The organism is Pedobacter ghigonis, assembly GCF_903166585.1.
GTDB classification, from domain to species: domain Bacteria; phylum Bacteroidota; class Bacteroidia; order Sphingobacteriales; family Sphingobacteriaceae; genus Pedobacter; species Pedobacter ghigonis.
The window spans coordinates 57,672-115,342 of record NZ_CAESCM010000012.1 but is presented as its reverse complement, the minus strand read 5'-3'; the positions used below and the strand labels follow the sequence as shown (position 1 = coordinate 115,342).

Annotated in this window: 55 protein-coding genes (2 of these 55 cut by a window edge); 24 read left to right on the top strand and 31 right to left on the bottom strand. The window is 38.9% G+C overall.

Annotated elements, in window-relative coordinates:
- Nucleotides 1–1,512 carry the 5' portion of a DUF5686 and carboxypeptidase regulatory-like domain-containing protein gene (locus tag HWV58_RS17455; RefSeq protein ID WP_175635319.1) on the bottom strand. The gene continues 936 nt to the left of window position 1, outside the view, so 1,512 of the gene's 2,448 nt are visible here — the first part of the coding sequence; its start codon is at nt 1,510–1,512; the stop codon falls past the left edge of the window.
- Between the two features lie 249 nt (nt 1,513–1,761).
- Between HWV58_RS17455 and kbl the strand changes: the two genes are divergently transcribed.
- The 4 genes from kbl to HWV58_RS17435 all read left to right on the top strand — a co-directional run bounded on the left by kbl (nt 1,762) and on the right by HWV58_RS17435 (nt 5,124).
- Nucleotides 1,762–2,949 carry a glycine C-acetyltransferase gene (kbl, locus tag HWV58_RS17450; RefSeq protein ID WP_175635318.1) on the top strand — a complete coding sequence of 396 codons (1,188 nt, stop codon included), beginning with the start codon at nt 1,762–1,764 and terminating at the stop codon, nt 2,947–2,949.
- A gap of 146 nt (nt 2,950–3,095) precedes the next feature.
- A complete protein-coding gene (gene pheS / locus HWV58_RS17445) occupies nt 3,096–4,136 on the top strand; it encodes a phenylalanine--tRNA ligase subunit alpha (RefSeq protein ID WP_175635317.1) in 1,041 nt (346 codons plus the stop codon).
- Between the two features lie 3 nt (nt 4,137–4,139).
- Entirely contained in the window at nt 4,140–4,547 is a 408-nt protein-coding gene (locus HWV58_RS17440) for a Rieske (2Fe-2S) protein (RefSeq protein WP_175635316.1), read from the top strand.
- A gap of 1 nt (nt 4,548) precedes the next feature.
- Entirely contained in the window at nt 4,549–5,124 is a 576-nt protein-coding gene (locus HWV58_RS17435) for a TetR/AcrR family transcriptional regulator (protein ID WP_090501759.1), read from the top strand.
- 27 nt (nt 5,125–5,151) lie between these two features.
- Here HWV58_RS17435 and HWV58_RS17430 read toward each other — a convergent pair whose 3' ends face one another.
- The 5 genes from HWV58_RS17430 to carA form a co-directional block, all read right to left on the bottom strand.
- Nucleotides 5,152–5,832 carry an XAC2610-related protein gene (locus tag HWV58_RS17430; RefSeq protein ID WP_175635315.1) on the bottom strand — a complete coding sequence of 227 codons (681 nt, stop codon included), beginning with the start codon at nt 5,830–5,832 and terminating at the stop codon, nt 5,152–5,154.
- A 55-nt stretch (nt 5,833–5,887) separates the two neighbouring features.
- Nucleotides 5,888–6,511 carry a Fic family protein gene (locus HWV58_RS24300; protein ID WP_262890333.1) on the bottom strand — a complete coding sequence of 208 codons (624 nt, stop codon included), beginning with the start codon at nt 6,509–6,511 and terminating at the stop codon, nt 5,888–5,890.
- Between the two features lie 447 nt (nt 6,512–6,958).
- Nucleotides 6,959–8,080 carry an ABC transporter permease gene (locus HWV58_RS17420; protein ID WP_175635314.1) on the bottom strand — a complete coding sequence of 374 codons (1,122 nt, stop codon included), beginning with the start codon at nt 8,078–8,080 and terminating at the stop codon, nt 6,959–6,961.
- A 47-nt stretch (nt 8,081–8,127) separates the two neighbouring features.
- On the bottom strand, nt 8,128–8,892 hold the full coding sequence (locus HWV58_RS17415; RefSeq protein WP_175635313.1) for an ABC transporter ATP-binding protein: 765 nt from the start codon (nt 8,890–8,892) through the stop codon (nt 8,128–8,130).
- A 190-nt stretch (nt 8,893–9,082) separates the two neighbouring features.
- Nucleotides 9,083–10,195, bottom strand: coding sequence for a glutamine-hydrolyzing carbamoyl-phosphate synthase small subunit (gene carA, locus HWV58_RS17410; RefSeq protein ID WP_175635312.1), 1,113 nt, complete (start codon nt 10,193–10,195; stop codon nt 9,083–9,085).
- A gap of 320 nt (nt 10,196–10,515) precedes the next feature.
- On the opposite strand from carA, the gene panB reads away from it, so the two are divergent.
- The 3 genes from panB to HWV58_RS17395 all read left to right on the top strand — a co-directional run bounded on the left by panB (nt 10,516) and on the right by HWV58_RS17395 (nt 12,670).
- Nucleotides 10,516–11,331, top strand: a complete 816-nt coding sequence (gene panB, locus HWV58_RS17405) for a 3-methyl-2-oxobutanoate hydroxymethyltransferase (RefSeq protein ID WP_175635311.1) — start codon at nt 10,516–10,518, stop codon at nt 11,329–11,331.
- Nucleotides 11,332–11,469: 138 nt separating this feature from the next.
- Complete coding sequence (locus HWV58_RS17400) at nt 11,470–12,156, top strand: RluA family pseudouridine synthase (RefSeq protein ID WP_175635310.1); 687 nt, start codon at nt 11,470–11,472, stop codon at nt 12,154–12,156.
- A gap of 88 nt (nt 12,157–12,244) precedes the next feature.
- The gene (locus tag HWV58_RS17395) at nt 12,245–12,670 is read left to right on the top strand and encodes a hypothetical protein (RefSeq protein ID WP_175635309.1); all 426 of its coding nucleotides are present in this window, start codon (nt 12,245–12,247) and stop codon (nt 12,668–12,670) included.
- Between the two features lie 123 nt (nt 12,671–12,793).
- On the opposite strand, the gene HWV58_RS17390 is transcribed toward HWV58_RS17395, so the two are convergent.
- From HWV58_RS17390 to HWV58_RS17330, 13 genes are all read right to left on the bottom strand, one after another.
- On the bottom strand, nt 12,794–13,261 hold the full coding sequence (locus HWV58_RS17390) for a hypothetical protein (protein WP_175635308.1): 468 nt from the start codon (nt 13,259–13,261) through the stop codon (nt 12,794–12,796).
- A gap of 110 nt (nt 13,262–13,371) precedes the next feature.
- Complete coding sequence (locus tag HWV58_RS17385) at nt 13,372–14,691, bottom strand: sensor histidine kinase (protein ID WP_175635307.1); 1,320 nt, start codon at nt 14,689–14,691, stop codon at nt 13,372–13,374.
- Between the two features lie 48 nt (nt 14,692–14,739).
- Nucleotides 14,740–15,417, bottom strand: a complete 678-nt coding sequence (locus HWV58_RS17380) for a response regulator transcription factor (protein WP_175635306.1) — start codon at nt 15,415–15,417, stop codon at nt 14,740–14,742.
- A 105-nt stretch (nt 15,418–15,522) separates the two neighbouring features.
- Entirely contained in the window at nt 15,523–16,713 is a 1,191-nt protein-coding gene (locus tag HWV58_RS17375; RefSeq protein ID WP_175635305.1) for an aspartate aminotransferase family protein, read from the bottom strand.
- 466 nt (nt 16,714–17,179) lie between these two features.
- Nucleotides 17,180–17,620, bottom strand: a complete 441-nt coding sequence (locus HWV58_RS17370) for a hypothetical protein (protein ID WP_175635304.1) — start codon at nt 17,618–17,620, stop codon at nt 17,180–17,182.
- A gap of 7 nt (nt 17,621–17,627) precedes the next feature.
- On the bottom strand, nt 17,628–18,275 hold the full coding sequence (locus HWV58_RS17365) for a hypothetical protein (protein ID WP_175635303.1): 648 nt from the start codon (nt 18,273–18,275) through the stop codon (nt 17,628–17,630).
- Nucleotides 18,276–18,308: 33 nt separating this feature from the next.
- On the bottom strand, nt 18,309–18,869 hold the full coding sequence (locus HWV58_RS17360; protein ID WP_175635302.1) for an RNA polymerase sigma factor: 561 nt from the start codon (nt 18,867–18,869) through the stop codon (nt 18,309–18,311).
- Between the two features lie 92 nt (nt 18,870–18,961).
- The gene (locus HWV58_RS17355) at nt 18,962–19,918 is read right to left on the bottom strand and encodes a transketolase family protein (RefSeq protein WP_029274068.1); all 957 of its coding nucleotides are present in this window, start codon (nt 19,916–19,918) and stop codon (nt 18,962–18,964) included.
- An 89-nt stretch (nt 19,919–20,007) separates the two neighbouring features.
- Nucleotides 20,008–20,853: a transketolase gene (locus HWV58_RS17350; protein WP_175635301.1), complete on the bottom strand. Its 846-nt coding sequence runs from the start codon at nt 20,851–20,853 to the stop codon at nt 20,008–20,010.
- Nucleotides 20,854–20,910: 57 nt separating this feature from the next.
- Nucleotides 20,911–21,375 (bottom strand): thioredoxin-dependent thiol peroxidase, encoded by a 465-nt coding sequence (bcp, locus tag HWV58_RS17345; RefSeq protein WP_175635300.1) that lies wholly within the window; start codon nt 21,373–21,375, stop codon nt 20,911–20,913.
- A 246-nt stretch (nt 21,376–21,621) separates the two neighbouring features.
- Nucleotides 21,622–23,349, bottom strand: a complete 1,728-nt coding sequence (locus tag HWV58_RS17340; RefSeq protein ID WP_175635299.1) for a M23 family metallopeptidase — start codon at nt 23,347–23,349, stop codon at nt 21,622–21,624.
- A 3-nt stretch (nt 23,350–23,352) separates the two neighbouring features.
- Nucleotides 23,353–23,964 carry a fumarylacetoacetate hydrolase family protein gene (locus HWV58_RS17335; RefSeq protein ID WP_175635298.1) on the bottom strand — a complete coding sequence of 204 codons (612 nt, stop codon included), beginning with the start codon at nt 23,962–23,964 and terminating at the stop codon, nt 23,353–23,355.
- Nucleotides 23,965–24,040: 76 nt separating this feature from the next.
- The gene (locus HWV58_RS17330) at nt 24,041–24,571 is read right to left on the bottom strand and encodes a T9SS type A sorting domain-containing protein (RefSeq protein WP_235972755.1); all 531 of its coding nucleotides are present in this window, start codon (nt 24,569–24,571) and stop codon (nt 24,041–24,043) included.
- Nucleotides 24,572–24,751: 180 nt separating this feature from the next.
- Here HWV58_RS17330 and HWV58_RS17325 point away from each other — a divergent pair, with 180 nt between their 5' ends.
- Entirely contained in the window at nt 24,752–26,710 is a 1,959-nt protein-coding gene (locus HWV58_RS17325; RefSeq protein WP_175635297.1) for a KUP/HAK/KT family potassium transporter, read from the top strand.
- 194 nt (nt 26,711–26,904) lie between these two features.
- Here the strand turns inward: HWV58_RS17325 and HWV58_RS24625 are convergent, their stop codons facing one another.
- From HWV58_RS24625 to HWV58_RS17315, 3 genes are read right to left on the bottom strand one after another with little or no spacing between them, the layout of a single operon-like run.
- Nucleotides 26,905–27,030 (bottom strand): transposase, encoded by a 126-nt coding sequence (locus tag HWV58_RS24625; RefSeq protein ID WP_262890332.1) that lies wholly within the window; start codon nt 27,028–27,030, stop codon nt 26,905–26,907.
- Between the two features lie 24 nt (nt 27,031–27,054).
- Nucleotides 27,055–27,432, bottom strand: a complete 378-nt coding sequence (locus HWV58_RS17320) for a transposase (protein ID WP_217707019.1) — start codon at nt 27,430–27,432, stop codon at nt 27,055–27,057.
- A 5-nt stretch (nt 27,433–27,437) separates the two neighbouring features.
- Entirely contained in the window at nt 27,438–29,387 is a 1,950-nt protein-coding gene (locus HWV58_RS17315) for an amino acid permease (RefSeq protein ID WP_175635296.1), read from the bottom strand.
- 290 nt (nt 29,388–29,677) lie between these two features.
- Between HWV58_RS17315 and HWV58_RS17310 the strand changes: the two genes are divergently transcribed.
- Nucleotides 29,678–30,898 carry an MFS transporter gene (locus HWV58_RS17310; protein ID WP_175635295.1) on the top strand — a complete coding sequence of 407 codons (1,221 nt, stop codon included), beginning with the start codon at nt 29,678–29,680 and terminating at the stop codon, nt 30,896–30,898.
- 122 nt (nt 30,899–31,020) lie between these two features.
- Here the strand turns inward: HWV58_RS17310 and HWV58_RS17305 are convergent, their stop codons facing one another.
- From HWV58_RS17305 to yihA, 3 genes are all read right to left on the bottom strand, one after another.
- Nucleotides 31,021–32,727 (bottom strand): M3 family oligoendopeptidase, encoded by a 1,707-nt coding sequence (locus HWV58_RS17305; RefSeq protein WP_175635294.1) that lies wholly within the window; start codon nt 32,725–32,727, stop codon nt 31,021–31,023.
- Nucleotides 32,728–32,928: 201 nt separating this feature from the next.
- Nucleotides 32,929–33,786, bottom strand: a complete 858-nt coding sequence (locus HWV58_RS17300; protein ID WP_175635293.1) for a UbiA-like polyprenyltransferase — start codon at nt 33,784–33,786, stop codon at nt 32,929–32,931.
- Nucleotides 33,787–33,884: 98 nt separating this feature from the next.
- Complete coding sequence (yihA, locus tag HWV58_RS17295; protein WP_175635292.1) at nt 33,885–34,508, bottom strand: ribosome biogenesis GTP-binding protein YihA/YsxC; 624 nt, start codon at nt 34,506–34,508, stop codon at nt 33,885–33,887.
- A gap of 153 nt (nt 34,509–34,661) precedes the next feature.
- On the opposite strand from yihA, the gene ubiE reads away from it, so the two are divergent.
- The 12 genes from ubiE to HWV58_RS17235 all read left to right on the top strand — a co-directional run bounded on the left by ubiE (nt 34,662) and on the right by HWV58_RS17235 (nt 45,664).
- Complete coding sequence (gene ubiE, locus HWV58_RS17290; RefSeq protein WP_175635291.1) at nt 34,662–35,393, top strand: bifunctional demethylmenaquinone methyltransferase/2-methoxy-6-polyprenyl-1,4-benzoquinol methylase UbiE; 732 nt, start codon at nt 34,662–34,664, stop codon at nt 35,391–35,393.
- On the top strand, nt 35,390–36,187 hold the full coding sequence (gene porT, locus HWV58_RS17285) for a type IX secretion/gliding motility protein PorT/SprT (protein WP_175635290.1): 798 nt from the start codon (nt 35,390–35,392) through the stop codon (nt 36,185–36,187). The genes ubiE and porT overlap by 4 nt, the downstream gene beginning before the upstream one ends.
- A 92-nt stretch (nt 36,188–36,279) precedes the next feature.
- On the top strand, nt 36,280–37,038 hold the full coding sequence (locus HWV58_RS17280; RefSeq protein WP_175635289.1) for an SDR family oxidoreductase: 759 nt from the start codon (nt 36,280–36,282) through the stop codon (nt 37,036–37,038).
- Nucleotides 37,039–37,166: 128 nt separating this feature from the next.
- Nucleotides 37,167–37,613, top strand: a complete 447-nt coding sequence (locus HWV58_RS17275) for a GatB/YqeY domain-containing protein (RefSeq protein ID WP_175635288.1) — start codon at nt 37,167–37,169, stop codon at nt 37,611–37,613.
- Between the two features lie 200 nt (nt 37,614–37,813).
- Nucleotides 37,814–38,578: an alpha/beta fold hydrolase gene (locus HWV58_RS17270; protein ID WP_175635287.1), complete on the top strand. Its 765-nt coding sequence runs from the start codon at nt 37,814–37,816 to the stop codon at nt 38,576–38,578.
- Entirely contained in the window at nt 38,578–39,240 is a 663-nt protein-coding gene (locus HWV58_RS17265) for a CBS domain-containing protein (RefSeq protein WP_175635286.1), read from the top strand. The genes HWV58_RS17270 and HWV58_RS17265 overlap by 1 nt, the downstream gene beginning before the upstream one ends.
- 9 nt (nt 39,241–39,249) lie before the next feature.
- Complete coding sequence (locus tag HWV58_RS17260) at nt 39,250–40,131, top strand: NAD kinase (RefSeq protein ID WP_175635285.1); 882 nt, start codon at nt 39,250–39,252, stop codon at nt 40,129–40,131.
- Between the two features lie 2 nt (nt 40,132–40,133).
- A complete protein-coding gene (porG, locus tag HWV58_RS17255) occupies nt 40,134–40,937 on the top strand; it encodes a type IX secretion system protein PorG (protein ID WP_175635284.1) in 804 nt (267 codons plus the stop codon).
- Nucleotides 40,938–40,956: 19 nt separating this feature from the next.
- Nucleotides 40,957–41,697, top strand: a complete 741-nt coding sequence (locus HWV58_RS17250; protein WP_124559542.1) for an isoprenyl transferase — start codon at nt 40,957–40,959, stop codon at nt 41,695–41,697.
- A 150-nt stretch (nt 41,698–41,847) separates the two neighbouring features.
- A complete protein-coding gene (gene bamA, locus HWV58_RS17245; protein WP_175635283.1) occupies nt 41,848–44,388 on the top strand; it encodes an outer membrane protein assembly factor BamA in 2,541 nt (846 codons plus the stop codon).
- A 101-nt stretch (nt 44,389–44,489) separates the two neighbouring features.
- On the top strand, nt 44,490–45,020 hold the full coding sequence (locus HWV58_RS17240) for an OmpH family outer membrane protein (protein WP_175635282.1): 531 nt from the start codon (nt 44,490–44,492) through the stop codon (nt 45,018–45,020).
- A gap of 65 nt (nt 45,021–45,085) precedes the next feature.
- Nucleotides 45,086–45,664 (top strand): OmpH family outer membrane protein, encoded by a 579-nt coding sequence (locus HWV58_RS17235; protein ID WP_175635281.1) that lies wholly within the window; start codon nt 45,086–45,088, stop codon nt 45,662–45,664.
- Nucleotides 45,665–45,981: 317 nt separating this feature from the next.
- Here HWV58_RS17235 and HWV58_RS17230 read toward each other — a convergent pair whose 3' ends face one another.
- Nucleotides 45,982–46,164 carry a hypothetical protein gene (locus HWV58_RS17230; protein WP_175635280.1) on the bottom strand — a complete coding sequence of 61 codons (183 nt, stop codon included), beginning with the start codon at nt 46,162–46,164 and terminating at the stop codon, nt 45,982–45,984.
- Between the two features lie 101 nt (nt 46,165–46,265).
- Between HWV58_RS17230 and murI the strand changes: the two genes are divergently transcribed.
- Nucleotides 46,266–47,084 (top strand): glutamate racemase, encoded by an 819-nt coding sequence (gene murI / locus HWV58_RS17225; protein ID WP_175635279.1) that lies wholly within the window; start codon nt 46,266–46,268, stop codon nt 47,082–47,084.
- A gap of 402 nt (nt 47,085–47,486) precedes the next feature.
- Here the strand turns inward: murI and HWV58_RS17220 are convergent, their stop codons facing one another.
- The 4 genes from HWV58_RS17220 to HWV58_RS17205 are packed head-to-tail and all read right to left on the bottom strand — an operon-like array spanning nt 47,487 to nt 54,328.
- Nucleotides 47,487–48,626: a cytochrome-c peroxidase gene (locus HWV58_RS17220; RefSeq protein WP_175635278.1), complete on the bottom strand. Its 1,140-nt coding sequence runs from the start codon at nt 48,624–48,626 to the stop codon at nt 47,487–47,489.
- 4 nt (nt 48,627–48,630) lie between these two features.
- The gene (locus HWV58_RS17215; RefSeq protein ID WP_175635277.1) at nt 48,631–50,187 is read right to left on the bottom strand and encodes a DUF6850 family outer membrane beta-barrel protein; all 1,557 of its coding nucleotides are present in this window, start codon (nt 50,185–50,187) and stop codon (nt 48,631–48,633) included.
- 34 nt (nt 50,188–50,221) lie between these two features.
- Entirely contained in the window at nt 50,222–51,547 is a 1,326-nt protein-coding gene (locus HWV58_RS17210; RefSeq protein ID WP_175635276.1) for a DUF4876 domain-containing protein, read from the bottom strand.
- A gap of 3 nt (nt 51,548–51,550) precedes the next feature.
- The gene (locus tag HWV58_RS17205; protein ID WP_175635275.1) at nt 51,551–54,328 is read right to left on the bottom strand and encodes a TonB-dependent receptor; all 2,778 of its coding nucleotides are present in this window, start codon (nt 54,326–54,328) and stop codon (nt 51,551–51,553) included.
- Nucleotides 54,329–54,549: 221 nt separating this feature from the next.
- On the opposite strand from HWV58_RS17205, the gene HWV58_RS17200 reads away from it, so the two are divergent.
- Nucleotides 54,550–56,451, top strand: a complete 1,902-nt coding sequence (locus HWV58_RS17200; protein WP_175635274.1) for an amidophosphoribosyltransferase — start codon at nt 54,550–54,552, stop codon at nt 56,449–56,451.
- 445 nt (nt 56,452–56,896) lie between these two features.
- On the opposite strand, the gene HWV58_RS17195 is transcribed toward HWV58_RS17200, so the two are convergent.
- The gene (locus HWV58_RS17195) at nt 56,897–57,523 is read right to left on the bottom strand and encodes a LysE family translocator (protein ID WP_175635273.1); all 627 of its coding nucleotides are present in this window, start codon (nt 57,521–57,523) and stop codon (nt 56,897–56,899) included.
- 143 nt (nt 57,524–57,666) lie between these two features.
- Between HWV58_RS17195 and HWV58_RS17190 the strand changes: the two genes are divergently transcribed.
- A protein-coding gene (locus HWV58_RS17190) for an MFS transporter (protein WP_175635272.1) crosses the window boundary here: on the top strand, nt 57,667–57,671 show its 5' end (the start). 1,432 nt of this gene lie beyond the right edge of the window; the window shows 5 of its 1,437 coding nt (coding positions 1–5); it begins with the start codon at nt 57,667–57,669; its stop codon lies beyond the right edge, outside the window.

The window sequence follows — 57,671 nt, the reverse complement described above, 5'->3', positions numbered from 1 at the left end:
ATTGTAATAGTAGTTTCCGGTTAAACTTCCGGTTAGTTTCTTGTTGGCAAAACCGTATCGCAGCTCCGGGCGAATGGAGTAAGACCTTCGGTTTTCGAAAGTTTTACGGTAAGTAACACCATATTTAATCGCAAAGCCTTCTACTGTATTGTAAAAAATTGCCCTAAGCACCGGATCAAAATACCAGTATTCTTTATCGTAACGATCGTTAATGCTATGTCCCCGGAGTAAGAGTTTGCCAATGCCAAATTTGTTATTGTCTTTTTCCAACGAATCGAGGTATTTTTTCGATTCCTTTAGCTTGGCTATACTGTCTTTCTTAATGTAATTTATCTTCTCATCTTCAGTTAAGGGGATAGGCCTGTTGTTGACCCAGTAGGCTGAATCTTTTTTGTTAACCATTTCGGTTACTTTTAATATTTCGCCGCTGAAGAAATTTTTAGAAAATTTAGGATCTGTATTGTAATTGCTGTACACGCCAACGTAATAACCGGCAATTTTAAAGCCCAGTACATTACCGGCGAACTGAAAATTGATCGAAGTTGGCATATATACCTCTTTCACTTTGGTAAACTGCTGATTGATGTTTAGCGTATCGATAAAATTGATACCTGCATTTTTGGTTAGGAAGAGGTCGGTGTTGTAAATCCTCCAGCTATTATCGATAATGTAAATAATACCCCTGAAAACCGGGTCGTTTTCGCGGCGCGGAATTACCTGTATCTTGTGGATCAGCTCTCCATTTTCAGTGCTCTCGCCAAGCAACTTGTATTTATAATAGAATAAAGCATTATCGGCAATTGGGGATATAAAGCCTCTGGCGCTTAATTTGTTTTCTAGCAGGTAATTATCGTAAAAATTAATAATCAGATCAGAGGCTTTATTGAAACTGAACGCATTATTGCGTCCGGCCACTTTCGAAGAAATCATTTCTTCGTGGATATTGTTTGGCCGGCTGAAATTGAATTTGCTCTGCGATTCTGAAAGATAAATAATGCCTTTGCGGTTAGTATCGAGCTCTAAAACCTTTTGTATATCCTGTCCGAAAAACTTTTTAGGGGCACCTTTTAAGCGTTGAACACCTTTAATATAAACATCACAGCTAAAGCTACTAACTTCATTTAAATGTGTTTTCCGTTCTTTAATTGCTTTACGCATAATGGCATAGGCAGGATCTTCGGCATTGGCCCTGATATTTACGTTTTCTAAAGTATAGCTTTCTGCACTTAGTGTTACGTTTAGTGCAATATCATCGGTAAGGTTAATGATGTGATCCTGTTGTTTGTAACCTACAGCCCTAAAACTCAGCGTTTGTTGACCGCTTTTTAATTTTACCGAATACTTGCCATCTACATTGGCTGATGTGCCGGTAGTAGTGTTTTTTAAATATACCGAAGCAAAAGGAACAGGCTGCCCGTTGCTATCTTTAACTATGCCGGTTACTGTAAATTGTTGAGCAAAAGCAATATGGGTAAGGCTACAAAGTATCAGGAGCGCGCAAATTCTTGTCATAAGTTAGATTAGTAAACTATAAATATCGAATAACTTTTAAGACTATACATACAGGTGTATGTTAAAGTTTGTTAAGTTGGCAAAAAAATAATAACAACGCTAATTTTTATAAAACAATATATCGCCTGGTGTTAGTTTCAATCTACATCAAACGTTTGTCTCTTTAATAAAGCCATTAAAATTGCCTTTTTGGTTCTGTAAGGCTTTTTTTTATAACTTTGGAGCCAACAATCAACCATATTAAAGGCCATGTATAAAACATTACAACCGGTTCTTCAAAAAGAACTAGAAGAAATTGAGAACGCTGGATTATTTAAACGCGAACGTATCATAATTACCCCTCAGGGTGCCGACATTCAGGTAAGTGGCGGAGCCGAGGTAGTAAACTTTTGTGCAAATAACTATTTAGGGCTCTCATCGCATCCAAAGGTGATAGAAGCTGCTAAAAAAGCGATCGATGATCATGGTTATGGAATGTCATCTGTTCGTTTCATCTGCGGAACACAGGATGTACATAAAGAATTGGAAGCCAAAATTTCTAAATTCTTAGGTACCGAAGATACCATTTTATACGCTGCAGCCTTTGATGCCAATGGTGGGGTTTTCGAACCTTTGTTCAATGCAGAAGATGCCATTATTTCGGATGAGCTAAACCATGCTTCAATTATTGATGGGGTTCGCTTGTGCAAAGCACAACGCTTCCGTTATAAAAATGCAGATATGGAAGATCTGGAGAAACAATTGATTGCAGCTAAAGATTGCAGACACCGCATTATTGTTACCGATGGCGCTTTCTCTATGGATGGTTCTGTAGCTCCTTTGGATAAAATTGCCGATCTGGCCGATAAATACGAAGCATTAATCATGATCGATGAATCGCATTGCACGGGCTTTATTGGTAAAAATGGTCGCGGAACACACGAGCACTTTGATGTAATTGACCGTATTGATATCGTTACAGGTACATTAGGTAAAGCTTTAGGAGGCGCTTCAGGAGGTTTTACTTCAGGTAAGAAAGAAATTATCGATATGCTGCGCCAGCGTTCACGTCCATACTTATTCTCTAACACTTTAGCTCCGGCTATTGCAGGTGCATCTATTGCTGTGTTGGATATGCTGAGCGAAACTACTGCCTTAAGAGACAAACTGGAAGCAAACACAAAATATTTCCGCGAAAAAATGACGGCTGCAGGTTTCGATATCAAGCCTGGTTTCCACCCAATTGTTCCGGTAATGCTTTATGATGCAAAAATTGCTCAGGAGTTTGCGGCGAAGATGCTTAACGAAGGTATTTATGTAATCGGATTCTTCTATCCTGTTGTACCTCAGGGTAAAGCAAGAATCAGGGTGCAGTTATCGGCAGGGCATGAGCAACATCATCTTGATAAAGCCATTGCTGCCTTTACCAAAGTAGGAAAAGAATTAGGTGTAATTTAATAGCCCTAAAATTTATATCGTTCAAAAGCCGCTTCTTGCGGCTTTTTTTGTTTCGGGTTCATTTTCTTTTATAATGCTATTGTAAACTGATTATTTGAACCCGGCAACCTTAAAAATATTAGATAATTTGCTGTATATTTGAAGCCATGTTACAGGATAAAATAACACAATATACCGAAAAAATCAATGCTTTTGTAACCGAAAAAGCAGATGAGTTAGAGCAGTTCCGTATTAAATATTTAGGAAGCAAGGGTATCATTAAAGAGATTTTCGAAGAATTTAAAACAGTTTCTGTCGAAGAAAAAAGATCTTTAGGTAAGGTGCTGAACGAGTTTAAGCAACTGGCCGAATCGAAATACCAGGTGTTAAAAGAATCGACAGAAAGTTCTGATCAGCAAACAGATCACACACAACCCGATATGACATTGCCGGGCGAAGGTTTCGAGATTGGCTCCCGTCACCCGCTGGCGCTTGTGCGTAGAGAGATTGTGGAGATTTTTGCCAAACTTGGCTTTACTGTAGCCGAAGGACCGGAGATTGAAGACGACTGGCATAACTTCTCCGCACTAAACTTCCCTGAAGAGCATCCGGCAAGAGATATGCAGGATACCTTCTTCATTAAAAAAGGTGGCGAAAAAGGCGATATTGCCTTACGTACGCACACCTCTTCTGTACAGGTACGGATGATGGAGCAGGGACAGCCGCCATTCAGGGCCATTATGCCAGGACGCGTATATCGTAACGAAGCGATCTCGGCAAGGGCACACTGCTTTTTCCACCAAATAGAAGGTTTGTATGTGGATGAAAATGTTTCATTTGCAGATTTAAAGCAAACCTTGTTTTACTTTGTACAGGAGCTGTATGGGGAAGGTACTAAAGTTCGTTTCCGCCCATCGTATTTCCCTTTTACTGAACCTTCTGCTGAGATGGATATTTCCTGTACCATTTGTAAAGGTGCGGGTTGCCAGCTTTGTAAACACAGTGGTTGGGTAGAAATTTTGGGTTGCGGTATGGTAGATCCGAATGTATTGGAAAACTGTGGTATCGATTCGAAAAAATACAGCGGATTTGCATTTGGAATGGGTATAGAACGTATAGCCAACCTGAAATACGTAATTAAAGATTTACGCCTGTTCTCAGAAAACGATGCACGCTTTTTAAAGCAGTTTAAATCGGCTTTAATCTAAAACATGAGGTATCTCTACAGCATATTGTTGGTCTTGATCTTTACTGCAGGTTGCGGCAAAGACCAGGGCTACATTCCTGATGTTCCGGTAAACTATAATGTTACGTTAACTGAGTTTAGCCTAAAAGCAGTTAACAATGTTTTGGTTGTATCCGGTTATGGCGTTGGCGGATTGCTTGTGGTTAAAACACCATTTAATACCTATGTTGCTTTTGATCGCTGCAGTACGGTAAACCCGGAGAAAATATGCAAGGTAGCACCTGATGATAGTGGGGTAACTGCAACAGACCCTTGTTCGGGAGCAAAATTTTCATTGTATGATGGCAGCCCACAAAAAGCCCCTGCCGAAAGAAGCTTAAAAAGCTACAATGTTTCAGTACAGGGCAATACATTAATACACGTAAGCAATTAGAATGGAAGCTGAAAAAATAAAAGAAACAGTAAAAAAGGCGGCCAAAGAACTCTTCAGAAAATACGGTTATCATAAAACCAGTGTAAACGAAATTGCTAAAAAAGCACGCATCGCTAAAGCAACTATTTATAAATACTTTGAAAGTAAAGAGCAGGTTTTAGACAGTATACTGATGGATTACCTGGATCAGAACCTTTACGAAATATTAAATAACAAAGTAAGTTACGCGAGCGAAGAAGAGCATTTAAAAGCACTGGTAATGAAAACCAGCCGTTTATCTTTTACAGCCTGCAACGAATTTATCGGCTGGGATTTTGTACGCGAAAACGCAAACTCTCAGGAGTTTTTAAAACATTTGTCAGATCAGCTGGAAGCATTATTGCTGGCGGCTTACCTGCAGTTAGATAATTTTAAAAATAATCCAGCCCGCCGCGAAGGCCTGGCTTTTCTGCTTAAGGCAAGTAAAAGTATTGTATTCTCATTCGCTTTTACTTCGGTTAGCGATTCTGATGTGCGCAAGAATTTCGTAAGTTTTCAAAAAGAAATATTGCCATTTTTGGTAAAAGCTGCACTTTAGTGCACAAACCGTGCATAAATTCGATGTTTATTGGTTGTAATAATCTTTAAACTTAAATTTTTGCACGGTTTTTTTAATCTTGCCGTCAACCAGTTTTTGGGTAATTACGGTAACATTATCTGCAATGCTCGAATCTTCGATAACTGAAGAATCTTCATAAAGTTCTTTCTTAACATCAAACTTGTAGTTGATGGTCTTATCAAAGCAGCAACCATTTTTCAGATGGATAGCAAGCTGTTTATTTTTCTTGTCAACATCAAACAATCCGAGGTTTTCGCTTGCTAGTTTAGTTAAAGCCGCATTCGGCACAAATTTATTATTAATTGAGAGGTAGATGTCGTAAGATGGACTGGCGTAAGCACCATTGTTGCCATTTCTGATTGCGAGATCTTCGGTACCGTCAAAATTGAAATCGCCAAATATAAGTGGGGTTTGGTATTTACCCAGATCGAGCCAGCCGAGCTGGGCGTTTTGCATTTCAGTTAAGCCAAAATCCAGGTCTTTAGAAGTAAAGGTCTGCATTTCCTGGTCCGTAATCTTATCATACAAAATAATGGTAGCTTTTCCATTGCAATGTCCTGTGGTACAATTTTCTACAAATATTTTAGCTTTAAAGTTGTTGGAGCTATTATTTGCCGTAAATTTAAATTGTGCTTTTGCATAATGGCCAATCAATAAAAAGGCGCAAGCGCATATTAAGTTCTTCATTCAAAAAATTTCGATAAAATTACTGCAATATCCGCTCGCTAAAAGTTAAAAAAAGTTAACGTTTCCTTTTTCGGGTTGTTATGTACGATTTTACCGCTGCTTTAGTAGTTAGCCAGTCTTTTCCTTCCTTGTAGGCATCAATTTTGCCCTGAAGGGCCAGTAGGCTTACATATTCCTGGTCATAGGGTATATCGGGTTCCGAAACGATAAATGATATCGGTTCGTAATCGCCGTAGCTGTTTCCGGGCAGTGCATTAATGTACATATTTAAAGACCGTTCTAATGCTTGCAGCATGAGCAGGCAAAGTTTGCTGTAATTCCCTTTATTGGCCTGGTTTAATGCTTCATGGTACTTTTTACGATCTGCCTTTAAAATAATAGCAGGAGGGAAACCTTTTCGCATCAATAGCAGGTTCATCGCTATCCTTACCGTACGCCTGTTACCATCAAAAAACGGGTGTGTCCAAACCAGTTTATGGTGAAAAATGGTGCTAAGCTGGATGTCATTTAAACCCAATGGGTTATCGTTTACGAAAGTGATCAGCTCATCTAGTAAATCGGAAACTTTGCTAGCATTGGGTGATGTAAAATTGGCCCCAACAATACGAACGCCTCCATTTCTTAACCTACCAGCACAATTATCTTCTATGCTGCGCAATACCAGGCCATGAAGCGACAGAATGTCTATACTCCTGAGGATATAATTTTCTTTTACCAGCGTGTAGAGGTAATCGATGGCTTTTTCGTGGTTAAAAGCTTCAAAATGTTCGCGTAACGATTTGCCTTTAATTGTAATGCCTTCCTGTAATACCAGTTGGGTTCTTTCAGAGTAAGCGTGTTCCCTTCTATACCGTTGGAGTTATACGTTCAATTCTGGCTTAAATCGGTTTTGATGCGGTGCAACGCGCTAGAGGGTAGCGGTCTTGATGATCAAGCCTTGCTTTTTTCTCGTACAACCGATCTATGGTAGGTCGGAGTTCTGCTAAATTTTCTAAATCTAAATTCCATACACCCAAATTTGCTAATATCGTTTTGGATTAAAAAATTAATAATCCGATATTAAAAATTTTTCCAAAAAAATACCGGATAATTTGCTGTTATCCGGTCGCTGATTAATTTTTTCTGATTATTCCCATTTGAATACTTTAACAGCAACGGCGTAAATACCTATTCCCCAGACTAACAGAATCATAATTTGAAATTTTACATCCCAAAGTCCAAGCCCTTCAAAGGCTACCTTGCGCATCGCATCATTTAAATAGGTTAGCGGTAAAGCTCTGCTAATAGGCTGTAACCAGTTCGGGAAGGCCTCGATTGAAAAGAAAGTTCCCGATAGTAAGAACTGGGGAAGGGTTACAATATTTGAAATGGGAGGGATCATGCTTTCATTTTTGGCAATGCCCGAAATAATAAACCCAAATCCCATAAACACAATTACTCCTAAAGTAGCCAGCAGCAACATGTTGACGACCGTGACTGCGCCATGAATAAGTGTAAAGCCAAAGAAAAAATGGCCTAATAATATGATAAACAAGGCCCCAATCAATGCAAAACCTATGCGTGCAATACCTTCGCCAATTACAATGCTCGATCGCTTTACAGGTGTAGCAAAAAAGCGTTTAATTACCAGTGTTTGGCGCAGGCTCAAAAATACGAAGGCTGTTCCGAATACCCCGGTGCTTAATAAAGAGAAGCCTAACTGGCCTGGCAGAATAAAATCTATTGTTTTATACTCGCGACCGGTTATGGTGCTTTCGCGTATTTCGGCAACTGATGGCTTTAAAGTTTTATCGTAAAAGAGGTTATTGAGTACTGATTTTAAGATACCGCCTTTATCTCTTGATGCAGAGGTGTAAACCACATTTACCGAATAGGCTGCGGTATTTACTTTCCGGTGTACATCTATCATGGCATCAACATTCCCTTTTTCAAGCAGTTTATCGAACTCTGCTTGAGGTTTATCTTTTATCAGGCGAATCATCCCTGTTTTCTCTAGCATGCCGATAACCGGATTATTAACGTCCGATCCAGGCGTGATACCCACATCGATGTGGGTACCACCACCACCTAAAAAACCGAAAACCAGGATAAATATCAGGGGGAAGGCAAGCGTGAAAACCACAGCCGAAGGACTGCGCATAATGGAACGGAAACTCGCTTTTGCCAAAGCCAGGGTTGCTGTGGTATTGCTGTAGCTGTTTGCCCCCGAGGGGGTATTTGAATTTTGATCTTGTATATCTTTTTGCATATTAATTCTGCTATTTAATATCAGGCTTATGTTTTAGATTTCTAATCTTACTCTCTCCACTCTTTACCTGTCAGGTTGATGAAAACATCTTCCAGGTTAGCTTTTTTGACCTCTTTTTTACGTTCGAAACCGCTGTTTACCAATTGATCGATCAGATTATCTGGTGTATCAAGCGCAATGATTTCGCCGCGTTCTACAAAGGCCACACGGTCGCAAAGTTGTTCGGCCTCATCCATGTAGTGTGTGGTAATTACCACTGTTGTGCCTGCGTTACGGATTTCAGTAATCAGATCCCATAAGTTTCTCCTGGCTTGTGGGTCTAAGCCCGTTGTAGGTTCATCGAGGAAGATAATTTTGGGTTGGTTAATGAGTGTGGTAGCAATAGAAAAGCGTTGTTTCTGGCCTCCAGAAAGCGCTTTGTATTTGGCCTTGGCTTTGTCCTGCAAGTTCACTTTTTCTAGCATTTCCATTGGCTTAATGTTAGCGCCATATAAACCGGCAAAAAGCTCAATCAGCTCAATCAGGTTTAAATTAGGGTAATAACCTGCGGCCTGTAACTGTACACCGATAATTTGTTTTATTTCCTGCGCCTGCTTGTCTACGGAGAAACCATCAACAGTAATTTCGCCAGATGTTTTATCCCTTAAAGTTTCGATTATTTCGAGTGTAGTGGTTTTGCCAGCACCATTTGGGCCAAGTAAGCCAAAAATTTCATGTTCGTAAACGTCAAAACTAAGACCTTGAACGGCCACAAAATCATCGTACTTTTTTACCAGGTTTTTAACACTGATAATAGCTTTGGGTGTTTCCATGTTGCGAATGTAAGGAGCTTTAAATGAATTGAAAATGAATTTTATCAGTTATGACTTAAAATGTCGGTAAAATGATGTTTTATTCAGGCGAAATGGGTTATAAAAACAAATCTGCGAATCTCCAGCCTGAATTTGCCGTAGATCCGCAGATTATGGTATGCGATTTTAGTCTTTTTGCTTTAAGCTTAAATTACCAGGTTAACTCGCCTTTGATTACTGATACAAAATCATCGAACAAGTAACGCGAATCGTGTGGGCCTGGTGAAGATTCAGGGTGATATTGAACCGAAAAGGCTTTTTTGCCTTTAACACGGATACCTTCAATCGATTTATCGTTCAGGTTAACGTGTGTAACTTCAACTTTATCCGAGTTTATCACCTCTTCTGGTACTACACCGAAACCGTGGTTTTGAGAAGTTACCTCACAGTGGTTTTTAATGATATTTTTAACCGGGTGGTTTAAACCGCGGTGACCGTTAAACATTTTCATGGTACCAATGCCATTGGCTTCGGCTAATAACTGGTGACCTAAGCAGATACCGAATAAAGGTTTATCGGCAGCTAAGATTGCAGTAATGGTTTCAACAGCGTAAGGCATAACCGATGGATCGCCAGGGCCGTTTGAAATGAAATAACCATCAGGGTTAAATTTTTCCATCTCGGCAAATGTAGTTTTTGCAGGGAAAACCTGAACGTAAATGTCGCGGCTTTCGAAATTGCGCAGGATGTTTTTCTTGATACCTAAATCCAAAGCAGCAACTTTTAAACTTGCGTCAGGATTACCGTAAAAATAAGGCTCTGTAGTGCTCACTTTTGATGAAAGTTCTAAACCTTCCATTGACGGAACCTCAGCCAATTTTTGCTTTAATTCCTCTAAATCAGTGATTTCTGAAGAGATAATGGCATTCATTGCGCCTTTATCCCTGATATGGCGAACCAATGCACGGGTATCGATATCAGAAATAGCAACTAAATTATCGTTCTGGAAATAATCCTGGATTGATTCAGTAGCTTGTTTACGGCTATAAATAATGTTGTAATTTTTACAAACTAAACCGGCAATTTTAATCGAACCCGATTCGATTTCGTCTTTATGGATCCCATAATTACCAATGTGCGAATTGGTAGTAACCATTATCTGTCCAAAATAACTTGGATCGGTAAAAATTTCCTGGTAACCTGTCATCCCGGTATTAAAACAAATTTCGCCCGTAGTGGTGCCAATCTTTCCGGCTGCTTTGCCGTAAAAAACTGTGCCATCGGCCAGTAATAAAATCGCAGGTAACTTGGTGTAGTTAGTCATGGTAATTACAATATGGATTTTGATTTAAAAAAGAGTTGAAAAAAGGGGTTCTCTCAGCATTAAAGCTGTATTTGCGGGCTGCAAAAAAAGATGAATATATCCCTTCCATTTCGGGGTACAAAGATAGGATTTTAGATTTGTAATTTAAAGAGAAAAGTGAAATAACGTTGAAGTCGGAAGCAAAAGACTGAAGCAGAAAGCAATGGAACACGATTTCCTTAAAAAGTGATTTTTACCTGAGATAGCTTTTGTCTTTTAGCTTTTGTCTTTTCGGCTAATTAAATAAAAAACAATACTTTTGGCAACACAAAACAAATCCCATGTCGGTACATAAAGAAATTAAACGGATCACTACGCACACGTTACAGGAAATGAAGCAACGTGGTGAAAAAATATCTATGCTAACGGCCTACGATTATTCTATGGCAACCATTTTGGATGACGCAGGTTTGGACGTTTTACTGGTAGGCGATTCAGCCTCTAACGTAATGGCTGGTCACGAAACTACCTTGCCTATTACTTTAGACCAGATGATTTACCATGCCGCATCAGTGATCAGAGCGGTTAAACGTGCTTTTGTTGTAGTCGATTTGCCTTTTGGTTCTTACCAGGGAAATTCGAAAGAAGCTTTAAATTCGGCCATCAGGATTATGAAAGAATCGGGTGCACACGGAGTTAAACTAGAAGGTGGGGAAGAAATTATAGAATCAGTACAGCGTATAATTACTGCCGGAATACCGGTAATGGGGCACTTGGGCCTAACGCCGCAATCTATTTATAAATTTGGTACTTACACGGTACGTGCAAAAGAAGAAGAAGAAGCCAATAAACTTAAAAGCGATGTGCTGGCTCTACAGGCTGCAGGCTGTTTTGGTATCGTTTTAGAAAAAATTCCGGCTGCTCTGGGCAAAGAAGTAACCGAAAGCCTCAATATTCCAACCATTGGTATTGGAGCCGGGCAGCATTGCGATGGGCAGGTACTGGTTGTGAATGATATGATTGGATTAACCAAAGGTTTTAAACCCCGCTTCTTACGTCAGTATATTAATTTGTACGATGAAATTCTGGGTGCTGCACAATCGTACATCCGCGATGTGAAAGCAAACGATTTTCCGAACGAAAAAGAACAATATTAAGCCTGAAGCTTTAAATCTTTAACCAATTAACTCTTCTGAAGCAGTTTTTCAGTTGATAATTTTCAGTTAAAAAATTAGCCATCCTACAATTTTGCTATTGAACTAACCGATTTGAACAATTAATAGTTAACCTTTATAATGCCCATTACCGATAACGACATACTTTTTGAAGACAACCATCTAATTGCCATTAATAAAAGAGCAGGAGATATTGTGCAGGTTGACGAAACCGGCGATGAACCATTGGATGAGCAGGTGAAAAAGTACATTGCTAAAAAGTATAATAAACCCAATGGTGCTTTTTTAGGGGTGGTACATCGTTTAGACCGACCTGTAAGTGGGGTTATCCTATTTGCTAAAACCAGTAAGGCTTTAGAACGGATGAACGCCGTTTTCAAAAACAGGGAGGTGAAGAAAACATATTGGGCGGTGGTTAAAAATAAGCCTGAAAGAGAATCTGCTACACTGGTTCACTGGCTGGTTAAAAACCCACAAAAAAATGTAGTTTCTTATTACAATACAGAAGTTACCGGTAGCCAGCGGGCTGAACTTTCTTATAAATTAAAAGCTAAGGTTGGCGATTATTATTTATTAGAAGTTGATCCTTTAACAGGACGGTCGCACCAGATTAGAGTACAGCTTTCATCAATGGGCTGTCCCATTATGGGCGATAACAAATACGGCTACCCGCGCGGAAGTAGAAAGGGAAGTATCTGTTTACACGCACGCCGCCTGCAGTTTATTCACCCCGTTAAAAAAGAACCTGTAAATATTTTTGCCAAATTGCCGGTTGATGGCTTTTGGGAAAGGTTTGAAGATCTTTAATATTTAGCTTTGTTTTTTTTCTGGTTTTGAAAGGGTTGTATTTTTTGGCACAATCTTTAACTACTATCCGATAAAAAACCAAAAAACAATGAAAAATACCATCTACACTGTTGCTGCGATTGCTTTATTCGCTGTAACGCTTGTTTCGTGCGAAAACACCCGAAAAACAGAGACAATTAAAGATTCGAGTACCGTTTCCGCTAGTGGAGACACAATTACAAAAGTTACGACAAAAACAACTGAAATTGTTAAAACCGATGCCCCATCTTTTTCGAGCGAAGAAGTGAACAAGGGGTTGGCCGAATATGCTAAACTAAAAGATGATTATGTAGCGGCTTTAAAGACTAAAAATGCGGCCGAAATTAAAGCCATTAGTGAAAAATACACTGTTTGGGCCAGCCAGGCAACAACCTGGGCCAGCAAGCTTAAGCCTGATGAGATACAAAAGTACTCAGACTATGTATTAAAGCTAAGTGAAGAATGGTCGAAAGCAGCTACAGAAGCTATAAAGTAATTAAATTACTCGAAAAATCGTCATTGCGAGAAGGAACGACGAAGCAATCTTTCATGCCGATAATTCTTGCTATAAAGATTGCTTCGTCGGCTGAAAAAGCCTTCTCGCAATGACGAAATTCTTCTATTTGCAATCTATTTTGCTAAATACAATTGAGTTGTTGAATTTCAGTTTGCTGATATCTTTAAATTTCATATTACCTTTAATTTCCTGCACATCGCCAAAACCCTCTATTAGTTTATCGCCCTGTTTTAGTAAGGCAATTTGCCGTACTGAGATTTTACCTTCTGAATGGAAAGTGTAATCGGCAATCAGGGTATCGCCTTTAACCAGACCGGTAAAAGTGCCCGAATTTTTATCCTTTTCGTAAAGATTGTAGCCTAAACTTCCGCTAACCTGATTTCCTGCTGCTTTTACAGATAAGGTAACAGTATCACGATTTTTAATATATTGGTAACAGGTTATGGCATTTTCTGGGGTTGCGGCATTGCTAACAATGGTTGAATCTATTTTGGCCTGTGTCTTTTTGGCTGTACCTCCCTGGCATGCAGCAAACAGGGCAATCGTAAATATTGCAAAGATGTTTTTCATTTTCTTACGGTTTGATTTTTATAGCTAAGCAAAGGCTTTGCCAAAGTATTTCATAATCGATAAAAGGTATGGAAATCAATGCGATCCAGTATTACGATATGCGGCCTTTTTTAAGTCTGAGGCATTTTAAAAAGCAGTGAAATATGGGTGCCTTTGTGCTCTTCCGATTGGATATCCACCTCAATTTTATGGAATTTAGCAATGCTCTGAACAATCGCCAGTCCTAAACCAAATCCATTTTCTTCACTGTTCCCCCTTTTAAAACGGTCGAAAGCATCTTCTACGAGCGCTGGACTCATGCCTTGTCCGCTGTCGCCAATCGTTAAGATGTATTGTTCCTGGTCGATTTTATCTGAAATATCGATTGATCCACCCGTTACATTGTATTTAATGGCATTGTTAATGATATTGACCAAAAGTGTATGTATAAGGGCTTTATTTCCGGTAAAGTGAAAATCTTTTAGCAAGTTAACCTTGAAAGTGATTTTTTTATCCGTAATCCGGTCTTCCAGATCCTCATAAATATCGTCTATTTCTTGTTTTAAGCTAATTTCTTCTGTTTTCAGGTACTGATTATTCTCTACCTTCGAAATTAAGAGCAGGCTATTGATAATTACCCGCAAACGGTTTAAAGTTTTTAAAGACGCATATAGTTTGTTTTCGTGCTCAACCGGGATACCGGGCGTGTTGAGCATATTTTCGAAGCGGGTACTTAATATAGAGATAGGTGTGAGTAACTCGTGCGAAACGTTGGCAATAAACTGCTTTTCTAATGCGAAAAGGGTATTTATTTTCCGCATTAAAGAGTTTATACTGTTATCAAGGATCTTAAAATCGTCGGTATTGGTGGGGATATTCTGGTAATTAAAATGCGTTGGGTCGTCTACCCGGTTAATTTTCTTATCGATAATGAGATAAAAAGGCTTTAAAAGGAAGTTAGAAAAAGTATAATCAGCTACCAAAGTAACTAACAGGGCGGCCACCAATACCACAAGCATATAAAAACGGATCGAATTCTTAATCGATTGTAGTGCAGTCATGGTTTCCCCAATTTCGAGGTTGTACCAGTTGGTATGGTAAGAAAATTTATAGTTTAAAATCCTGTAAACCTCAATATCGCCCTCAATTTCGCGCTTTTCGGTAAAAACCTTGGCACTGGAGTCGGTTTGGTTATCCGGAATGTCGGTTAAAACGATAAACTCTTCCTTTAAAATATTGTAATCGGTAAAAGATTGTTCTTTGTTTAGCAGGCTGTCAATTTCATTATCCGTGAGATTTTTAATGATTTTGTTCTTCTTTTTGATCAGCCGGTTATCGAACTGGTTGTAGGCAAGTCTGTCCAGCGAAAATATAATGATGGCTCCCAAAACCAGGATAATGGCAATTTTGGTGATCGCATTATATAAAGAAAACTTAACCTGTAACTTCATTATATGGATGATGTTTTATGAAAAATGGAATCTGTGCCGGTCTATGCGTTAACAGTTTATCCGGTAGCCAATGCTTCTTACTGTTTCGAACCAATCAATAGGAGAGATATTAGCCAGTTTTTTTCTTAAATTTTTAACGTGCACATCAACAAAGTTCGAATCGGAGTTTACTTCTAAAATATCTCCCCAAACATGCTCTGTTAAGCTCATTCTCGATACCACTCTGTTTTTATTCAGCACCAGATAATTAAAAATCTCGAATTCTTTTTTGGTCAGGTTTAACCTTTCATCTCCAAAAGAAACCGTTCTGTTTTGGATGTTTAGTAAGAAGTTATGGATATTGATTTCGTTTTTCTCGAGCTTGTGTTTGCGGCGTGTAATGGCATGCATACGTGCCAAAAGCTCATTTAATGAAAATGGTTTGGGTAAATAATCGTCGGCACCTTCATCAAGCCCTTTAATCCGGTCGTCTACTGCGCTGCGGGCGGTTAAAATAATTACCGCATCATCTCGGTCTTTGATTGCTTTCAATTGTTTCAACACTTCAAATCCATCACCATCAGGCAAACCCAGGTCTAATAAAATGAAATCGTAATTGTTCACGAAGATTTTTTCTTCGGCCGATGATTTTTTCCAGGCATGTTCTACAATAAAGCCTTCTTTACTTAGAAACTCATCCATTTCGAGCGCGAGGCTCTTTTCATCTTCAACTATGAGTACGTTCATTCAGTTTTCGGTTTACAATTTTCAGTTTGTGTCTTTCTATAATCAAGGTTTTTCTTTAGTCTTTTAACTCAAAGCGCTATGCTTTTTACCTTTTGTATAATGCTATTACCCTGCAACTAAGTTAATATTTTTTAATATGATGGCACAAGCTTCTTCAATTTCTTCCTTAGTTATAATTAAAGGTGGAGCAATGCGCATCGAATTGCTGCAATGCAAAAACCAATCGGATAGGATACCATCGAGAATACAGGCATCGATAATTTTTTTATTCGTTTCGAAATTTTCAAACTCAACCGCCAGCATTAAGCCTTTGCCACGTATTTCCTTAATGGCCGGATGTTTAAGCAGTTGTTTAAATAATTTTCCTTTTTCTTCTACTTCAGCTACAACATGGTCATCAATCAGCGTGCGCAAAGTGGCTAAGCCAGCAGCACAACAAACCGGGTGGCCGCCAAAGGTAGTCATGTGGCCTAAAATTGGGGTATGTGAGAGTACCGACATAATTTCGAGCGAACTAATAAAAGCCCCGATGGGCATACCACCACCGATGCCTTTTGCCAAAAGCAATACATCGGGCACTAAATTATAATGTTCAAAGGCAAACATTTTACCACTTCGGCCAAAACCCGACTGAATTTCATCAAATATGAGTAGGGTTCCAGTTTCCTGGCATCTGGCTTTTAAGGCCTGCATATAGCTAAGGTCTGCTACACGGATACCTGCCTCACCCTGTATGGGCTCGATAAAAACAGCCGCAATATCGGTGGTTATTTTAGCCAGGTCGGCAATTTGGTTATGTTCAATAAAGCTTACGTTAGGAAGAAATGGACCGTATCCTGACGAATAGAAATCGCTTTCCATTAAACTTTCTGCTCCTTGGGTACTCCCATGGTAGGCATTTTTACAGGCAATAAAACCCTTTCTACCAGTGTAACGTTTAGCAAGTTTCATGGCTCCTTCTACAGCTTCAGTGCCTGAATTTAAAAAATAGGTGCAGCTTAAGCTTTCTGGTAAAATATCGGCCAGTGCCTTGGCAAAATTTACCTGCGGACTTTGGACGTATTCTCCGTAAACCATTAAATGCATATAGGTTTCTACCTGATCTTTAATGGCTTTAACCACAGCCGGGTGGCAATGGCCCACATTACTTACGCCGATACCGGCAATCAGATCGATATGTTTTTTGTCTTGCGCATCGTAAATATAAATTCCTTTTGCCCTTACAAATTCGAGCATTAAAGGTTCAGGAGAGGTTTGTGCATTGTGTTGTAAAAACAACTGACGTTGAGTAAGCATAGGACAAAAGTACTGATTTAAGCAAGATTCTTATCCTTGCTCGACATCTTATGATAAAAACCAATATACTTACGGCCAATGGTTGTTGATGCAGAAAATTTTATTTTAGGTTTTTATCAATGAGGTTTGAGGTGAAATTAATCAAATAAATTAACCTTAAAACTTTAAAAAAATGAAGAAACTATTATTTAGTGGAATGATGTGCTTGATGAGCGTATGAAAAAACAAACTTTTCATTTGATTGGTACTGAATTGCAATATAATCCGGTTATGGGTAGATTTAAATATGATATTCAGGGTAAGAACCTGGCTAATATGAAAGCTTTCACGAGTTTGAACATCAATGAAATTTCTTCTTCGACTTATTCTGCATCTATGTTTGGGAGATGCATTATATTCAATATTTCGATGTCTATCAAATGAGTATTAAAACAAAAAAGACCTACATCTCTGTAAGTCTTTTTTATCAGGGTTTTTGTCCGCCCCTATACCTGTTAAGCAGCTCTCGCTTAAAACCTTCCTGTGCCCGGTAAAATTTACCTATTACCTTGATGGGTAAGGCCGATTTTAGCTTATTATAATACTTCTTTTCGAGATTTAAATCACGCTGTCTGAAATCAAATTCGCTTGTAATTAAGCTTTGAACTTGTGCATCACTTAAATTATCTATCTCATCTACTTTCCTGAAAGAGATCATTTTTTGCATACGCTCTTTACGTAAAGCATTTTGTTCTGCCTGCATATCGTTGTAAATTGGCCAGAAGATTTTAGCCTCTTCAGGGGATAAATCGAGTTTTTGAGTGAAAAAGGCTATTTTAAGTGATTCTATTTCTTCTCCCTTTGGTCTTTGGGCCAAGAGGGTCGTGGGTAATAGAAAAATTAAAGCAACAAAAAGTAAATTCTTCATTTCTTAATTAATTATTTAGTTCCTGAGATAAATCATTTGATGAAAAATGACTCAGGATATAGTTTTCCATTTCTGTATCTGACGCAGAATTAGTTTTAGATGAGTTGGTATTCTGGGCATCCAAATGCTCAATAATGGTATTCTCATCAATATCATATAACAGTTGCTCGTTGGCAAGATCGGCCAGTGGTGTTTTTGCTACAGGTACCGATGGATTGTTTTGGTAAAAATATGCACCAAATGTAGCCATTAATACAAAACATGCTGCACTCGCATACTTAACCATATTTTTTCTCCAAAGGGGAACAATCTTAGCCACCTTTTGAGGCGTTTCTGCTGCAATTTTATTGTTGATTCTGCTTTGTAAGGTATCAAAATAGTTTTCCGGGACAGCAAATGGCTGTGCTTTTGGCATTTCAGATAAGCTGATCCGCGTTTCAATGCGTTCCGTTAAATCTTCAAAATAATTTTGCGGAACTTCAAAACTATTTTGGTTTGTTTTTTTCTTCAGGCCATCCAAAAAGACAGCACTAAGCGTTTGCTCTTCAACACTTTCGAAATATCCATCCGGAACAGCAAAGGGATTGCGTTTCCCCATAGCCGCAAGGGTAGGAGCTTCGTTAATCCAATCGTTGTTTTCTAAATTCTCGTTCATCACAGATATATGATACAATTAATGCGAAAAGGTTTAATAGTCTATTTCATCATTTGTTATAAAAGCTTCAATTTTTTTTGCCGCGATATGAAACGATGCTTTTAGGGCCCCGACTGAAGTACCCAATACCTCCGAAATTTCTTCATATTTCATATCATCAAAATATTTCATATTGAAGATAATGCGTTGTTTTTCGGGAAGGGTAAGGATGGCTTTTTGCAGCTTTAATTCGAGTTTATCGCCGTTGAAATACGATGATGCAACCAGATTATCGGCCAACTCCGATGAAACTTCATCTAAAGGGGTATTATTTTTTTGCTTTTGTTTGTTTAAAAAAGTAATCGATTCGTTGGTAGCAATGCGGTATATCCAGGTATATAATTGCGAATCACTTCTGAATTTATCGAGGTTTTTCCAAACTTTAACAAATACTTCCTGCAAAAGGTCGTCGCAGTCGTCGTGGTTTAGCACCAATCTTCTAATGTGCCAGTAAATTTTTTGCTGATATTTTTTTAAAAGCAGGTTAAAGGCTTCATTACGAGTCTTCTCGACGGCAAACATTTCAAGAATTTCTGAATCTTCAACTTGTCTCATTTATGATAATTATAAAACCACAAAGACACTAAGAACACGAAGGTTTGGTTATGCTTAGTGTTCCTGGTGTCTTTGTGGTTAAATTTTTAATTCTATTTTTTCCTGCCGATTACTTTTTGCACAGCTTCAACAATGTTCACGGCATCTAATCCGTATTTAGACATTAATTGATCTGGTGTTCCGCTTTCGCCGAAAGTATCGTTAGTGGCTACGAACTCTTGTGGAGTTGGCAATTCGGTGGTTAACAAACGCGCAACGCTTTCGCCTAAGCCTCCAAATTTGTTGTGCTCTTCGCAGGTTACCACACAACCGGTTTTTTTCACTGATTTTAAGATCGCTTCGTCGTCCAAAGGTTTAATGGTGTGGATATTTATAATTTCCGCATCAATCCCCAGTTCTGCCAGTTTTTCGCCAGCTTCGATTGCTTTCCAAACCATGTGGCCAGTTGCAATAATGGTTACATCGGTACCTTCGTTAACCATCCAGGCTTTACCAATCTCGAATTTCTGATCAGGATCTGTAAACACAGGAATTACCGGACGACCAAAACGCAGGTAGACCGGACCTTCGTACTCGGCGATAGCCATTGTAGCTGCCTTAGTTTGGTTATAATCGCATGGATTGATTACCACCATACCCGGCAACATTTTCATTAAACCTATATCTTCTAAAATCTGGTGTGTTGCACCATCTTCGCCAAGGGTTAAACCCGCGTGTGAAGCACAGATTTTTACGTTTTTATTTGAGTAGGCAACAGATTGACGGATCTGATCGTAAACCCGGCCTGTGGAAAAGTTGGCAAAAGTACCAGTGAAAGGAATTTTACCGCCAATAGTCATACCGGCTGCAATACCAATCATGTTGGCTTCGGCAATACCAACCTGTGTAAAACGCTCAGGAAAATCTTTAATGAAAGCGTCCATTTTAAGCGATCCAACTAAGTCGGCACATAAGGCAACCACATTTTCGTTTTTCTTACCGGCTTCATGTAAGCCAGCGCCAAATCCCGAACGTGTATCTTTTTTTTCTGTATATGTGTATTTTTTCATTATTTCTTTAAATATGAGATTGGAGTGTTATGAAGCGAGATTGAACTATAATTGCCTCAAATCTCGTGTCTGTTCTCTCCAGTCTGTTTTTAGTAGTCCCCTAAAGTTTCTGGTAATTGAGCTAATGCGGCAGCCAACTGTTCGTCGTTTGGTGCTGTACCGTGCCATTTATGCGTACCCATCATATAATCTACGCCTGCACCCATTTGTGTGCTCATTAAATTTAAGATTGGTTTGCCTTTTCCTGTTAAAGTTTTAGCATAATGTAAACCTTCAACAATCGACTGCATATCGTTACCATCGGTATTGATTACATGCCATCCAAAAGCTTCGAATTTAGCTTGCAAATCATCTAGGGCAAGTACTTTACTCGTAGGACCGTCAATTTGCTGACCGTTATAATCAACAGAAGCAATTAAATGATCTACTTTATTGAATGGGGCAAACATGGCTGCTTCCCAGTTTTGGCCTTCCTGTAATTCTCCATCGCCCAATAATGCAAAGATGATAGATTTATCGCCGTTTAATTTTTTGGCTAAGGCAGCACCAATAGCAACTGATAAGCCCTGGCCCAAAGAGCCTGAAGCTACACGTATACCTGGTAAATGTTCGTGTGTGGTAGGGTGGCCTTGCAATCTAGAGTCTAACTTACGGAAAGTTGCCAATTCACTTTTGTCAAAATAGCCCGCATGTGCCAAAGTACTGTACCAAACCGGAGAAATGTGTCCGTTAGATAAGAAAAACAAATCTTCGCCTGCACCTTCCATGGTGAAGTCGGTTTTGTGGTTCATTACTTCAAAGTATAAAGCAGTAAAAAAATCTGCGCATCCAAGTGAGGCACCAGGGTGGCCAGACTGACATCCGTGAACCATTCTAACGATATCTCGTCTGATCTGAGAGGCAATATCTTCTAGCTCTTTAATTGTATGTTTCATTAAAATTAGAGGTTGTTGTTACATAGCAAAGTTAATATTTTACTTGCTATATCATAATTAGTTATTGATTAAATCGAGTACTTGTTGTGTTGAATTTTTAGTGTCTACTTTTTTAATGATGTGGGCAATTTTGCCTTCGCCATCAATAATAAAAGTGGTGCGTACGGTACCCATATATTTTTTACCATACATGTTTTTTTCGGCCCAAACACCATAATCATTTACGATTTTCTGGTCGGTATCTGCCAATAGGGTAAATGGTAAGTTGTGTTTGGTTACAAATTTCTGATGTGATTTTTCGTCGTCAACACTTACGCCTAAAACTACAATACCTTTAGCCTGTAAGCCCTGGTAGTTGTCTCTGAAATCACAAGCCTCAGCGGTACAGCCCGGGGTATCATCTTTCGGATAAAAATACAGGACCACCGTTTTTCCCTGGTAATCACTTAACGATACCTCAATACCGTTTTGATCTTTCGATGTAATTGCAGGTGCCTGATCACCTTCTTTTAACTCTGCCATATTATTAATGATTGAATTTTTGACTGGTAAAATGATTGAATGTGCAAGTTAAACAGTTTAAGCCATTATAGTGTTCAATATATGTTAAAAGATGACTTTAGGTTAATTAATAACCGATATTTAATGATCAATAACCAAGCATCAATAACCAAGCACCAATTATCAAAGTTTCTATCAATAGAATTTGCCAATTAAAGATTTGTGCCAGGTTTGATAATTGGTGCTTGTGATTTGATTATTTCAAGCTTACCTTGAAAAGCCCACGCTATAACGCCTGGTGTTTTCCTTCATATCAGTTACTACCAGCTCAAGGCTATGTTTACCTGCGCTTGTCCGCTCGTCGAAACTGTGCCATAGTGTAGCCGTTTTGGCATCAAACTCCATTAAAACCCATTTGCCATCTATATAGCCATTAAAACTTTTAATGCCTGATAAATTATCACTGATTTTAAAAGTCATTTTCGATAAACCTGCCATATTCCGGCCTTCTCCAATATTAACAGGTACAATTCTCGGTGCGATGGTATCGGTAGCGATGTAAAAGCTGCCAAAGTTTTTTGGGGTAGCCTTAACGAAACCATTATCGAAACTGCCGCCTTGTGATGAACCATTTGTGTTTACAATCAGGGCTTTACTTCTTAAATTTTCGGGAAGGTTATCCGCTTTGATCCACAAATCGAAACCAATGTGTAGCGGAGTATATCGGTTATGGATCTGATGTATTGCAGACCAGGCATTTCCGGCTGGTTTAGGAAGTTTTTTATAACTGAAATTAAGGTCGTTGTATAAAGTACCCATCGGAAAAATAACCTTAACATCTTCATTATTAAATTCGTTTACCTTGTTGTAAGGGTAAATGATGCCAGCAGGGACAGTTGGAGCAGCCACAGGTGCAGTACCTGAGTTAATGGTAAAAGGTAAAACAGACGAATTTCCCTTCGAATCGGTAATGATGTAGCGCAACTGGTGTGCAGCACCATCGTTGAAATTGATCCTGCCGCTATTTACCAGACCACTGTATATTTTTAACGGATTGCCCGGATCAACAAAACTTTTTTGAATGCTTCTTTTTGTATTGATATAAGTTGGATAATCAATATGTGAATTAATGGCCTTGCTGTCTTCAAAGGCAAAACGTTCTAATGCCGAAGTATAAACCTTCTTGCCGTCGAGCTCCAGCTGGATAGAGTAAACCCCATTGGTGCCCGATAAACCATTGTGCCTGTCGGTAACCACAATGCCAAAACCCACTTCTCCCGTTAAACTAACTGGGGCTGAAGTTTTATATTGGCCACCTGCTCCTGTAATGCCAATGGCTTGTTTGGGGGTAAATTCGTTAAAAGTTTTTCCGTTTAGGCGATAAACATAAAGACCATGGATAACAGGTGGAATGTTGTCGGGAATGATGATGCCAAAAAATTGGGGGTTAATGGTTTCTTCGGTTTTGGTATCCCTGATTTCAAAGTGTAAATGCGGACCACCGGAGCTCCCGCGGTTGCCCGACCAGGCAATAATATCGCCTTTATGCACTGGAATTAGGGTAGCATCGGGAAACTCATCAATTTCGAAAGACTTTTTTTCGTACTCGAGGTTTTTAACTACCGTTGCAATTTTAGGGGCAAAGCGTTGTAAATGACCATAAACTGTGGTAAAACCATTGGGGTGGTTAATATAAAGCGCCTGACCGAAGCCACTGTTCTGCACTCTTAGCCGCGAAATATAACCATCAGCAACGGCATACACCGGATAGCCTTCGCGCTGGTTAGTCCTGAAATCGATGCCGGAGTGGAAATGGTTCCCCCTGATTTCTCCAAATGAGCCCGCAAGGGCAGGAGGAGCAATATCTAAAGGTTGCCTGAAATCGGTAATGGGGTATTTATTGCTGCTGAAAATCTGTTGTGCCTGTGCGAAATTAAAAGCTGATAAAAATAAAAGTGTAAGCTTACTGAAGTAGAGGATCGGATTTTTAGTCATTCGTTATTTTACATCAAAATTTAATAGTTGTTTGTCTTCCAGCCATGCTTCTAACTTATCGCCTTTATTAATTTTGCCTACACCTGCTGGTGTACCCGTAAAAATTAAGTCGCCTTTTTTTAAAGTAATATATTGCGAAACAAAGCTGATTATCTTCTCGAACGAGAAGAGCAGATCTTTAGTATGGCCAACCTGGCGACTTTCTCCGTTTATTTTGAGTTCAAAATTTAAATTATAAAGGTCTTCGAAATCACTTTTAGGGCTGAAAAGGCTGATGGGGGCAGAGTTGTCAAACGCCTTAGCCAGTTCCCATGGTAACCCTTTTTCTTTGTGTTTGCTTTGGATATCACGGGCGGTAAAATCAATACCTAGGGCCACTTCGTCATAATAATTGGCTGCAAATTTTTCGGCAATATGCTTTCCTTCCTTACAAATTTTTAAAACTACTTCCAGTTCGTAATGAATATCATCAGAAAAATCGGGCAGGTAAAACGGCTTGTTATCTTTTAGTACTGCTGTATCAGGTTTCAAAAAAATTACCGGGGTAGTTGGAACCGGATTGTTCAGTTCTTTGGCATGTTCGGCATAATTACGGCCAATGGCTATGATTTTCATTTTTAAAAATTGTGGTGTAAGAAAATAGACACGAGTTAAACCCAGGTCAAATTCAAAAATAGAAAAGAAAATGGTGTTATAAAACTGAGATGCGTTTTACCTGACTTTCTGTCCCGGCAATAACCCTTAAAAAGTAGATGCCTGCATTGATCCTGCTTGGAATGGTGAAGGTTTTGGTTTGTTCGCCGGCATTTAAGCGCTCGTTTGATAAAGTAGCTACTTCGTTGCCCAGTAAATCGATGATTTTTATTGTAGTTTGTGTACCGTCTTTACCAATAGAAAGGATAATATTTAACTGCTCTTCAACTGGATTCGGATATATTTTTACAATGGTTAACAATTTATCTTTAGGTGTAACCGTTGCAGCTCTGGGAGTAGTAGAATAAGAATTAAATAAGCCACTGCCACCAATTGACATGTAAAGCGGCTTGTAAGGGGTGATATTGGCTTTAATTTCGGGGATTCTGCTAACTTTTTTGGCTCTGTTTTTAAGGCTAATCTTAATGCTATCAGCCTGTTGTGACCAAGAATTTAGGCTGCACAACAAAACCATACACAATGTGCAGGCTATTTTGGTGAGCAACGTTGTCTTAGTGTAGAGTTTCATCAAATTGGTAATGCAAATGTATTAATTTAAAACAAAGAAATTAAACATTTTGTTTAAAAGCCATAATTTAACACAATTTAACAATAATATTTAAATTTCATAGTGTTGAAAATACACAATAATTTGGTTGTTAAATTGTTATAGTTAGTTTACTTTTGCCGCACTAAAATAATCAACGAAGTGTCAAATCATAAAAATGTCAACGCGTTAACCGCTGGTGGGGTTCTAATTAGTTTGGGAATTGTATTCGGCGATATTGGTACATCACCATTATATACCTTAAATGCAATTTTTACCATTATCCTTGGCGGTAAACAGGATATCAATCCTACCAATGTGCTCGGAGTATTATCTTGTATCATTTGGACGCTAACCCTGCAAACCACCGTAAAATATGTGATTATTACCTTACGTGCCGATAACAAAGGTGAGGGGGGGATTTTTTCTTTGTTTTCGCTTGTGCGTAAAAAAGCTAAATGGCTAGTCGTTCCGGCCATTGTGGGTGGTTGTGCCCTGCTTGCCGATGGTATTATCACACCGAGTATTACCGTTACTTCGGCAATTGAAGGTTTGACCAAGAAATTCGATGTACAGGTTATTCCGATTGTATTAATTATCCTCACTGTTCTTTTTATTATTCAGCAGTTCGGTACCAACCTGGTTGGTAAATTGTTCGGACCGGTAATGTTTGTTTGGTTTGGTGTATTAGGGGTTTTAGGTGTATCTTTTATTGTTAAAGATTTTAGCGTTTTAAAGGCATTTAATCCATATTATGCTATTCATTTACTGGTAACCAATAAGCTGGCTTTTTTGATTCTCGGTGGGGTATTCTTATGTACAACAGGAGCCGAGGCCTTGTATTCAGATTTAGGCCATTGCGGAAGAAACAACATCCGCATCAGCTGGATTTTTGTAAAACTCACCCTTATTCTTAACTATTTAGGGCAGGGTGTTTGGATTTTGCACAACAGCACCACCTATGTTCCGGGAGCTAAAATGAACCCTTTCTTTCAGATTGTTCCCGATCAGGTTCAGATCCCGATGGTTATATTGGCAACAATGGCTGCTGTAATTGCCAGTCAGGCTTTAATTAGTGGGTCATTTACTTTAATATCTGAGGCCGTTCGTTTAAACCTTTGGCCAAAAATCAAAATTATTTATCCTTCCGTTTCTAAAGGACAGCTTTATGTTCCATCTATTAACTGGATGCTTTGGATTGGCTGTTGCGGTATTGTTTTGCTTTTCAAAAAATCAGAACAAATGGATGCAGCCTATGGCTTGTCTATTACAATTGCCATGTTAATGACTACCATTTTGGTTAGTTTTTACTTAAGAAGCAGGCGTTTCCCTAAATACCTGATTGCTATTTTCTTCTTTACTTATGTAATTATTGAAGGTACTTTCCTGATTAGTAATTTAACTAAATTCTTGCATGGAGGTTGGGTAACGGTATTAATCGGATCGCTTCTGTTTACCATTATGTGGAGTTGGTTTGTAGCGCGTAAAATTAAAAACCGCTTTGTTAAGTATGTAGAAATTGAAGATTACTACCAGATTTTGAGCGAATTGAGCAGTGATGAATCTGTGCCTAAATACTCTTCTCAGCTGGTATATTTAACCAGTGCCAATTTCAAAACCGAGATTGAGTCGAAAATTATTTATTCCATTATTCAGAAAGAACCAAAACGTGCAGATGTATATTGGTTAGTGCACGTTGATGTAATGGACGAGCCTTATACTTTGGATTACAAGGTTGAATTCCTGATTCCTGGTAAGTTGATCAGGATCGATTTTAAATTAGGTTTCCGGATTGAGCAACGTGTAAACCTGCTTTACCGTAAGGTGGTTGAAGAGCTGGTTAAGAACGGTGAAATTGATATTACAAGTCAGTACACTTCGTTAAACAAGCATAAAATTGCAGGCGATTTTAGGTTTGTTCTTTTAGAGAAACACTTATCTAAATTTACTAAACTGAGCTTCTACGAGCGCTCAATTATGGACTATTATTTTATCCTCAAAAGATTAAGTTTATCAGAAGAACGCAGTTTTGGTTTGGATAGCAGTTATGTGGATGTAGAGAAAGTACCACTGATCTTTGTTACGCCTGATGATATTGAACTGAATAGACTACCAGTTTAATGAGCAGGAACCTGATTATTCTGCTGGCTATAATTTTGTTTATTGCGGGGCCTGTAGCAAAGATATATCACCTGAATCACGCAAATAATTACATGATAGCATCTGGTTTAGGCTTGATAATAATAACCGCTTTAGCTTTTGTTAAGAAGAAATAAATGTAATCCTCTTTCTATTATGGAAAGAGGATTTTTTGTTTAAACATGAAATTTATCGTCGTTCCATTTACTGGGATTGTTGATGATATAATTGGAGATGTTTTGATATGTTCTTTCATCACGGATGATATGCTCGTAATAATTCCGTTGCCATACCTTACCCATTGTTTTGTTTTGCGATTTGAATAATCACAGGCATTCGTTTGAAACGATTGATTTATATGCGCCAATAATATCGGAAATTGTCGGGTTTAGTGTGTTTTCTTCTTCTTGTGCGACCCTCGCGTTCGCCCCGACATCTGACAAGACGATAATACCGTGCATATGATTCGGCATTATCTGAAAAACATCAAGTTCGAAATTTGAAAATCTATGCGCTAATTTGATCCATTCATCATAAGCAAGCCTTCCTAATTCATTTAAGATCATTTTATCGTCTGAAACTTTCCCAAATCTACGGAGCCGCTCTTCGCAACAAATGGTAATGAAATAAGCTCCTGCTTTTGAGTAATCATAACCCTTTAATCTGATCGATTTCCGATAATGTATTAGAGGATTATACTTCATGATATTTAGTGCTCAGTCTGTGCCAGCTTACTATGCTTGTACCCATAAGCAAAATAAACAACCAGGCCTACAACCAACCAGATACCAAAACCAATCCAGTTCGAAATACCCAGTTCGCACATCATGTATAAACAACTAATTAACCCTAATGCCGGAATTAATGAAAGGTTTTTGGTAATGCAATAGAAGGTGATAACTACGCAGATAATCAGAAAAATCCACATAGGGATTTTGTGTTTAAAGAGGCTCCAACCACTTTCGTATTTCTTGTCGATACTAACCTTCGAAGCTGCAATAAACTGCTCATAGCGATCGCCCGGTAATGCGCTTAGGTAAGATTCTGCATCCACTTTCTCGGCCAGAATGATTTGCGGAGAAGCATTTTGAACAATTTCTTCCTTAACAATTTTAAGCTCTTCGCCATTTAAAGAGGTAACAAAATTTACCGTTTCCACAGTTTTTGGCGAGTTAAGAAAGAAAGCTTTGGTTTCTTTTCCGTATTGTGTAAATGCGAAGATAATGCTCGCAATAAATATAACCGGAACGATGAATTTACTGTTTACATACGGGATCTTGAATTTTCCACGTTGTACATCAGGCCTGTTTTGAAGTACCAAAACACCAGCACAAACCAATACGAAAGCGAAAAGTGTTCCGATAGAACAAAGGTCGGTAACGATGGTGAGGTTCATGAATAGTGATGGAACTGCAACTACAAAACCTACCACAATAGTAGCAAATGAAGGTGTTTTATATTTTGGGTGAATTTTTGAAAATGATTTCGGTAACAGTCCGTCTCTGCTCATACTCATCCAAATACGTGGTTGACCCATTTGAAACACCAAAAGTACACTTGCCATAGCAAAAACAGCACTAACAGCAATAATACCGCTCATCAATTTAAGATCGATCTGATCGAAAACAAAAGCCAGCGGATCGCCTACAGCCAAAGTATCAGACTTTACAATACCGGTTAGAACCAGCGCTATAGCTACATAAAGAATGGTACAAATAATAATGGCCCACATCATACCTCGAGGTAAATCGCGTTGTGGGTTTTTACACTCTTCGGCTGTTGTAGAAATGGCATCGAAGCCGATGTAAGCAAAAAATACGGCAGAAACACCCTTCAATACACCCGAAACACCGTTTGGTGCAAAAGGATTCCAGTTTTTAGTATCGACATAAAATATACCTACCGCCAGTACCAATAAAATTACGGCTAGTTTAACAACAACCATGGCATTACTGGCATTGCGGCTTTCTTTCATTCCGCGGTAAATTAGCCAGGTAATCAGGATGATAATGGCTAAAGCCGGAAGATCGGCTACCAGGTGGAAACCGCCAATTTTTGGCGCAGTAAGCCATGCATTATTGGCAAGCGCTGTTGCCGAATCTAAATCGGCTAAATTTTTGCCTGCGGCCAATAGGGCTTCTGCATGTTTATGGCCATTGTAAGCACTGAGGTAATCCATCGTCATCCAGTCTGGTACGTGGATGCCGTCAATCCCTAAGGGGGGTATTTTTATCGTAGAAAGTAGTCCTGTAAAGTAATCAGACCAAGATATGGCTACGGTAATGTTCCCGATGGAGTATTCCATAATGAGCGACCAGCCAATAATCCAGGCCACCAGTTCACCAAAAGCAACGTATGAATAGGTGTAGGCACTGCCCGAAACCGGTACCATTGATGCAAATTCGGCATAAGCAAAAGCTGCAAAACTACAGGCAACTGCAGTAAAAATAAACAGGAAAATTACCGCCGGACCGCCATCTGCGCTGGCTTTGCCAATCGTACTAAAAATGCCAGCACCAATAATAGCTGCAATGCCAAAGGCAGTTAAATCGCGTACACCGAGGGTTTTATGTAAAGTGTTTTCGTGGTCGCCATAGCCTTTTGCCGCATCTTGTAATATCTTGGAAATGGATTTCTTTCTGAATAGCTTTTCGAACATTTGTTGTTTGATTGTTTCTTCAAACTTATAAAAAGTTTGGCTAAAAACATTTAAAGCAAGATATAAATTTCATTACACGCCAATTGCGAATAAAATGCCACCAAAATGCTGATGTTTTATGAAATTAATGTCAAAAAGTTCAATTATTTGCTCATCATAAGCCTTTATTTGATTGGCATAATTTTAAGCAGTGCCAAAGCAGTAATTTTGCTCACTTCAATCTTCAAGAGGGATTTGCATACATAAAATTTTGTTTGATTGGAATATAAACAGCTACAATTTTATCTTTTATGAATACAGGTACTTTAGACATTAAATACATTAAAGAACATCATCAGGGGATAGCCACCATACTGGCTTTTGCCCTGATTCCCCTGTCGGGATTTGCCACCGATATTTACATTCCATCTCTGCCAACTATGGCAGGTGAAATGCAGGTGAGCAACGTTCAGGTTCAGCTTACGCTAAGTATATTTCTGATCAGTTATGGTGTTGCGCAGCTGTTTATCGGCAGTGTGCTCGATAGCTTTGGCCGCTATAAAATCGGTTTGTATTCGCTGTTGATTTTTGCCGCTGCCAGCCTCATTATTGCCAATACGCACAACATCTATCTGATTTACTTAATGCGGATTATACACGGGCTTACCGTTGGGGCAATAGTGGTTGCAAAGCGCGCCTATTTTGTCGATCTTTTTGAAGGCGACCAGCTTAAGCATTACCTCAGTTTGTTTTCTATCATCTGGTCAACCGGGCCAATTGTTGCACCTTTTATTGGAGGCTATCTGCAAACGGTTTTTGGCTGGGAATCTAACTTCTATTTCCTTGGTGGTTTTGCCCTGGTTTTTGCTCTGCTTGAGTTTTTGTTCAGCGGCGAAACTTTGAAACATTTTACCGATTTCCAGTTGAAGAAAATAGCCAACATTTATGCCACTATGATTAAAACCACCAGCTTTACTTTAGGGATTGTTATGCTTGGACTGGCTTATTGTATGGTAATGGTTTACAACATGACAGGGCCATTTATTATTGAGCACCATTTGCACCTTTCACCTGTAATTGCAGGATATAGCTCACTGGTATTGGGCTTTGCTTGGATGGTTGGCGGTTTTATTGGAAAAGCCACCATTAACCGTCCGTTTTTCAAGCGTTTGGCCATTAATTCAGTTTTGCAGCTGGTATTTGTGGTATTAATGATGCTGAGCCTTAACTTTATCAGTAACCTTTACTCGTTGATCTTTTTTGCCTTTATTATCCACATTGGGGCAGGTTTTACTTTCAACAACTACTTTACCTTTTGTTTGAGTAAATTCCCTAAAAATGCGGGGATTGCAGGTGGTTTAACCGGAGGGATTACTTATGTTATTGTGTCGTTTTTGAGCTATGCTGTGGTAAGCCTGGTGCCGGCTAGGGATGAACGCAACCTGAGCTATAGCTATTTGATTATGATTGTAATCTCATTAATCGTCATGTTTATGATTTTGAAAGTAAGAAAAAGAGAAGTGGCGGATTAAGGCAACCAAATTTTCAAATTTAAACACTAACAAAAAGTCGTAGCGAATGCTACGACTTTTTGTTTTTTTGAGTGGAAACGCTTTTACCTTCAGCCTTCCACCTTTAAACCTTTTACCTTGTTCTATCCCAGTTTATCCAGTTCACCTTTTACAAAGCTGGCCAGTTCTTTTACATATTCGGCGCTAAAGTCGAATTTAATTCCGGCAGTTTCATAAATCTCGTTCATTGGTTTAGTGTAACCCAAAGCCAGTGCGGCCAGATATTGGTCTAATGCTTTTTCAGGGTTTTCCTTGTAGTTTTTCCAAACCGCAATGGCACCTAGCTGGGCAATTGCGTACTCGATATAGTAAAAAGGAACTTCGAACAAATGCAGCTGTTTTTGCCAGATATTGCCGAATTGTTGCTCCAAGCCATCCCAGTTGGCAAAGCCCGCACCAAAGCGGTTATAAATCTGCTTAAAAGTTTCTTCACGGTCTGCAGCAGTATGGTTAGGGTTGGTGTAAATCCAGTGTTGAAACTGGTCGATTACCGCTACCCATGGCAATGTTTTTAAAACATCGGCCAGCTGTTCCTTTTTAGCGCGGATTAAATCTTCCTCGTTATCGAAATAAACATCCCATTTATCCATAGAAATTAATTCCATGCTCATTGAGGCCAGTTCTGCCACTTCCGACGGACAATGTTTAAAATCGTTCAATTCTAAATTGGCCGTTAAGAAGGTATGAACAGCGTGCCCTCCTTCGTGTACCATCGTGGTTAAATCGCGGAGCGAGTTGGCCGAGTTCATGAAGATAAATGGTGCTCCGGTTTCGGCCAAAGGATAGTTGTATCCGCCAGGAGCTTTGCCTTTTCTGCTCTCTACATCAAAAAGGTTGTTGGCTTTCATGGTTGCCAGTTTTTCGCCCAGTTTAGGGTCGATGGCGTTAAAGCAGGCAATACTTTTGTCAATTAGTTCTGCGCCGTTGTTGAAAGGCTTTAATGCAGCCTTACCACTTACACTCACCTCTAAATCCCATGGTTTTAAAGTATCTAAGCCCAGTGCTTCCCTGCGTTTCTCAGCTTGTTCTTTCAAAATCGGAACAATCTCTTTCTCAATGGCGTTTGCAAAGTCGTAGCAATCTTGCGGGGTATAATCAAAACGGCCTAAAGCCTGAAACATGTAATCGCGGTAATTTTCAAAACCTGCATTCAGGGCCACCTGATTACGTAGTCTGATCAGTTCATCAAACAAGATATTTAAATCGTCTTTATCAACAAGGCGACGCTGCTGGATGGTTCTGAAAGCATTTTCGCGCACTTCGCGGTTTAAATCTTTGACCAAAATAGAAGCCTGCTCCAACGTATATTCCTGGCCATTAATTTCTACGCTCATGGCGCCTGTAATGCTCTGGTACTTCTGTTGCTTAACCTGCAGTTCGGTAAACAGTTCGATATTTTCTTCGCGGAAAAGTTCCAATGCCTTTTTAACCGACCTGTTATAAACGAAATATTTTTCCTTATCGAGTTCATCCATAAACGGACTTTCAACAAATTTCTTGTTTAGCTCGTTAGATAGTGGCGATATTTTCGGCGAAATTTCAGTAGCGAAATATTGAAAACTTTTAACCAGTTCTTCGTTGGCCGTATCGCAGCTCATTTTGATGTAACGCCAGGCAAAATCTTCCTCTAAAGCAGCCTCAAGCTCCGAACGGTCTTTTAGCCATTGCACTAATTCTGCATTGCCAGCAATGTTTCGGTTTTGCAATTCATCAAAAATAGGGGCCAGGCTTTCCCAGGTAATGGTTAAATCCTGTGGAATATATGTTCTTGGTTTTTTGGTGATGATCATGGTTAGTTTAATTATTGAATTAGAGAGTTGTTGAATGAAAGAATAGGAGTTGAGCGATTTAATGCAAAACTCAATCATTTCGTCATTCAAAATTCACTCATTTTTTATTGTTTAATTATTGAATGACTGATGGAATAGTGATTGAATTTGATTAGTTACAAAAAGCATTTAATCATTCAAAATTCTCTCCTTCACTCATTTCTATTTATGTCTCAAATACGCGTCTATTAAAAAGCAAATGGCAAATACTACCGAGGCATAACCATTTAAGGTTTGAAATGCCCGGTTTACTTTGCTAATGTCGTTTGGTTTTACAAGCAGGTGCTGATAAATCAACATAGAGCAGAAAAATACAATTCCTACATAATAAACCCAGCTAAATTCTGTAAAGAATACGGGTAAGATTACGCAGACTGCCGAAAATACATGCAGCAAAACCGAAACGTTCAGTGCATTTTTTATGCCAAGAGCAGATGGAATAGAATGTAATTTTTCTTCGCGGTCGAAATCTTCGTCCTGCAATGCATAAATGATATCGAAACCACTTACCCAGAACAACACGGTTAAAGAATATAAAACCGGAACCAAAGCAAACTGACCGGTTACAGCGATATATGCCCCAATTGGTGCCAGCGATAGGCCCAGACCTAATACCAGGTGGCACAGTGCCGTAAACCTTTTGGTGTAACTATAAAATAATACTACAAACAGGGCCACCGGCGATAAATAAAAACAAAGCGGATTAATAAAATAGGTAGCAATGGCAAATAATACGCAATTGATGATCACAAAAGTGAGCGCTTCATTTGCCGAAACTTTCCCTGCAGGGATATCGCGCATTTTAGTACGTGGGTTTTTGGCATCGATATTCCGGTCGAGGTAGCGGTTAAAAGCCATGGCCGAGTTGCGTGCAAAAACCATACAGAGCAAAACCAATATTAATTTGTACCACGAAAAGGGATTATCGGTGGTAGTTACACCCAAAAAGAATCCGATCATGGCAAAAGGTAATGCAAAAACCGAGTGTGCAAATAATACGAGTGAAAAGTATTTTTTCATTTATTGGTAATGGTTAACTGTTATTATTGGTTCATAGTCGATGGTTAATGGCAGGTTGTAAATTACAAATGAACCAATGACCAGTGAACTATTGAACCTTAAAACCGCTTATAATCCGTAGGGACTACAAAATCATTATTTACTTCATGGATGAAGTTCAGCACTTCTTCTTTTCCCAGGGCTTTTTCGGCCGAAGTGATAAAAGTTGCCGGAATTTCTTCGAAAAATTCACCCAGTTTACGTTTAAAGCCTGCCACATTTTTTTGTGTGGTGGTCATGCCTTGTTTATCGGCTTTGGTAAAGATTAAAGAAAAGGGAATTTGTTTTTCGCCCAGCCAGTAACAAAATTCAATATCAATTTGTTGCGGCTCCAAGCGGCTATCGATCAAAACAAAAACGCATTGTAAGCTTTCTCTTTTGGTAAGGTAAGCGCGGATAAATTTTTCCCACTTTTCGCGACTTGTTTTCGAAACTTTGGCATAACCGTAACCCGGCAAATCAACAATATACCAGGCATCATTAACCAGAAAGTGATTGATAAGCTGTGTTTTCCCCGGACGTTGAGATGTTTTTGCCAAACCATGCTGATTAACCAACATGTTGATTAATGAAGATTTACCCACATTAGAGCGACCAATAAAGGCATACTCGGGCATTGTTGGTGGCGGCAAAGCCGAAACCTGGGTGTTGCTGCATATAAATGCTGCTGTTTTGATAACCATGATGCAAAGGTAATAATTAGTTTTGAGTTGGGGGGTTGGAGTTGGGAGCTTGAATTTACCGAGGTCAACGCTTCGTAAAGTTTATAGGAATCACTAAACTGCAAACTCTAAACTCCCAACTGCAAACTCTTTTCTCTATCTTTGCCACATATCATGAATCAGAATATCACTCCATATCAGGTAGCAGATGCAACCAAAAAAGAACAGGTTGCAACCATGTTCAATAATATTTCGGGCACTTACGATTTTTTAAACCATTTTCTTTCACTGGGCATTGATGTGCTTTGGCGCAAAAAGGCCATTAAAGAACTCGTTTCAATCCACCCGAGAACAATGCTTGATGTCGCTACCGGAACGGGCGATTTTGCTTTTGAAGCCATTAAAAAGCTTCATCCCGAAAAGGTAATCGGTGTTGATATTTCTGAGGGTATGCTCGAAGTAGCCAAAAAGAAAATCAATGAGCGCAGTTTAAACGAAGTTTTTTCGGTTCAGGTTGGCGATTCGGAAGGCTTGCATTTTGACGATCACACCTTCGATGCCATTACCTGTGCTTATGGGGTGCGTAATTTCGAAAACCTGGAAAAAGGTTTGGCCGATATGTACCGCGTGCTTAAACCAAATGGAAAAATGGTGATACTCGAATTTTCGAAACCCAAAGTTTTTCCGGTGAAGCAACTTTATAGTTTCTATTTTAAACAGGTAACTCCTTTTTTCGGTAAACTGTTTTCTAAAGATCACCGGGCTTATACATACCTGCCCGAATCGGTGGCGGCTTTTCCCGATGGAGAAGATTTTACGGCACTGATGCAAAAAATTGGTTTTAAAAGTACCAAACACAAAAGTTTAACGTTTGGAATAAGTTCGATATATACCGGAACTAAATGATAAAAAAATTAAGCCTCATTCTTTCACTCTTTAGTATTTCTACAGCCGCTCTTGCTCAAAACTGGGGTGGTGGTATAGATGATGAGGACTGGAGTTTTGGTTTTAATTTTCAATACATTTCGGCAGAATATAAAATCCTCAAAAAACAGAACTGGCGGGCGCCTTTTTACGAGGTGCCCAACAGCAACGGCGTTTCTTACGATCCCGCTTCGGGTACAATGGTTACCAATTCGTTAAATTCGATTTCGAGCAAACCTTCGCAGGGCTTCGGTTTGGGTTTTGTGATGAACAGGAATATTTCCGAAAATTTCGATATCCGCTCTACACCTTCACTCATTTTTAGCGATAGGGTTGTGAGTTACGAATATGTGCCAACCGATCCGGTTAATGTGGGCAATGGGCAAACCAAGAATTTTCAAACCCTGGTTGATAAGAAAGTGCAGGCTACCATGTTCGAATTTCCGCTGGGTATTAAAATCAAATCGAACCGCTTAAATAATTTCAGGGCTTACTGGCTGGGTGGTGCAAAATATTCGATCGATATTGCCTCCAAAAAGAAAACTTTTGATGAAGGCGAAAGCGCGGTAAACAAATTGCTCAAAAACGAACGGAATTACCTTTCGTACGAAACGGGAATCGGTTTTGACCTTTATTTCGAGTATTTTAAAATGTCGCCCGAAATTAAAGTGTCGTATTCTACAAGCGATATACTGAAGCACGACGATACCGCTTATGCTAATCCGATCGATAAGTTGAAATTGCGTCAATTCACGTTCAGTTTGATTTTTCAATAGTCTTTAACATTCAAAAAAACTTATCTTTGTCTACGTAGGTAGATTAAACTGGTTTTTAACCGTAAAGTTTACCGTGACTTAAATTCATAAATATGTCTAAAATCGCATTAATTACAGGTGCAACTTCTGGTATTGGTGAAGCTTGCGCACATACATTTGCCCAACAAGGATACCACTTAATACTTTTGGCCCGCAGAGAAGAAAGACTGGCCAAAATAGCCCATCATTTGGCAGATAAATATGCGATTGAAATTAAACAGGTTATTGCCGATGTGCGGAGTAAAGAAAGCTTAACTACTGCTTTAGAAGTTTTACCAGCCGAATGGAAAAAGGTAGATGTGCTGGTGAATAATGCAGGTTTAAGCCAGGGATTAGACCCGATTGATAAAGGCAATACCGACGATTGGGATACGATGATCGATACCAATGTGAAGGGATTGCTTTATGTAACCAAAATTGTTTCCAACTGGATGATCCCGAACCAATCGGGACACATTATTAACATCGGTTCTATTGCAGGTAAAGAAGTTTATCCAAATGGAAATGTATATTGTGCCAGCAAACATGCCGTTGATGCACTGAGCAAAGGAATGCGTATTGATCTTTTGCCACACGGTATTAAGGTTACCGAAATTAATCCGGGCATGGTAGAAACCGAATTTTCGGTGGTGCGTTTTAAAGGTGATGAAGACCGGGCAAAAAAGGTTTACGAAAACCTGGAGCCATTAATTGCCGATGATATTGCCGATGCAATATGGTACGTGGTAAGCAGACCTAAGCATGTAAACATTAACGATATGCTGATTATGCCAACTGTACAGGCAACAGCAACAATTATAAATAGAGGTTAGTCAGGTTAACTGTATAAACTGTTTAAATTGGTTAATTGCTCAGGCGCCTAACCTTTGAAACCGTTTAAATTGATAAACTGTACAATTAACCGATTTGAACAAATAACCGATTAACCATTTAAAAGAAAATGATATCAACAACAATAGATCAGGAAATAAAAAAAGCCATGTTGGCTAAAAACAATGCACAGTTAAGAGGTTTAAGGGCAATAAAGGCTGCTTTACTTTTGGCTAAAACCGAAAAAGGTTCTTCAGAAGAAATTACAGAAGAAACTGAGCTTAAAATCCTTCAGAAACTGATTAAACAACGTCGCGAATCGGCAGATATTTATAAACAGCAAAACCGTGAGGATTTGTATCAGGTAGAAGAAGAAGAAATTGCAGTAATTAACCAGTTTTTGCCTAAACAATTGGATAGGGAAGTGGTTGCAGCAATTATCGAAACGGTAATCAAACAATCTGGCGCTACATCGGTTAAGGATATGGGGAAAGTAATGGGCATGGCGAACAAAGAACTTGCCGGTAAAGCCGATGGTAAATTGATTGCCGAAATTGTTAAAGAGCAACTAGCCTAGTTTGAAGGTAAAAGCAGAAAGATTACAGCTGAAAGACCAAAGCTTATAGCGTGTTTACCGCTTGCCGATTTTATGCTTTACGCTTTGCAAAAGGCATTTTTAGACCGTTTTGGATTTTATTTCAGAAAAATGGCAAAGAAATGCAAAAATTTAATTTTACTCTACTAACTTAGTAGCACAGTACCATCCTATTTATATATATGACATACCAGGTAATAGAAGAAGACGGATTTAAATACATCGAAGCTGGAAAAGGCGAAACGCTGGTATTGCTGCACGGCCTAATGGGCGAATTGAGCAATTGGGAGCCGGTTATCGATCATTTTAAAGACCGCTATCATGTAGTAATCCCGATTTTGCCGATATACGACTTACCCATTTTAACGCTTGGTGTAAAGGCGCTATCGAGGTACCTGCATCGGTTTTTGAAATTCAAGAACTTAAGTCAGGTAGTGCTGGTAGGTAACTCCCTTGGTGGCCACGTAGGTTTGGTATTTACAGTTGCCCATCAGGAATTTGTTAAGGCCCTGGTTTTAACAGGTAGTTCTGGTTTATACGAAAATGCTTTTGGAGGTTCTTTCCCACGCAGAGAGAGCTACGATTATATTAAAGAGAAAGTAGAATTTACCTTTTATGATCCGGCTACGGCAACCAAAGAGCTGGTTGATGACGTATTTAAAACAGTTAACGATAGATCGAGAGTAATTCGTATCTTAACCATGGCAAAATCAGCTATACGCCATAACATGGCCAAAGAATTATCGAAAATTACCATCCCGGTTTCGTTAATCTGGGGAAAAAACGATAAAGTTACGCCACCAGAAGTGGCTGAAGAATTTCACGAACTGTTGCCCAATTCTGAGTTGAACTGGGTTGATAAATGCGGACATGCACCTATGATGGAGCATCCCGGAATATTTAATGCTTTTTTAGAGAAATTTTTAGACAGGATATTGTTAAAATAATGTTTGCTCAAGAAATCATATCGAAAGTTATACCAACACTGAGAAGCGATGACACGGTGCAAAAGGCTTTAGATCGGATGAACGATTTTAAACTAAAGCACTTGCCGGTTGTTAACGAAACCGCTTTTTTGGGCCTGGTAGCAGAAGATGATTTATTGAACATTCATAACCACGATACCCTTTTAAACAATGCATCGGTAAACCTGCTTAATGTATTTGTACAGAGCGATGCACATACCTACGATGTGATCAGGCTGCTGAGCCAGTTAAAGCTTACAGCTGTTCCGGTTTTAGACCAGCAGAAAAATTATGCAGGTATAATTCCCATCAGTAATGTGGTTGATGCGGTTGCCCAACAGTACGCTGTAAATGAGCCAGGTGGCATTATTGTACTCGAAATCAGTAACCGCGATAACTCACTGGCACACATTTCGCAAATTGTAGAAGCCGATAATGCACAAATTCTTTCTTCTTACGTGAATTCTTTTGCAGATTCTACACGTTTAGAAGTAACATTAAAAGTAAATAAAACTGAAATTACTTCATTGGTAGCTTCTTTCGAAAGATATGATTATCAGGTAAAAGAGGTGTACAACAACACACAGATTGATGATGGGTCGCAGGAGCGTTACGATTCGTTCATGAATTATTTAAATGTATAAACCTACTTTATGAGGATTGCAATTTACGGGAGAGATTTTAACGATACGGTTTTGCCGTACGTTCAGGAGGTCTTTAATCATCTGGCCGAACACCATATCCAGCCCGTTTTATATTCGAAATTCAAAACTTCACTACAAGGCAAAATTAAACTGCCCGAAAATACTGTTATTTTTCATAACCATAGCGAGTTAAAAGAACAGGCCGATGTGCTGCTAAGCCTTGGGGGCGATGGTACGCTGTTAGATACTTTATCGCTGATTCGCAATTCGGGTATTCCCGTAATCGGGATCAATTTTGGTCGCCTGGGTTTTCTGGCCAGTATCAATAAAAATGAGATAGGGGATGCGCTGCAAGCCCTGATCAATAAAGAATATACTTTAGATACCCGCTCACTGCTTACCTTAGAATCGGAAAACGGCTTGTTTGGCGAAGAAAACTTTGCCTTAAACGATATTACCATTCACCGCCGTGATAATTCGGCCATGATGATTATTCATGCCTCTATGAATGATGAGTTTATTAACTCTTATTGGGCTGATGGGTTGATTATCGCCACACCAACAGGCTCTACCGCTTATTCTTTGAGCTGCGGTGGCCCGATTATTTATCCCGATTCTGAAAATTTTGTGGTTACGCCTATTGCGCCGCACAACTTAAATGTAAGACCGGTAGTAGTGCCTGATGATAATAAACTCTCGTTTGAGGTAGAAGCCAGGGAATCGAAATTTCTGGTTTCATGCGATAGCCGTACGGTAACAGTAGAGCGGTCGGTAAAAATTACCATCAGAAAAGCCGATTTTTGTGTAAATCTTATCCGCCTTAACAATGAAACGTATTTAAACACGTTAAGGAATAAATTATTATGGGGAATCGATACCCGTAACTACTAGATATGACGCCAAATAAACCACTCTTCCTTATCCTCTTATTTCTTTTGGGCGGACAGCTTGTTCGTGCACAGGAAGGAGAGCCTTCATGGGAGCTGGGTTTAATGGCAGGTGGAGCAGGTTACATGGGCGATCTGAACCAAAACAACCCCTTGCAAATTAGTGGTTTTTCTGGTGGAGCCTATGTTAAACGCAATTTTAACCAATACCTGGGGGTACGCTTAAATTATACTTACGGCCAAATACAGGCTAAAGATTCCGAATCAAACAATGCCCAGTTCAGGGAACGAAACCTGCAGTTTAAAACAGCTTTAAACGAATTTAGCGGGATAGTAGATTTTAACTTCTTTAATTTTAATATTGGCGGTGGAACCCGGCAGTTTACACCTTATCTGTTTACAGGTGCCGGTTTTGTAGTGTTTAAACCAACAGTAAAAGTTGATGGGGAGAAATACCGCTTAGACAGGCTGGCTACCGAGGGTCAGGAAAATGGCTACAAGAATGTGGTTTTAACCATTCCGTATGGATTGGGCTTAAGGTACAATTACAAAGATACCTGGAGTGTTTTTACCGAAATAGGCTACCGCACTCCGTTTACCGATTATATCGATGATGTAAGTGGACGCTATCCCGATAACCCCGTAATCAGGGGAAATGGGCAGAACCAGGTTAATTTATCCGATCCTTCTGTTAACCAAATCGGATATCCCGGTACACAAAGAGGCGATTTTAGAAAAAGGGACACTTATCTATTTGTTAGTGTTGGCATATCTTTTACCTTTGTATCCTCAAAATGCTATTCCTTTTAAGCTGATTTTGACATAATTAATGGGATTTAAAGAACAAATAGACTATAGCCGCCTGCCAAAGCACATTGCCGTAATTATGGATGGCAACGGAAGATGGGCAAAAGGCCAGGGAAAAGTGCGGGTTTTCGGACATGAGCAAGGTGTACTTTCTGTAAAAGATATCGTAGAAGGCTGTGTAGAGGTGGGTATTGAATACCTTACCCTGTATGCCTTTTCTACCGAAAACTGGAACAGGCCTAAAGAAGAGGTAGATGCTTTAATGCAGATCCTCATTTCGACCATCAACAACGAAACCGAAACACTTAATAAAAATAATATTAAGCTTAATGCCATCGGCAATATCGAATCGTTACCGCAAGCCTGCATCAACGATTTAAAAGAAGCCATGGATAAAACAGCCCACAACGAAAAATGCACCTTAACGCTGGCGTTAAGTTACAGTGCCAAGTGGGAGATTTTAGAAGCAGCCAAAAAAATTGCTGCCGAAGTTAAAAACGATACCATTTCTTTGGCCGATATAGATGAAAACTTGTTTTCTTCGAAGTTAACAACAGTAAATATCCCCGATCCGGAGTTAATGATCAGAACAAGTGGCGAGCACCGGATTAGCAACTACCTGCTTTGGCAGATGGCTTATACCGAGTTTTATTTTACTGATGTTTTGTGGCCGGATTTCAGGCGCGAAGATCTTTTCGAGGCCATTGTAGACTATCAAAAACGCGAACGCCGTTTTGGTAAAATTAGCGAGCAATTAAACTAATTTTTCTTTTAACACTTTTTAACAAGCGTTTAAACTAACTTAGCACCACTTTTATACGATAAATGAAACCATAACAGGGTAACGGTTTAAAGAAATATTTGCTTACAAAACACTGTTACCTTCGTGGCCATTACTGAACAAATTATTTTAATGAAAAGAATATTTCAAGTTTTAATCCTACTAGTTTTAGCCGCTCCGGCCTTTGCTCAAATACGTCCACAAGGTCAGGCGCCGGCAACCCCCTCTTTAAAGGTTGGTGGCTTAGATCTCGATTATTTTAGTCCAAAAGAATATATCATTGGTGGTACCACAGTAACCGGAACCCAATATTTAGATAAAGAAGTTTTAATTACCCTTTCTAAATTAACCAAAGGGGATAAAATTGTGCTTCCGGGTGAGGCAACTTCTGACGCGATTAAAACGCTTTGGGCACAGGGCTTATTTGATGATGTAAAACTTAACATCGAAAAATTTGTTCAGGATTCAGTTTATTTTGAAATCGAAGTGGTTGAGCGTCCGCGTTTAAGCTCTATCGATTTGAAAGGAATCAGTAAATCGCAAAGAACCGCTATTCAGGAAAAACTTAACGATAAAACCGGTAAAATTGTAAACGATAACTTATACAATACCACATCGGCCATTGTAAAAAAATACATGCTGGATAAAGGCTTTTTCTTTACCACCATCGATTATAAAACCCGTAAAGATCCGAATGCCGAAAACAGTGTTGTTTTAGAAGCCAACATTAACAAAGGAAGCCGCGTAAAAGTACAGCATATCGATTTTACCGGCAATACAGAATTTAAATCTGCCAAGCTTAGAAAATTCCTTAAAAACCCTAAGCAATTTGCCTGGTGGCGTTTCTGGGGCTCTGGAAAATTCTCAAAAGAGAAATACGAAGAGAACAAGGTAAAAATGATCGGCAAGATGCAGGAAAAAGGTTACCTGGACGCTACGTTATTAAAAGATACCATTTACCAGTATAACAAAAAAAGGGTTAACATCCGCATGGACCTTTACGAAGGAAAGAAATACTATGTGGGTAGTGTAAGCTGGGCAGGTAATGCCATTTATCCGGATAGTATTTTAAATAAAGTATTAACCATCGAAAGAGGTGATGTATTTAGCGAAGAGCGTTTAAACAAAAAATTAAACGGTGGTGGCGAAAACGGTGGCGATATCAATAGTTTGTATACCGATAACGGTTACTTAACTTTCAACATCGATCCGGTTAAAACCATTCGTGGCGATACGGTAGATGTAGAGCTTCGCATGTACGAAGGACCGCAATACACCAACAACCGCATTACTTTAAAAGGTAACACCATTACCAATGATAAAGTGGTACTGCGTGAGATCCGCACTAAGCCGGGACAAAAATTTAACAAAAGCGATTTAATCCGTACCATCCGTGAGATTGGTCAGTTGGGTAACTTCGACGAATCTAAAACTGTTCCAACACCGCGCCCTAACCCGGCCGATGGTACTGTGGATATCGAATATGCAGTTGAGGAAAAACCTTCAGATCAGATTGAGCTTTCAGGTGGTTTTGGTGGTGGCCGTATTATCGGTACCCTGGGCTTAACTTTCAACAACTTCTCGTTGCGTAATTTGTTTAACTTAAAAGCATATAAACCACTTCCAAAAGGAGATGGACAAAAATTAAGCTTACGTGGACAAACCAACGGTAAATATTATCAATCGTACAGTTTCTCTTTCTCTCAACCTTGGTTTGGTGGCGAGAAACCGGTAAGTTTTGGTGTAAGTGCATTTACTTCACTACAATCAAACGGTTTAAGTTCTGATAATGCTTCATTCCAGAAAATCCGTTTAAATGGTGTAACCGTAAGTTTGGGTAGAAGATTAAACTGGCCGGATAACTATTTCCAGTTAAGCCATGCCATTAACCTGCAACAATACATTTTAAATAACTATGCAGGTTATTTGTTCAGCACCGGTACTTCTTACAACTTAAACTTATCACAAGAGATTAGCCGCGATTCAAGAGATTCGCCGATTTTCCCGAAATCAGGTTCGTTCCTGCGTTTCACTATTCAGGCTACGCCACCATACTCGTTGTTTAACAAAACCAACTATGCTACGGCATCTGATAAAGAAAAATATCGCTTTACCGAATACCACAAATGGAAATTCGATTCGCAGTGGTACCAACGTGTAGTAGGTAATTTGGTGATCAAAGCACAGGCACAGTTTGGTTTCTTGGGTCAGTATAACAAAGCAGTAGGCCAATCAGCATTCGAGCGTTTTAAACTGGGTGGTGATGGTATGCAAGGTTTCGATTTCTTACAGGGATCAGAGCTAATTGCGATGCGTGGTTATTCAAACAATACGGTTATTCCGGTAGGATCTGATCCGAGCATTGCACAACAATCAGGTAGCCCGATTTATACCAAATATGTATTAGAGGCACGTTACCCGGTTATTGCAAGTCAGCAGGCAACAGCATTTATTTTAGCCTTTGCAGAAGGTGGTAACACCTGGAACAGGTTTAGCGATTTCAATCCGTTCAATATCCGCAGATCAGTAGGTGTGGGTGCACGTATCTTTTTACCGATATTTGGTTTACTGGGTATTGATTATGGTTACGGTTTTGATGCTATCCCAGGCTTACCTGATGCGAACAAAGGACAGTTCCACTTCAGTATCGCACAACAATTAGGTGGATTTTAATTGATAAAAAGTAAAAAATTAACTAATTATGCAATAAATCATTGCAAGTTGAGTTTAAACAAAGCTTAGGTTATTAACGATATCATTAAACACACACACAAATGAAAAAGTATCTTTTTATCGCATTCCTGCTTTGCACATCTTTCGGTGCCTTTGCACAGAAGTTTGCTTATGTAGACACGGAGTATATTTTAAAACATTTACCGGAATATAAATCGGCTTTGAGTCAGTTGGAAGTGGCTTCTAAACAATGGCAGCAACAGGTAGATCAAAATTTCTCTGAAATTGACAGGATGTACAAAGCTTACCAGGCAGATCAGGTTTTATTAACCGATGATATGCGCAAGCGCCGCGAGAACGAAATTATTGAAAAAGAAAAACAGGCTAAAGAATTTCAACGTTCTAAGTTTGGTCCTGACGGAGATCTTTTTCAGAGCAGAAGTAAGCTGATTAAACCCATACAGGATAAAGTTGCAGATGCCATTAAACAGATTGCAAAATCTAAGTATCTGGATTTCATTTTTGATAAGAGCAGCGAAGCAACCATGATGATTTATGCAAGCAGCAGTTACGATGTAAGTAATGATGTAATTGTAAAATTAGGTTACAAACCAGGGACTGTAAATAATTAGTATATTCGGCCCTTTGAATTTAAGGAACAAACAATTAGAAAAAATAAAAAAAGTAAAATAGAACGATGAGAAAGTTAATTAACGTATTCTTTGTAGCAGCAGGTTTATTGTTTACAGCGAATATGGCAAGTGCTCAACAAAAATTAGGGCACATTAATTCTGAAGAGGTATTTGCAAATTTACCTGATGCTAAAGCAGCTCAAACAACTTTAGAAACCTTGGGTAAACAAAAACAAGCTGATATTGATGCAATGATCAAAGAATATCAGACAAAATTGAAAAACGCACAAGACAAAGAAAAAACTTTAAGCGAGGCTAACAAAGAAACTGTAGGTAAAGAATTACAGGTTGCTGGTCAGGAATTACAGGATTTAGAGAAACGTATCACTGATGCTCGTACAAAAGCTTCACAAGATATCGGTACTAAACAAGGTGAGTTATTCCAGCCAATCCAGGCTAAAGTTGCAACTGCAATTTCAGCTGTAGCTAAAGAAAAAGGTTTAGCTTACGTTTTCGATATCGCAAACGGACAAGGTGGTAACAACCTGGTTTTCTGGGAAGGTGGTGATGATATCACAGCTGCAGTTAAAACTAAATTAGGTATTACAGCAACTGCTGCAAAACCAGCTGCACCTAAAAAGTAATACTGAGTCGGGAGTTCGGAGTTAAAAGTCTCCTTCCCAGTTCAAAAATATAAAGCGGAATTAAGTTTAACTTAGTTCCGCTTTTTTGTTTTAACGCGTTTACCCAATACTTCCTGGATTCGTCCTGCTGAACTTGTTTCAGCATCTCAAATGAAATCATTATTAGATGGTAATAACCTCGAGGGAATGCATACTAAATAGTTTGTAAGCTGAGGGTTAATTTATTTCATAAAATCAATATTTGTCATTGCGAGAAGGTTTTTTCAGCCGACGAAGCAATCTTACAACGATCGCTAGTTGAAATTAAAATGATGCTTTTATCCGCCCATAGTAGTTAGATTACCTGCCTGCAGCAGGCAGGCTTCGTACCTCAGCAATGACGATTTTTCTACTGGAAGTTTTTGTATAGAGGGGCCTTCAAATATTCTTTGAGGGTTATAATGCTTAAAGGTTGTAATGTTGGAAGGTTCTGCTCCCTGAACATTAAAACGTTTCAACATTTTAACTTTCCAACATTTAAACGTCCAACCTTCCAAATTAAAACTACCTTTACAAGAAAAACCTCAATTAACCGATTAAAACAATTAACCCTTAAATAAGTATGCAGGATAACGCCCCAATAGGTATTTTCGATTCAGGTTACGGAGGTTTAACGGTATTCCGTTCAATTGCCAATCAGCTGCCCAATTACAACTACATCTATTTAGGCGATAATGCGCGTTCGCCCTATGGCGACCATGCTTTCGATACCATTTATAAATATACTTTAGAATGTGTGGAGTGGCTTTTTGCCAAAGGTTGCCGTTTGGTAATCCTGGCCTGTAATACGGCTTCAGCTAAAGCACTTAGAACCATTCAGCAGCGCGATTTGCCTGCCAGATATCCTGATAGGAGAGTGCTAGGTGTAATCAGGCCTACCGCCGAGGTAATCGACCAGTATACCACAACCAAACAAGTAGGGGTAATGGGTACCAGGGGAACGGTTAATTCGCAATCTTACCTGTTAGAAATCAATAAGTTTTTTCCCGATATACACGTTTACCAGCAAAGCTGCCCAATGTGGGTGCCGCTCATTGAAAACAATGAACACCTGCAGTCGGGTGCCGATTTTTTTATTCAGGAATATTGCAATCAATTGCTGAGCCAGTCGGCCGGTATAGATTGTGTGCTGCTGGCCTGCACGCATTACCCTTTGTTAATGCTGAAATTAAAAACGGTATTTCCGCCCCATATCAACGTTTTGGCGCAGGGCGACATTGTAGCCGCCAGTTTGGTAGATTATTTAAAAAGACATCCTGAAATCGAAGAAAAACTGGGTAGACAAGGCGAAAGGCATTTCTACACCAGTGGTGATCCGGTTGCATTTGATGAACATGCTTCTATATTTTTTGGCGAAGCGCTGAAATCGAATAAAATGTAGATTACTGGTTTAGTCGTTCATTGGTTCATTGGTTCACTTGTTCATTGGTTTAGCAGGGAGCGAAGTTTAAAGGTTAACTGTTTGAATTGGTTAACTGAAAACTGCCAACTGAAAATTGCCAACTGTGAACTGCCAACTGAATACCATTCCTTTATATTGGCTGTCTTTTTCAACCGCTTAACCGACTCCAAACTCCCGGCTGTTTTACTTTGATTTATCGCTGCACACTGCAGGAAGGTTTCAAAGTACCTTTGATTTGTCGCAGCACATTGCAGGAAGCTTTCAAAGTAAAATAAGGATTTCGTGTTAACCAGCGCTAATTCAGAATGCAGGGGCACCAATAAACTATTTGTTTAACCGGTTAGCTGACTCCGAACTCCAAACTCCCCACTCCAAACTAACTTACTGCGGTAACTTTTCAACCCTCACCAATACTGTTGGCGACGATAAAGCGTCTAAAAAGGAAACTACTGCATCCTTTTCGGCAATACTTAATTTAAGGCCTTTTAACAACTTATCGTTCTTTGGTAATAAAGGATCATTTACCTGTTCGGGTTTAACGCGCTGGTTCGGCATACCTACGTTGTACATATTCATTACGCCGTCCATATCCGGAAATAAACCATTGTGAAACCATGGCGCTGTTTTCATTACATTCCTTAAACCCGGTGTTTTAAATTTACCCACATCTTCGGCCTTTTTGGTTACGTTATACAAACCCAAATCTTCGTATTTACGGCCATAATAGGTTAAACCATCATTGTGGAATTCGTTATCGGTAAAGAATGGCCCGTTATGGCAGTTAATGCAACGCGCCTTAGTGCGGAACAAGTGTAGACCTACCAATTGTTGATCGGTTAAGGCTTTTTTATCCTTCGCCAGAAAACGATCAAAAGGAGTTCTTCTGCTCACAATGCTGCGCTGAAAGGTAGCCAGGCTTTCAAAAATACGTTTATTGGTAATTTCTTTCGAGCCAAATGCAGCAGTAAAATACGGTTGGTAGCCCTTAATCTTGCTTAGTTTTTTTGGTAAAACTTTCATGTCCTGGTGCATCTCATTATGCGCTGCCACCGGACTACCGGCCTGCTCTTCGAGGCTGTTGGCGCGCCCATCCCAAAACAGGCGTTTGTAAAACCAAACATTCTCTAATGAAGGTGCATTGCGGATATTGCTTAAATGATCGTGACCAATGGATACCTGGCGACCATCTGTCCAGTGTAAATCTGGCGCATGGCAGCTAGAGCACGAAATCTGATTGGAACCCGATAAACGCGGATCGAAGAATAAAATTTTACCCAGCTCTACCACATTTTTAACCGAGTCGTTTTTTAAATCGACAGGAGAGGGAGGGAGTTCTCCTAGCTCCTGAAAAACCGCACCCTGATCAACCGTAGGTTTTGGCCACTCGCTGGTTGGTTTTGAATATACTTTGCGCAGGCTATCAATGCTCAGCTCGTAGTCGTCATTAAAATTAGCCGATTGAAAAGAAAATAAGATTAATCCGGTGAGAACGATGGCAAGCGCAGCAAAAACTCTATTCATGGGATCAAAAATAAAGATTTAAGCTGATATTGGAAGAAAAACGATCTTTGCCGGGGGCGCTTGTTAGGACCCTCCCAAAATCCTTTAAGTCATCTCTTCTCCAATAGTTAAGTCCAACCTTAATTCCAGCCTGGATTTGTTTAAACATGGGTATGCTATAATCTCCTGTAAGGTTAGCCCCAAACTTTGAGGTTGTATTGTAGGCGTAATCGTAATAAATTACATTTCTGGTGAATACGCCCACATTATTTGCTGTAGTGTTAAAATGTGAATTTAAATATTTATTGTAATGGGCCATTACACTAAAACCCCAATTGTGCTGCTGAGTGGTTTGTTTGTTTAATCCATATCCTATTGAAAAGTTAAGTTGATTAAACTGTATATCATTTCCAGCTAACCCATCCTGACGTTGTTCGCCAATTTTTTGTATACAAATGCTATAGTTATGGATTGCTTTTTTTTGATGGATGCTATATGTTGCCTTTGCTGAGATCGTATTGCTATTAAATATGTAGCTGTTAGATAAATATTCAATAATATAATTGTCGCCATCGTTATTATTGTATTGTAAATCAATACTCAAAGTGTTCAAAGCTATACCTTTTAACCATAACAACCTGAAATTTTGAGCTATATTATTATAATCAACATAATTAAAATAACCGCCGTCACTTCTGTAATAAAATTCTTGTTTCTCTTTGGTATAACGGTAATTAAAATAAACATCGCCGAAAGTAGTTTTTTCGGCAGCTAAGTTAATTTCTAATCCATTACGCTTAAAATCCGTATTGATGGACCTGTTTGTGTTATATTCTTGTGCTTCTCCGTAGCCGTTTATCAGGTATGTATTATATTCTGGTTTCACACTACCTTGTGAGAGGCTATTATTTTTGTAGCCAACATTTACTCTTTCTCTTCCATATCCATAGCGATAGCCAGCTCCTACACTTAGTTGTTTACTTAAATTGTAACCAGCTGTTGCCGTTAAATCAAATTGAAAATCTTTGATATCTCCTCTGGGGTCGTTTGTCGAATAATGATTTCCAATTCTGTAATCAGCACCTAATCCAATTGGCAAATTATTCTTTAGCATGTTTTTGCTTGCTAAGGCTTTAAGGTTGTAAACTGTCCTCTCATAATTTAAATCGATTGGGGAACCAAAGTAATACGGATTTGTCGGATTATACCTAGTAATATGTGCAAATTTGGTGCTATCCTCTACGGTTTTGTTAATGGCAAACTGCCCCCATAGGCTAACCGTTTTAATTTGGGTTATACCTTCAGTGCTTAAGAAAGTTTCATAAAGTTTACTGGCATCCTGAGCATGCATAAGTGTCCCTTTACTATAATTATAACCTGCATTTATACTGCTGTATTGCTGAGGCATAAGTTTTTTAATGAAAAATGGGCTAGTTTTAGCAAAATCGTAAGCGCTGAATTTTACAGAATCACCAGAATATTTTTTGCTTCTTGAGCTGATACTTAGAGAATCTGTATTTTGTCCTAATGCACATGAAACTGAGCTTAGGAAGAAAAGTATATATATAAATGTATGCTTCATTTGTCGGTTAATTCTGTTCTGATAACAGCGTAAATTATTTAAAAGCTCTTGGTGCAGCTAGTGGTAAGAAATCAAAATCTTCTAAAGAGTTGTTGGTATCTTTCAATACTTTTCTGCCATTTACAGTTGCCTCAGTTTTTCTAATTACTGATTGAGATGAATACGCTCCGGCGGGAACAAATGTGTATCCGGCATCCAGGGAAGCACCAAGCTTTTTAGGTACTCTTGATGCAGCTGAATAAGGTTGGGTTTCAACCGCATCGATGATATAGCTTACAGGTATCTGATAGTATTTCTCCGCTGTTGAGCTGGGTGGTGTAATTGAAGGAGCAGCGTATTGTTTTAAATTCTTTGCATCCGTTGTTCCTTTGTTCCTGAAAATTACATAACCTATCCTTCCGGGATTATCAAATATCAAATCAGTTCCGTTATATGCAATTACCTCAACATTAGGGACATTAGGATTGTCAATGTCTGAAGCTAAAGGACGAGGTAAAAAAGGAGCATAATAAGCTTCAAAGTCAGCTCCACTTAAATCCACTGTAAGTGAAGGATCGCGAACAGAAATTGTTTTTCCATCCGTTCCTGTAAATGGTGATTTATGGTTTATGGCAGTTTGAGCTAAGATAATACTCTCACCGGCTTTAACAGGATATTGCTTCCCTGTGCCAGGTATCATTAAAAGCGTTCTTGCATAAACGAAGCCATTATTTGCATCTATATTACCTGGCATATCCTGCGATTTACTCCAGTCGTACTGTTGATTCTCAAGCCGGTAAACAGTTTTAGAAGTATAGTTTTGTATACCTATTGCTTCTGCAAAATATAAGCTATCAGCATATAATAACGAATCTGTATTATTATAAAACTCGATGAACTGATCCCTGAATAACGCCCCATTGGTAGAATTGGACCCGGCATAATAAATTTGTTTTATTACCCAAGGACCAATAGAGCCTGAAACAAGGTCTAATTGGAGGCTCTGATCATCTTTTAATGAAATAACCTGATTTTTAACCGAACCATTAAATACTACTTCCTTATCAACAATTTCATTTGTAAGTGAAGTATATTGTGCTGCTGGTATGGTTATACTGGCAGTAATATCATAAACTCCCGGCGAAAGTTTTAAAATAGGAACAATACCGTCTGCTTTGGTAAATAAAGTATCATTAATATTAGTTTTTGTATTTTTAAGCACAATTCTAACATTTAGTAGTGGTAATACCTTGCCTAGATCTTTAGAAGCATAAGAAGTTTTGATTTGATACTGAACTGGATGTATTTCCGGACTCGTGTTTTTTTTGCATGCCGCAAAGGTGATGGTAAGAGCTAGAAATAAAAAAACTGATATTTTCATGTGCTATAATTTAATGGATAGTTCTGCACCAAATGTTGGTGTGCTGTTAGGAAATAAGTATTTGCCTGTTGACGACAAGTAATATGGCTGATGATTAAAGACATTGTAAACATTGAAGGCAAACTTGAAACGTTTTTTTATTTCCTTGGCAATGCTCAAATGATAATTAGAAATTACCTTAGGCAAATTATTTTCACTCTGTTCTTGTGGAGTAATATATAGATGGCCGTACAGCGGATTGTTCTTATCAAAATCAGTAATGGCAAAGTATTTATTCTGGCGGTTGTAATACCCTAACGGAATGCGAGAGCTTTCTCTATATATATTTTTGTTGTATAGATCAAACTCAGCAGTTAATGTAACAATTAAACTGATCTTCGGTATATGTGTTACGCTGGTTATTCTTCCGTTACTGTAGTAGTTCTTTGTACTTAAAGGCTCGTAAACGCCAATAATTGCAAATTTAGGATCGGTATTTACCACGTTAGTAGTTTTAAGCGTTTGCGTAAGATTGGTAGAGCCCTGAATTGTTTTAAATAACCCACCACTAATATTAAATGAAGTTTTGAGTGATTTAATTTCCGGGCTGTTAATAATTACTTCAAATCCTTGATTATCAGAGTATAAATTATTTTGAAAAGTGAAATAGTCTATTGGATAAAACTGTGTCCCTGTCTGTTTAACAGTAGGCGTACTTCCGGGATTAATTACCGCACTGTAAGTAGGAAGTTCAACACTCCTGTAATCCTGAACAGTGTTAATTCCATTCCTGTTTTTCTTGTTAAAAGCTGCGAGAGAGAAATTAAAATCTCCCATTTTTATCTGAGTAGTAAATTCGATGCTTTCACTTCGGCTGGGTTTAAGTTTATCGCTGTTTGGCTCATAACGATCTACATATAATAAATAAATGCTCTCATTAGCATTTCCGTTGTAGGCATTTAACAATGGGACTTCAAAAAATGTGGGGCCCGGATACAACTGAGCCAGCCCAGGTGATTTGTAAGATAAACCATAGGCTAAACCAACCTTAACGTTTTTACTTAGCGCATAGTTAATATTTGTTCTTGGCGCAAAAGATGCATAGCCGTTTTGTACATCTGATCTTGCCCCTAAGCGTACATTCAATGGTTTTCCGTAAACATCCACTTTGAACAAGTCTTCGATATAAATACCTATATTCTGCTCGGGGGTTAATAAACGATAATCATAATATCTTTCAGAATTTCTTGACGAAAATTTAGTAGAAGTAACTGTTGAAGCAGTTCTAGGTTCATTTGGATCAATGGTTTGACCTAGACCTTTATTCGCACTATAGCTATAGCTTCCTCCGAAAGAAATATAATGTTGGATGCTACCGGTTGCAAAGCCACCGTTAAAATCGAGATTTGCAGCAGCAGTTATTGGTTTGCCATCTATTAGTGATTTTGCTGTGAAAATACCTGAATCGTAAATGCCTTGGGTAATACCAGTTGCAGTAGCATTTGAATACATTATATAAGGCTCATTTTGCAGTTGCTCCCTATAACTCACCTGATGTCCCTGAGAGTACCGCAGATTAAGTGCAATGTTTTTTAAAAAACCATTGTTTATACGATAGCTGCTTCTATTTGCGGCACTAAAATTCCAGCTGTCAAATTTAGTGACAGTACTTTTTTCATCATCTGGATCTTGTTTAATGCCATCTAAATTTCTACCATAATCTATACTGAAGGTATTTTTAAATTGCTTTTTAAGCCCGAATACATTAGTCCATATTAAATTTGTATTTAATCTGCGATAAGCTTTTAGTTTATCGCGATTGTCTTCAAAGGAATTTACATAGTTTACTCCAACATTTAAAGCTCCGAGTTTAGGGCTGACTTCGAAACCCTTATTAAAGCCGTATGAGGTTGCATTATCGCGCATTTGCATACGTATATAAGCTGGACCTTTTCCAGCCTGTCTTTCTATAATAATAGCTCCATCCGTTAGGTCGCCATATTTCGCGGGTGCTACTCCCGAAATTACTTCAATGCTCTCGATATTATCCGCTGGTATTTGCCTTAAATCAGTTCCTCCAAAAGTGTAATCTCCTGAATATGCGGTTTGACTTACTCCGGTTCCACGTAGCCCGTATGTTCCACTTTCTACAAAAGCACCACCAAGTCCAGCCATTCCAATGTTGTAATTTTGCATGTTTGCATTGTTGCTAATTGTATTTCCGTCCATGATAATGGCTATACCAAAAGCATTATTTAACACATCTGCACTCCTTCCATCTAAAGTAGGGGTAAAGGCAGCTCTTAAGTTTAAATTTTGAACATTTTGTAATGACGGTGGAGTAATCTTCCTATTCGGAATTTGATTCAACAAATCGTTTACACTTAATGCAGGGGTTTGCTCAATCAAATCGCGGGTAATAATCAGTGATGAGTTGGTAGAGCCTGAGTAATTTCGTTTGGCATTAATCTCAATGTTCTCTAAACTGAGGTCTAAAACCTTTAACTGAATGTTACCTAGATTGGTTTCTCCGGCTTTAACAGTTACGGGGACGCTTAACTTCTGGTAGCCGATGTAAGAAAACTCGAGTGTTAAAATGTTGTTCGTTTCCGATCCGTTAACCCTGAATGTACCATACTTATCGGTAATGGCATATTGGTTGGTTTCTACAATTTTGATATTAACAAGCTCAAGGGGCTTATTTTGCGGGTCGACCACCTTTCCGGTAACCACATTCTTAATTTGCGCCAGCGCAGTGAAACAAATAAAGAAGAAAAATAGGGATGTGTAAAGTTTCTTCAATTTAGACTAAATCTTAATAATGATGCAAAAGTGTGAATTTTACACTTACTATGCAAATTATTTAGAAGGATTCTAATTAGTAAGACAGGTTCATCTGGTTTTAGCCTGAGTTGAGATAGTTTGCTACATCTGTCAGATAAACCTCATCATAATAAAAGAAAGCATTTTTGTTTAGGTAGTAATGTTTTAAAAGGATAACTTTGCGGCTTCAAACCCACACAATGAGTGATCAGATAAAACACGAATGCGGAATCGCTTTTATTCGCCTGTTAAAACCACTTTCTTACTACCAGCAAAAGTACGGTACAGCACTTTACGGCCTTAACAAATTATACCTTTTAATGGAAAAACAGCATAACCGAGGCCAGGATGGCGCGGGTATTGCCACCATTAAGCTGGATATGAAGCCTGGAAGCAGGTACATTAGCCGATACCGGAGCATGGCCTCTAATGCGGTAGCGGATATTTTCGAATATGTGCAGAACAAATTTGTCGATATCCAGGAAAACACGCCTGAATTAATGCAGGATACAGAATGGCTCAAAAACAACGTAAGCTTTATTGGCGAGGTGTTATTGGGTCATTTGCGTTATGGTACACATGGTAAAAACAGTATTGAAAACTGCCACCCTTTTTTAAGGCAAAACAACTGGATGACCCGTAACCTGGTAATTGCCGGTAACTTTAACATGACCAATGTTGACGAGTTATTGGAGCAATTATACGAGTTGGGCCAGCATCCAAAAGAAAAGGCAGATACGGTAACGGTACTGGAAAAAATCGGTCACTTTTTAGACGATGAAAACCAGGAGCTTTTCGATCAGTACAAAAAAGAAGGACATGACAATGTTGCGATTACGCAAAAAATTGCCGATCACTTAGATATTGCCAATATCCTTCGCCGCTCGGCTAAAACCTGGGATGGCGGTTACTCGATTTGCGGTATGGTTGGTAATGGCGATTCGTTCATTATGCGCGATCCTGCAGGTATTCGTCCGGCATATTACTATTACGATGATGAAATTGTGGTTGCAGCTTCAGAGCGTCCGGCTTTACAAACTGCATTCAACATCCAGTTCAGAGATGTTAAAGAGATCGATCCAGGTCATGCTTTAATCATCAAGAAAAATGGTGAGGTAAGCATGGAACAGTTCCGCGAGCCAACCGAAAGGTTATCGTGTTCGTTTGAGCGGATCTATTTCTCGAAAGGAAGTGATGTTGAAATTTACCGCGAGCGTAAACAGCTAGGTCGTTTATTAAGCGATAAAATTTTGAAAGCCGTAAATTACGACTTGAAAAACACGGTTTTCTCATTCATCCCGAATACAGCTGAGGTGGCCTTTTTTGGTATGGTTGATGGCGTACAGCGTTATGTGCGTAACCACCAGAAGGAAACACTTTTACATAAAAAAGAGCAACTATCTGATGAGCAGTTAGACGAATTACTGTCGCTGGCACCAAGGGTAGAAAAACTGGCCGTTAAAGATGTTAAGCTGCGTACGTTTATTACGCAGGATGCTGACCGCAGTGAAATGGTGGCCCATGTTTATGATACTACTTATGGTATTATTAACAATCACCAGGATACTTTGGTAGCATTAGACGATTCGATTGTGCGTGGTACTACGCTTAAGCAAAGTATCATTAAAATTGTAGACCGTTTACATCCTAAGAAAATTATCATTGTTTCTTCTGCACCTCAAATCCGTTACCCTGATTGTTATGGTATTGATATGAGCCGCATGGGACAGTTTGTAGCTTTTGATGCAGCGATACAACTGCTTACCGAGCGTGGCATGTGGCAGGTAATTGAAGATGTTTACACCAAATGTAAAGCTTCATTATTATTGCCTAAAGAGGAGATTGTAAACCACGTTAAAGAGATTTATAAACCATTTACACCAGAAGAAATTTCGGCCAAAATTGCGCAAATTATTACCCCAAAAGGTACTGTTGCAGAGGTTGAAGTAATTTACCAAAGTTTAGAGAATCTGCATGAGGCTTGTCCGAAAAACAAAGGCGACTGGTATTTCTCAGGAAATTACCCTACACCAGGTGGTAATAAAGTGGTAAATAAAGCTTTTGTTAACTGGAAGGAAGGAAATAACCAAAGGGCATATTAATCCTAAATCTCTTAAAGGAGACTTAAAATAATGAATAGCTCATATCGCTGATATGGGCTATTTTTTTTTTTTTTTTTTTGCCTAATTTTTTTTGACCACAAAGGCAGGAAGTCACAGAGAATTTTTTATAATCTGCTATCATTCATTGCGTCATTCTAAATTTATTTCAGGATCTATTTTGTGTTACCATATCTCGAACCAATATCGGACTCCGATTCCGTGGTTCGTGTCCTTACGGATCACTAACATGATGTTTAAAATGGCAATTCGTATTTTTTGCTCCCGCAGATTAAGCAGATTTAAATGCAGATTTTACTTGTAGTTCAGGCCTAATCCGTGGTTTGTGTCATCACGAACCACTAATACTCTGTTTTAATAAAATATCTCCGTGTAATCTGTGTTTCCGTGGATAAAAATACGCTGTGCCCTCTGTGGTCTTAAAAACCTATGCGTAAAATTTCAGGTAGGTTTTAATAATGAGCCAGAAGGCGAAAAAGATGATCACAACACCCGCAATTTTATTCAGCTTTTTTAGTGCATCTTCTTTTATTTTATAACGGAGCTTACTCGAGTAAAAGCTTTTTGCCCCATCGATACTTAACTGGGTGGCCATTGCAATAAAGAAACAAACCAGTTTTTCGTTTAGCATGTTGTTCAGCTTAACTGAAATAATACCGCTCACAATAATCCAGAACATGAGGGTAGAAGGGGTGAGGATGCACATTAAAAAACCTTTTAGCACATAGCCCCGTTTACTTACTTTTTGAAGTGTGGTGCTATCGTAATGCACTGTGATTTTAGAAACCAGGTAATAAACACCCACAGCAAGCAGAAATACACCGCCAATACTGCCCACATATTTGTCGAATTCGGCTTTATAATCAAAAAACTGACTGCCAAAAAGTACTAAGCCTATGAGGATAACATCGCTGATAATTACGCCAACTGCTAAAGAGAAACCAGCTTTGAAGCCTCTTTCTATGCTGGTTTTGATCATTGCAAAAAATACCGGCCCTGTTAAAAACGACGAAATAATCCCTGCTCCTATACCTAGTAATATGGCTTCAAACATGCATTGTGATCTTTAGAATATGCGAATATGCAATTTTATACCTAAACATATAACATTTATTTTTGTTGCATAGGTTGCATAAAAAATACTGGTTATTAATTTTTTTTATTTATGTTTAGACCCACTAAAACTAAATTTATAATATGAA

What these genes read in the sequence shown, in the direction of transcription:
- HWV58_RS17395 (WP_175635309.1), top strand. Translation starts at nt 12,245, where the DNA reads ATGAAAAATACCATCTACACTGTTGCTGCGATTGCTTTATTCGCTGTA.
- bamA (WP_175635283.1), top strand. Translation starts at nt 41,848, where the DNA reads ATGAAAAGAATATTTCAAGTTTTAATCCTACTAGTTTTAGCCGCTCCG.
- pheS (WP_175635317.1), top strand. Translation starts at nt 3,096, where the DNA reads ATGTTACAGGATAAAATAACACAATATACCGAAAAAATCAATGCTTTT.
- porG (WP_175635284.1), top strand. Translation starts at nt 40,134, where the DNA reads ATGACGCCAAATAAACCACTCTTCCTTATCCTCTTATTTCTTTTGGGC.
- ubiE (WP_175635291.1), top strand. Translation starts at nt 34,662, where the DNA reads ATGAATCAGAATATCACTCCATATCAGGTAGCAGATGCAACCAAAAAA.
- bcp (WP_175635300.1), bottom strand. Translation starts at nt 21,375, where the DNA reads ATGGCAGAGTTAAAAGAAGGTGATCAGGCACCTGCAATTACATCGAAA.
- HWV58_RS17230 (WP_175635280.1), bottom strand. Translation starts at nt 46,164, where the DNA reads ATGTTGAAACGTTTTAATGTTCAGGGAGCAGAACCTTCCAACATTACA.
- HWV58_RS17200 (WP_175635274.1), top strand. Translation starts at nt 54,550, where the DNA reads ATGAGTGATCAGATAAAACACGAATGCGGAATCGCTTTTATTCGCCTG.
- HWV58_RS17350 (WP_175635301.1), bottom strand. Translation starts at nt 20,853, where the DNA reads ATGAAACATACAATTAAAGAGCTAGAAGATATTGCCTCTCAGATCAGA.
- HWV58_RS17195 (WP_175635273.1), bottom strand. Translation starts at nt 57,523, where the DNA reads ATGTTTGAAGCCATATTACTAGGTATAGGAGCAGGGATTATTTCGTCG.
- HWV58_RS17390 (WP_175635308.1), bottom strand. Translation starts at nt 13,261, where the DNA reads ATGAAAAACATCTTTGCAATATTTACGATTGCCCTGTTTGCTGCATGC.
- HWV58_RS17415 (WP_175635313.1), bottom strand. Translation starts at nt 8,892, where the DNA reads ATGGAAACACCCAAAGCTATTATCAGTGTTAAAAACCTGGTAAAAAAG.
- HWV58_RS17280 (WP_175635289.1), top strand. Translation starts at nt 36,280, where the DNA reads ATGTCTAAAATCGCATTAATTACAGGTGCAACTTCTGGTATTGGTGAA.
- HWV58_RS17430 (WP_175635315.1), bottom strand. Translation starts at nt 5,832, where the DNA reads ATGAAGAACTTAATATGCGCTTGCGCCTTTTTATTGATTGGCCATTAT.
- HWV58_RS17315 (WP_175635296.1), bottom strand. Translation starts at nt 29,387, where the DNA reads ATGTTCGAAAAGCTATTCAGAAAGAAATCCATTTCCAAGATATTACAA.
- porT (WP_175635290.1), top strand. Translation starts at nt 35,390, where the DNA reads ATGATAAAAAAATTAAGCCTCATTCTTTCACTCTTTAGTATTTCTACA.
- HWV58_RS24625 (WP_262890332.1), bottom strand. Translation starts at nt 27,030, where the DNA reads ATGGGTAAGGTATGGCAACGGAATTATTACGAGCATATCATCCGTGAT.
- HWV58_RS17260 (WP_175635285.1), top strand. Translation starts at nt 39,250, where the DNA reads ATGAGGATTGCAATTTACGGGAGAGATTTTAACGATACGGTTTTGCCG.
- HWV58_RS17210 (WP_175635276.1), bottom strand. Translation starts at nt 51,547, where the DNA reads ATGAAAATATCAGTTTTTTTATTTCTAGCTCTTACCATCACCTTTGCG.
- murI (WP_175635279.1), top strand. Translation starts at nt 46,266, where the DNA reads ATGCAGGATAACGCCCCAATAGGTATTTTCGATTCAGGTTACGGAGGT.
- HWV58_RS17360 (WP_175635302.1), bottom strand. Translation starts at nt 18,869, where the DNA reads ATGAGACAAGTTGAAGATTCAGAAATTCTTGAAATGTTTGCCGTCGAG.
- kbl (WP_175635318.1), top strand. Translation starts at nt 1,762, where the DNA reads ATGTATAAAACATTACAACCGGTTCTTCAAAAAGAACTAGAAGAAATT.
- HWV58_RS17215 (WP_175635277.1), bottom strand. Translation starts at nt 50,187, where the DNA reads ATGAAGCATACATTTATATATATACTTTTCTTCCTAAGCTCAGTTTCA.
- HWV58_RS17330 (WP_235972755.1), bottom strand. Translation starts at nt 24,571, where the DNA reads ATGAAACTCTACACTAAGACAACGTTGCTCACCAAAATAGCCTGCACA.
- HWV58_RS17365 (WP_175635303.1), bottom strand. Translation starts at nt 18,275, where the DNA reads ATGAACGAGAATTTAGAAAACAACGATTGGATTAACGAAGCTCCTACC.
- HWV58_RS17240 (WP_175635282.1), top strand. Translation starts at nt 44,490, where the DNA reads ATGAAAAAGTATCTTTTTATCGCATTCCTGCTTTGCACATCTTTCGGT.
- HWV58_RS17320 (WP_217707019.1), bottom strand. Translation starts at nt 27,432, where the DNA reads ATGAAGTATAATCCTCTAATACATTATCGGAAATCGATCAGATTAAAG.
- HWV58_RS17340 (WP_175635299.1), bottom strand. Translation starts at nt 23,349, where the DNA reads ATGACTAAAAATCCGATCCTCTACTTCAGTAAGCTTACACTTTTATTT.
- HWV58_RS17380 (WP_175635306.1), bottom strand. Translation starts at nt 15,417, where the DNA reads ATGAACGTACTCATAGTTGAAGATGAAAAGAGCCTCGCGCTCGAAATG.
- HWV58_RS17310 (WP_175635295.1), top strand. Translation starts at nt 29,678, where the DNA reads ATGAATACAGGTACTTTAGACATTAAATACATTAAAGAACATCATCAG.
- HWV58_RS17370 (WP_175635304.1), bottom strand. Translation starts at nt 17,620, where the DNA reads ATGAAGAATTTACTTTTTGTTGCTTTAATTTTTCTATTACCCACGACC.
- yihA (WP_175635292.1), bottom strand. Translation starts at nt 34,508, where the DNA reads ATGGTTATCAAAACAGCAGCATTTATATGCAGCAACACCCAGGTTTCG.
- HWV58_RS17355 (WP_029274068.1), bottom strand. Translation starts at nt 19,918, where the DNA reads ATGAAAAAATACACATATACAGAAAAAAAAGATACACGTTCGGGATTT.
- panB (WP_175635311.1), top strand. Translation starts at nt 10,516, where the DNA reads ATGTCGGTACATAAAGAAATTAAACGGATCACTACGCACACGTTACAG.
- HWV58_RS17270 (WP_175635287.1), top strand. Translation starts at nt 37,814, where the DNA reads ATGACATACCAGGTAATAGAAGAAGACGGATTTAAATACATCGAAGCT.
- HWV58_RS17385 (WP_175635307.1), bottom strand. Translation starts at nt 14,691, where the DNA reads ATGAAGTTACAGGTTAAGTTTTCTTTATATAATGCGATCACCAAAATT.
- HWV58_RS17250 (WP_124559542.1), top strand. Translation starts at nt 40,957, where the DNA reads ATGGGATTTAAAGAACAAATAGACTATAGCCGCCTGCCAAAGCACATT.
- HWV58_RS17435 (WP_090501759.1), top strand. Translation starts at nt 4,549, where the DNA reads ATGGAAGCTGAAAAAATAAAAGAAACAGTAAAAAAGGCGGCCAAAGAA.
- HWV58_RS17420 (WP_175635314.1), bottom strand. Translation starts at nt 8,080, where the DNA reads ATGCAAAAAGATATACAAGATCAAAATTCAAATACCCCCTCGGGGGCA.
- HWV58_RS17220 (WP_175635278.1), bottom strand. Translation starts at nt 48,626, where the DNA reads ATGAATAGAGTTTTTGCTGCGCTTGCCATCGTTCTCACCGGATTAATC.
- HWV58_RS17440 (WP_175635316.1), top strand. Translation starts at nt 4,140, where the DNA reads ATGAGGTATCTCTACAGCATATTGTTGGTCTTGATCTTTACTGCAGGT.
- HWV58_RS17400 (WP_175635310.1), top strand. Translation starts at nt 11,470, where the DNA reads ATGCCCATTACCGATAACGACATACTTTTTGAAGACAACCATCTAATT.
- HWV58_RS17335 (WP_175635298.1), bottom strand. Translation starts at nt 23,964, where the DNA reads ATGAAAATCATAGCCATTGGCCGTAATTATGCCGAACATGCCAAAGAA.
- HWV58_RS17300 (WP_175635293.1), bottom strand. Translation starts at nt 33,786, where the DNA reads ATGAAAAAATACTTTTCACTCGTATTATTTGCACACTCGGTTTTTGCA.
- carA (WP_175635312.1), bottom strand. Translation starts at nt 10,195, where the DNA reads ATGACTAACTACACCAAGTTACCTGCGATTTTATTACTGGCCGATGGC.
- HWV58_RS17235 (WP_175635281.1), top strand. Translation starts at nt 45,086, where the DNA reads ATGAGAAAGTTAATTAACGTATTCTTTGTAGCAGCAGGTTTATTGTTT.
- HWV58_RS17375 (WP_175635305.1), bottom strand. Translation starts at nt 16,713, where the DNA reads ATGCTTACTCAACGTCAGTTGTTTTTACAACACAATGCACAAACCTCT.
- HWV58_RS17305 (WP_175635294.1), bottom strand. Translation starts at nt 32,727, where the DNA reads ATGATCATCACCAAAAAACCAAGAACATATATTCCACAGGATTTAACC.
- HWV58_RS17275 (WP_175635288.1), top strand. Translation starts at nt 37,167, where the DNA reads ATGATATCAACAACAATAGATCAGGAAATAAAAAAAGCCATGTTGGCT.
- HWV58_RS17265 (WP_175635286.1), top strand. Translation starts at nt 38,578, where the DNA reads ATGTTTGCTCAAGAAATCATATCGAAAGTTATACCAACACTGAGAAGC.